A 57,076-nucleotide genomic window follows, 5' to 3' on the forward strand; every position below is an offset into this window, starting at 1 on the left:
CTAGCCGCGTGCGCCGCTCTCCACCGGCTCCCGCGGGTCGGCGTCCTCCGGCTCGGCGGTCTCGCCCGCCGCACCCTCGCGGGCCCGCGGCAGCGCGGCGTAGATCACCGCGGCGATCAGGATGGTGGCCAGCCAGCCGAGGCCGTTGGCGCCGATCCACGTGGTGGCCAGCGGTCCGGTGAACCAGTCGACCTTGGTGAAGCCGATCCCGAACAGCAGGGCCACGCCCCAGGCGGTCATCGCCTGCCAGCAGAAGCCGCCGACGTACCAGTAGCGGCTGGTGCGGCTCGTGTCCATCAGCCCCTCGGGGTCGTACGGGACGGCCATGCGGCGGCGGTGGAACATGTCGACCGCGTACACCCCGACCCAGGCGGAGAAGGAGACCGCGAGCAGGGTCAGGAAGGTGATGAAGGAGCCGTAGAAGCTCTTGGCCACCAGCATCAGGAGCAGTCCGCCGACGAGGCTGATGACCGCGTTGATGCTGACCGCGTACGCGCGCCGCAGCCTGACGCCCATGGTCTGGGCGGTGAAGCCGGCCGAGTACATCGAGAGGCTGTTGATCAGCAGCATGCCGACCAGCGCGGTGATCAGGTACGGCACCGAGAGCCAGGTCGGCAGGGAGTCGCCCAGGAAGGAGACCGGGTCCTTGGCCTCGGCCAGGTCCGGGATGCCGACCGCCATCACGCCGCCCATGAGCACCATCGGCACCATGACGAGCCCGGCGCCGGACACGGTCGCGCCGACGATGCGGCCGCCGCGGGCGCTGTGCGGAAGGTAGCGCGCGAAGTCGGGCCCGGTGGGGATCCAGCTGATGCCGCCCGCCGCGATGGTGCCGATCCCGGCGATCATCAGCGAGGTGGTGCCGGCGGGCTTGTCGAAGACCTTGGCCCAGTCGGTCGAGCCGATCAGGTAGATCAGCACCAGGATGCTGAACAGGCCGAAGAGGTAGGTCGACCACTTGTTGCAGATGTTGAGCGCCTTGCGGCCCATGCCGCTGACCACGAAGGTGCAGCCGACGAAGGCCAGCAGGGTCACGATCACCAGCGGGGTGCTGCTCTCGACGCCGAACAGCAGCTTGAGCACGGTCAGCACGGCGTACGCGCCGGTGACCGCGTTGATGGTCTCCCAGCCGAACCGGGCGACCCAGAGGATCATGCCGGGGAAGTAGTTGCCCCGTACGCCGAAGGCCGCGCGGGAGAGCATCGCGCCCGGCGCTCCGCCCCACTTCCCGGAGACGGAGAGCACTCCGCACAGGCCGAAGGAGATCGTCGCGGCGAGCGCGGCGACGATCAGGACCTGCCAGAAGTTGAGCTTGTTGAGGACCACGAGCCCTGCGCCCATGGTCAGCAGCAGAACGCTGATGTTGGCGGCGACCCAGGTGGGGAACAGCTCGCGGACCCGCCCGCGGCGTTCGCCGTCGGGCACCGGCTCGATGCCGCGGGTCTCGATGGTCTCGTCAGGACCCGCTGGCGCGGTCCCGGCGGGGGCTTCGGTGGCGTCTGCCATGAAAGGGGCTCCGTGCGATGAATCAGGCGCTGTGAGACGGCAGTTGCTGCGGGGGTCATCCACTGCGTCCCAGCGCGTACGCGACATTGCGTGGCCCCTGATCAAGGGGCTGCCGGGACTCTACGCGCGTTGCAGACGCCCTTCCATCGTACATTGCTCCAGCACAGCTCTTGAACACTAGTGCGATCCTCCAAAGGCGGCCCCGGGCCGGCCGCCGTACCGGAACGCCGTTTACCGCGCGTACCGTTCGGCTACCCGTCGCGGCGTGAGGGATATCGAGATCACCAGGCCGGACAAGGTGCTCTTCCCGGACGACGGCGTCACCAAGGACGAACTGGCCGAGCACTACCGGCGCGTGGCGAGCCGCGCGGTGCCGCCGCTGCGCGGGCGGCCGCTCATGATGGAGCGGCACCCGGACGGCATCGGCGGCGAGCCGCTCTTCCAGAAGAACGTGCCCGACTACTTCCCCGACTGGATCCGCACCGCCTGCCTGCCCAAGGAGGACGGCCAGGTCCACCACGTGATCTGCGAGAACGCGGACACCCTCGTCTATCTCGCGGGCCAGGCCTGCATCACCCCGCACCGCTGGCTCTCGCGCGCCGACAAGCCGGACCACCCCGACCTGCTCGTCGTCGACCTGGACCCCAGCGGCGACGCCGGGTTCACCGACGTGTGCTGGGCGGCGCGCTGCGTGGGCGGACTGCTGGAGCAGGTGGAGCTGCCGTCGCGGCTGATGACCACGGGTTCGCGCGGGCTGCACGTGATCGTGCCGCTGGACCGCCGCGCGGACTTCGACACGGTGCGGGAGTTCGCGCGGGCGGTCAGCGACGTGCTGACCGCGCGGCACCCCGACCGGCTGACCGACGAGCCGCGCAAGGACAAGCGGGGCGACCGCATCTATCTGGACATCCAGCGGAACGCGTACGCGCAGACCGCGGTCGCGCCCTATTCCGTACGCGCCAAGCCCGGCGCACCCGTGGCCACCCCCATCTCCTGGAACGAGCTGGACGCGCGGAGCCTGCGCCCCGACGCGTGGACGGTGCGCACCATTCCGGACCGCCTCAAGGAGGAGGACCCCTGGGCGCGGCCGAGCCTGCGCGGACGGTCGGTGCGGGCCGCGCACAAGCGGCTGGAGACGCGGGTCAAGCGCGGCTGAACGAGGTCCGCGCGCGGGTCTGAACGAGGCGCGAGGGCAGCCCTTTTGAGTAGCCGATCCCTTGACGTTCCGACTCTCTGAGTACCCGTCAGACGGCGTCCGCAGAAGGGTTCCGGTGCACCCGTGACGGGTGTGGCGTGCTGTGATTGCATGCACTGCCATGACCATGAAAAGGCGGGGATTCCTCAGAGGGGCGGCGGCCGTCGGAACGGCCGGCCTGGTCGGCACGGGGGCGGTGACGGTCTGGAGCGCGGCGGCGACGCCACCCGCGCTGCCGGGCCCGGAGAAGTGGATGTCGGGGCTGCCCGACGGCGTCGGGCTCCAGCAGCTCACGCTGCCGGGCACACACGACTCGGCGGCGCGGCACGGGGGGCCATGGGCCGAGTGCCAGAACACCTCGCTGGACGCGCAGTTGAGCAGCGGCATCCGCTTCCTGGACATCAGGTGCCGGCTCTTCGAGGGCGCGTTCACCATCCACCACGGGGCCTTCTACCAGCACCTGAACTTCGACGACGTACTCGGCTCCTGCCGGCGCTTCCTGCGCGCGCGGCCCTCGGAGACGGTGCTGATGCGGGTCAAGCAGGAGTATTCGGAGGAGAGCCCGGAGCGCTTCCGGGAGATCTTCGACGGCTATCTGGACGGCAGGAACCGCTGGCGCTCCCTCTTCCACCTGGAGCGCTCGCTGCCCCGGCTGGGCGCGGCGCGCGGCAAGGTGGTGCTGCTCGGCGACTCCGACGGGCTGCCGGGCGTGCGGTACGGGAACGCGGGGCTCTTCGACATCCAGGACGAGTACATGGTGGGCCCGGAACACAAGCTGGAGCTGGTGGAGGAGCAGTTCCGGCAGGCGGTGAAGGAGCCGGGGAAGCTGTTCACCAACTACGTGAGCACCGCCGCTCTGCGCCCGCCGCGGCTCACCTCGGACTGGCTCAACCCGCGCGTGAAGAAGCTGCTGGGCGGCGCCGAGGGCCGCGAGTGGAAGGGCCTGGGCATCGTGCCGATGGACTTCCCCAACGAGAACGGCATGGCGGCGGCCCTGATCCGGCACAACACGGCACTGGCGGCCTGACGCGACGACCGGCCGCGGCACGGCGTACGTACGACGCGAACGTCCCGCCCCTCCGGGGGAGGTGAGGGGCGGGACGGGTCTCGCGGCGCGCTTCGCCATGCGTAGGCCGCACTACGGGCGCGGGTCAGGCGGGGTGGCTGCCTCCCTCGGAGCCCTCGTCCCCGTTGCCGCCGTTGCTGCCGTTGCCGCCGTTGCCGTTCTCGGTGGGCACCATCACCACCGGGCAGTGCGCGTGGTGCAGCAGCGCGTGCGCGTTGGGGCCGATGTGCATGCCGAGCCTGCGCTGGCGCAGCCGGGTGGAGAGCACCACCGCGTCGGCCGCCCTGCTGGCCTCGATGAGGGCGGCGGCCGGCGAACCGGCCTGCGCCTCGTCGGACACCTCGACGTCCGGGTGCCGCTTGGCGTGCGGGGCGATCACCTCGCGCAGCATGCTCCGCGCCGCCTCGGCCCCCTCGGAGTCCTCGTGCGGCGGGCGTTGCAGCACCCCGGGCATCCGGGGCGGCTGCCAGGCGTGCAGCACCCGCAGCCTGCTCCCGGTGCGTTCGGCCTCCTCGAAGCCGAAGTCCAGCGCGGACTCGTCCTTGCGCGAGCTGTAGCCGACCAGGGTGCTGCCCCTGTTGCTCTCGAGGCTCCCCGGGTGGTCGACGCGCACCACCATCAGCGGTCCCTCGGTGTGCGCCGCGACCCGCAGGCTGACCGAACCGACCAGCAGCCCGGCGAAGCCGCCGTGCCCTCGCGAGCCGACCACGGTCAGCTCGGCCGTGCGGCTCGCGCGCACCAGCGCGTCGGCGGCCGAGACCTCCATCTCGGTGACCGGGACGATCTCCAGATCCGGTTCGCTGCGCCGTGCGCGCTCCGCCGCCTCGTCCACGACCTGCGCGGCCTGCTTGAGAATGCGCTCCTGGTCGGCCTGCGTGATGGGGACGGCCGAGCGCTTGGGCCACACGCCGCCGCACAGGATGCGCAGCGCGGTGCCCCTGCGGCCGGCCTCCCTGGCCGCCCGGTCCAGCGCGCGCAGCGACTGCTCGGACCCGTCCACGCCCACGATGATGCCGCTCCTGGCTGCGGGGACCGCGGACTGCTCGTTCATGCGTCAACTCTCCTTGTGATCGCTCGGCTTGCTCCGGGTTCCCACCGGCCGTGGGTTCACTCCTGATCCTTGCGCTCCCGGGGTCGTCACGAACCCCCGGACGCGCCGGATCCGTTCGCGGAGCCGCCGGAGTCGCCCGGGCTCCCGGAGTCCGCGGCGGGGCCGGTGCCGCCGGAGTGCCGCACCGAGCAGACCAGCTCGTCGTCGCGCGCGTCGGCCACCACGGTGTCGCCCGCGCCGACCTCGTCGGCCAGCAGCAGGGAGGCGATGCGGTTGTCCAGCTCGCTCTGGATGGTGCGGCGCAGCGGGCGCGCGCCGAACTCGGCCTGGTGCCCGTGCGCGATCAGCAGCCTCTTCGCGGCCTCGGTGACCTCCAGGCCGATGTCCTGGGCGCGCAGCTTCCGTTCGCTGCGCTCCAGCATCAGGTCGAGGATGCTGCCGAGGTCCTGCTCGCCGAGGCCGTGGAAGATGATGATGTCGTCGATGCGGTTGAGGAACTCCGGCGCGAAGCGCGCGTTCAGGTCCTGCTTCAGCTCGTCCCTGATGTCCTCGACGCTGCCCTGGTGCGCCAGGATGCGCTGGGCCCCGACGTTGCTGGTCATGATGACGACGGTGTTGCGGAAGTCGACGGTGCGGCCCTGCGCGTCGGTGAGCCGCCCGTCGTCGAGCACCTGGAGCAGCGAGTTGAAGACGTCGGGGTGCGCCTTCTCGATCTCGTCCAGCAACAGCACGCTGTACGGCTGGCGGCGCACCCGCTCGGTGAGCTGCCCCGCCTCCTCGTACCCGACGTATCCGGGCGGCGCGCCGAGCAGCCGCGAGACGGTGTGCCGCTCCTGGTACTCGCTCATGTCGAAGCGGACGAGCCGGTTCTCGTCGCCGAACAGCAACTCCGCGATGGCCTTGGCCAGTTCGGTCTTGCCCACGCCCGTGGGACCGAGGAAGAGGAAGGAGCCGACGGGCCTGCCGGGATCGCCCATGCCGGCGCGGTTGCGGCGTACGGCCTCGGAGACGGCGGTGACCGCCTCGTCCTGCCCGACGACCCGGCTGTGCAGCTCGCTCTCCAGCTTGAGCAGGCGTTCCCGCTCGGACTCGGTGAGCTGCGAGACGGGGATGCCGGTACGCCGCGAGAGCACATCGGCGATGTCCTCCTCGGTCACCGACATGACGCCCTCGCGCCGCTCCTCGACCCCGGCGAGCTCGGCCTCCACCTCGGCGATCTCGCGCTTGATCTCCGAGGCCCGCTCGAAGTCCTCGGCGCCGACGGCCTCGTCCTTCTCCCTGTTCAGCTTGGCGAGCCGGTCCTCGCGGGAGACGACCTCGGTGGACCGGCCGAGCGACCGCAGCCGTACGCGGGCGCCCGCCGTGTCCATCAGGTCGATGGCCTTGTCGGGGAGGAAGCGGTCGGTGACATAGCGGTCGGAGAGCTCGGCGGCGGCGCGCAGCGCCTCGTCGGTGAAGCGGACCTGGTGGTGCGCCTCATAGGAGTCCCGCAGCCCGTCGAGGATCTGCACGGTCTCCTCGACGGTGGGCTCGGGGATGGTGACCGGCTGGAAGCGGCGCTCCAGCGCGGCGTCCTTCTCGATGTTCTTGCGGTACTCGTCCAGCGTGGTCGCGCCGATGACGTGGAGTTCGCCGCGTGCCAGCGCGGGCTTGAGGATGTTGCCCGCGTCCATCGAGCCCTCGCCTCCGGAGCCCGCGCCGACCACGGTGTGCAGCTCGTCGATGAAGAGGACGACCGAGTCGGTGGCCTCGCGGACCTCGTCGATGACCTTCTTCAGCCGCTCCTCGAACTCCCCGCGGTACTTCGACCCCGCGACCAGCCCCGTCAGGTCCAGCGCCACGACCCGCTTGTCCTGGAGGGTCTGCGGCACGTCCCCCGCCACCACGCGCTGCGCCAGCCCCTCGACGATGGCGGTCTTGCCGACGCCGGGCTCGCCGATGAGGACGGGGTTGTTCTTCGTACGCCGCGAGAGGATCTCGACGGTCTGCTCGACCTCCTCGCCCCGGCCGACCACCACGTCCAGCTTCCCCGCCTTGGCCTCGGAGGTGAGGTCGCGGCCGTACTCGTCCAGCGTGGGCGTCGCGGAACCGCCCGCTCCGCCCGCCCCCGGCTGCTCCCCGCGGCCCGTCCCCGCGCCCGCCGCGTCCCGCAGCACCCTGTCCGCGCTCCCGCCGGAGGAGTCCAGGACCTTGCGCGCGGCCGACTCCCGGTCGTCCAGGAGCGCGGCGAGGATGTGCTCGGGCCCGATGTAGGAGACGCCGGCCGCCTGGGAGCGCGCGTGCGCGGCGAGCAGTACGCGCTTGGCGGCGGGGGTGAGCCCCGGCTCAGCCGAGGCCGCGCCGCTCTCCCCCGGCAGCGCCTCGGCGAGGGTGGCGCCGAGCGCGTCGGGGTCGGCGCCCGCCTGCGCCAGCAGCCCCCGCGCGGGGTCCACCCGGGTGCAGGCCCACAGCAGGTGCTCGGTGTCCAGGTCGGGGCTGCCGTCCTCCTGCGCCCTGCGCGACGCGGTGCCGATCAGCTCCTTCGCCGACTCGGTGAGCAGCCGCCCGACCGGGACCCGCTGCATCGCGGGCGGCGAGGACACGGGCGACATCCCGAAGAACCTGTTGAGCAGGTCGGAAAAGGGATCGGAGGACGAACCGAGAGAGGAGCCGTACGGGGGAAGGGTCATGGGACTTCTCCGTGCGCGGGAACCCGGGACAGTACGCGCCCACTACACCAGCACCGAAAAAGGCCCGCAATATCTCAGGAAACCGGACAATTCGCCGCCCGGGCCTCCATGACTCCGCGCCGTCGCACCGGCGCGCTCCCGCGCGGTCCGGCTCCCCGCCCGTACGACTCCGCCCCTCCCCCGTACGGGACCCTGCGCACACCCCCGCGGCGCACAGCGGGTCCCGTACGCGGCGGGGCTGCTCCGCGCCGTCCGCGCGCGCTCGCTATGCGGGCGGGCGGGAGAGGTCGCGGAGCCATGCGGGCTCCTTCGCTATCTCCAGCAGCAGGAGAAGCCGGGTGAACGGGTCGTCGCAGTCGGAGCCGAGCTGACCGTCGTCGGGCTCCGGCAGGGACTCGGCGCGGGGCTCTGACCAGGACTCCGACCAGGACTCCGGCAGGGGCGGACGTTCGGCGCCTTGTGCGGTCACGGGGACTCCAGGATGCGAGAGAGGTTGGATCGCCTACTCCGGTGTCTCGCTGGTGAGTTGCGGCCGTGGGTTCCGGTCGGGGGTCATTCTCGCGGAACCGTTCTTACGGATGCAAGCACATCTGCAATTGCATCCGTAAGAACGCTCCGCCGTGAGATGGTGACGTGCAGTGGGCCGGAACACCCCCGTCTGGCCCCGGAGTTGGCGCCCCAGCGAGGGACCGGAGCGAGGAGAGGCATATGCACATCGAGAACGGCGTGGAGGCCACCCGACTGCGCGACGTCACCTGGCGCAAGAGCACGCGCAGCTTCAACGAGAACTGCGTCGAGGTGGCGGGCCTGCCCGGCGGCGACGTGGCGATGCGCAACTCCCGGTTCCCCTCGGGCCCCGCGCTCGTCTACACCGCGGCGGAGATGGCCGCCTTCGTCCAGGGCGCCAAGGACGGCGAGTTCGACGACCTGGTGGCCCGCCAGGAGTGAGCGTCCTGTCGGCCGCGGCGGACCGGGCGGCGGAACGCCCGAATCCGCCGCCCGGCCGCTCCGGCGTGCGCGTATGTCAACTACGGGTGGTGCGGCGCAGGTTGCCGTGGCACATGGCACCGGTATGTGCAGCCTGCATGGCTGTACGACCGCGGCATCCAGTGGGACACTGAGCGCCCGACCGGCTACTCAGGGGAGTAAGGGCAGACCCGATGTCAGCACAGCCACAGCACGGCTCGTCGGTACGGCGCATTCTCGATCACCCGCGGGGCGGCCCGACCGTCCTGCGCATCGTGCTCGGCACCCAACTGCGACGGCTGCGCGAAGCGTGCGGCATCTCCCGGGAAGCCGCAGGCGACGCGATCCGCGGCTCGCACGCGAAGATCAGCCGCCTGGAGCTGGGCCGTGTCGGCTGCAAGGAGCGCGACGTCGCCGACCTCCTCACGCTGTACGGCGTACTGGACGAGGAGCAGCGCGAGTCCTATCTGACGCTGTGCCGCGAGGCCGGCTCCCCCGGCTGGTGGCAGCAGTACAGCGATGTGCTGGCACCCTCCTTCGACCGCCTGATCGGCCTGGAGGAGGCGGCCTGGGTCATCAGGACGTACGAAGTCCAGCTCGTCCCCGGCCTGTTGCAGACACCCGACTACGCACGCGCCGTCGTGCAGCTCGGCACCCCGCACGCCTCGGTGAAGGAGGTGGAGCGGCGGGTCGGCCTGCGCATGGCGCGGCAGAAGATGCTGACCACTCCGACGGCGCCGAAGCTGTGGGCCGTGGTGGACGAGGCGGCGCTGCGCAGGCCGCTGGGCTCGACCACGGTGATGCGGGCGCAGATCGAGCACCTGCTGGAGATGGCGGAGAAGCCCAACGTCACCATCCAGATCGCCCCGTTCGAGATCGGCGGTCTCGGCGCGGTGAGCCCGGTGACGCTGCTGCGCTTCCAGGAGCAGGACCTGCCCGACGTGGTCTATCTGGAGCAGCTCACCAGCTCGCTCTATCTGGACAAGCGCGACGAGGTCGAGCACTACGTGGTCGTGATGGACCGCCTGTGCGCCACGGCCGAGCCGCCGGAGAAGACGCCGGCGATCCTCAAGTCGCTGCTCCCCGACGACTGAGGACCGCCTGAGCCACTGAGGACCGACAGACGGTCACGACTTGCGGGCGGTCACAGTGCGCACCCGTCCAAGGCTTTCAGCCGCTCACGGCTTGCGGGCCACCCCGCCGAACTCCCACCACTCGGTGGTCTGCTGGCGCGGGCCCAGGGTGCCGTCCGGGCGCCAGCCGTTGATCTCGCCGAGGCCGGGCTCCAGGAGCTCCAGACCCTCGAAATAGCGCGCCACCTCGAACTCCTCGCGGACCCGGCCCCAATTGCCGTGCGTGGACTGGTCCATGAAGTCCGTGACGAAGTCCCGGGTCTCCTTCTGGTCGCTGACCAGCTGGTTGATCACCAGGAAGCTGCCGGAGGGCACCCTCTCCAGGACCCGCCGGATCACGTCGGCCGGACCGCCGAGCGGCGAGGCGTCGGGCAGGCAGTGCATCACCGACACGAACAGCACGCCCACGGGCTGCGAGAGGTCGATCAGCCGCCTCACCTCGGGGTGCTCGAAGATCCCCTCGGTGTCCCGCATGTCCGCCTGGATGACCGCGGTGTTCTCGTTCTCCTGGAGCAGCGCGCGGCCGTGCGCCAGCACGATCGGGTCGTTGTCCACGTAGACGGCCCGCGCGCCGGGGTCCACCCGCTGCGCCACCTGGTGCACGTTGTCCTGGGTCGGCAGCCCGGAGCCGTGGTCGAGGAACTGCCGCACGCCGTAGTCCTCCGCGAGCACCTTGACCACCCGCTGCAGGAACCTGCGGTTGTTGACGGCCAGCGGCCTGGTGCTGGGGACCACCTTGTCCAGCTCGCCGACCGCGAGCCTGTCCACCTCGTAGTTGTCCTTGCCCCCGAGGTAGAAGTCGTACATCCGGGCCACGCTCGGGGTGTTGGTGTCCACCCCGGCGCCGTCGCCCTGCCGGTTCTCCCGGTCGTCCCGCATCCGTGCCTCACCGTCTCGACGCGCTTGGTCCCGCCGCTCCGCAGCATCGCACGCGGAGTGACCACGACACCACGCCAACTGCCTTTTCCCCAGGGGAAATCCTCGCCGGGGAGGGCGGGAGGGACGGCGGAGTCCCAGAGGCAAGGGATTCGGGGGTACGGGATCGGGAGGTGCGGGATCCGGAGGTACGGGGCGGGCGCGGGCTAGCCGCGCAGCTCGGCCCAGACGACGCGGCCCAGCGGGCCCGTGCCGTTCAGCACGCCCCACTTCTCGGCGACGGCGCTCACCAGATGCAGTCCGCGACCGTTCAGTGACTCCTCGTCCGCGTGGCGCGCGGCGACCTCGCCCTCGCTGCCCTCGTCGGTGACCTCTATGCGCAGGCGCCCGTCCTGGGCGCGGAGGCGGCAGCGGACCTGCTCGCTCTCGGTGTGCACCACGGCGTTGGTGAAGAACTCCGATATCACCAACTGGGCGGAGTGGCCGAGGTCTTCGGGGAGATTCCAGCGCTTGAGCTGTCCGTACACCCGCTCGCGTGCCTGGGAGACCGCGGCGGCGCTTGCGGGCAGCTCGAAGTCCTCGCGGCGCACGCCGCGTTCTGAGGCCGGGTCGGTCTGCGAGGACGACGAGAACTGAGTCACGGCCCTCACTATGCGCTCGCAGATCACACAAGGCAAGGGGAGTTCTGCAATTCGCAGAATCGCAGGACCACTCTGGCCGCCACACTACGTGCATGGCACACTGCTTGCCGGAGGACACCAGTCGAGGAGGGACACCGTGCCGGAGAGCCGGAGCGCGCCGACCGTGGGACAGATGGTCCTCGGTCTCCGGCTCAGGGAGCTGCGCGAGAAGGCCGGGTGTTCCTTCACCGACGCCGCGCGTGCACTGAGCGTGAACACCACCACGGTGCGTCGCATGGAGAAGGCCGAGGTCGGCCTCAAGCCGCCGTACGTGGAGAAGCTGCTGCGCGAGTACGGGGTGCCCGACCCGGAGACCGAGGCGTTCCTCGCCCTGGTCGAGGAGGCGAACCGGCCCGGCTGGTGGCACAACTTCCGCGACGTGCTGCCGGCGTGGTTCAGCCTCTACGTGAGCCTGGAGGGCGAGGCCAGCCTGATCCGGGCCTACGAGCCGCACTGCGTGCCCGGGCTCCTGCAGACCGACGACTACGCGCGTGCCCTGCTGCGCACCGGCTTCCCCAACGCCAGCGAGCGTGAGCTGGACCGCCGGGTCGCGCTGCGGATGGAGCGCCAGTCGCTGCTGGAGCGCCCCGAGCCGCCGAAGCTGTGGGCCGTGCTGGACGAGCAGGTGCTGCGCCGCAACGTCGGTGACCCCGAGGTGATGCGCGGCCAGATCGACTCGCTCGTCGAGGCCGCGGCGCAGCCCCATGTGACCTTGCAGATCATCCCGTTCAGCGCCGGGCCGCACCCCGGCATGTTCGGGCCGTTCCAGCTCTTCCGCTTCGACATACCGGAGCTTCCGGACATCGTCTACGCGGAGAGTCTGACCGGCGCCGTCTATCTCGACGAGCGTCCGGACACCGCCGCGTACCTGGAGGTCCTGGACCGGATGGGCACGCAGGCAGAACCGGCACAACGCACCGAGGCCTTCCTCGGTGAGATCCGCAAGGAGTTCTGAACACATGGAGCAGCTCGACCAGCACAAGGGGCGGCCCGCCGGCGGGTCCGGCCGGATATACAACGGCATGCCCGCGCGCGAGCTGGGCGCCGAGGGCTGGAGCAAGCCGTGGAGCGGCCCCAACGGGGGCAGCTGCGTGGAGGTGCTGCGGCTCGCGGACGGGCGGGTCGCGCTGCGGCAGTCCACCGATCCGGACGGCCCGGCGCTGATCTACGCACCGCACGAGATCGACACCTTCATCCGCGGGGCCAAGCGCGGAGAGGCGGACTTCCTGCTGGCGTGAGCCGCGGGCGCCCGGGGCCGGCGGGGAGAACCGGCCCCGGGGACGGGCGGCCCGGCGCGACCGGGCGGCCCGGCAACGGGGTACCACGAGGAGCGCGAACACGGCGCGAGGAGCAGGCGTGCGGCGCGGGGAGCGCCGCGCGGGCCCGGAGGGGAGAAGGCGATGGCCGCAGGCGGCGGGGAACCGCGCACCGGCACCAGGCGGATCGACACCAGCAGGCCGCACTCGGCGCGGATGTACGACTACTACCTCGGCGGCAAGACGCACTACGAGGTGGACGCGCAGGCGGCCGAGGCGGTGATCGCCGCGATGCCGGTGGCCCGCAGGGCGGCGCGCGCGAACCGGGACTTCATGATCAGGGCGACCCGCTGGCTGACGGCCGAGGCCGGGGTGCGGCAGTTCCTGGACATCGGCTCGGGCATCCCGACCGAGCCCAACCTGCACCAGGTCGCGCAGGCCGTGGCCCCCGAGTGCCGGGTGGTCTACAGCGACAACGACCCGATCGTGCTCCAGTACGCGCAGGCCCTGCTGCACAGCACGCCCGAGGGCAGGACGGCCTATGTGCAGGGCGACGTGCTGGAGCCCTCCACGGTGCTGGGGGCGGCCGAGCTGCGCGGCACCCTCGACCTGGACGAGCCGGTGGCGCTCACGGTGAACGCGCTGTTCCACTTCGTCTCCGACGCGCGTGATCCGTACGGGATCGTGCGGGAGCTGCTCGGGGTGCTGCCGCGCGGGAGCTATCTGGTGCTCTCGCACGCGACCTCGGACTTCACGGGGCAGGAGCAGGAGAAGGACGCGGAGAACGTCAAGGAGACCTACGCGAAGGGCGGCAGCCCGCTCTCGCCGCGCAACAGGGCCGAGGTGGAGCGGTTCTTCGAGGGCCTGGAGATGGTCGAGCCGGGCGTGGTGCCGCCGCAGCGGTGGCGCCCGGAGGCCGGGCTGCCGGACAGCGCCTCGATCCCGTACTACGCGGGAGTGGCGCGCAAGCCCTGAGCGCGGCGCCGGCGGGTCCGGTGGTGCGACCGCTGGTACGGCCGGTGCTTGAGTGCTGCACAACTCTTCCCGGGGCCGCGGGGGTTGATCATACTGAGCCGTCATGTACCAGCCTGACCTCTCCCCCGTCGCCGACAGCCTCGGCGTCTCGTCCCTGGTCGCCGCGCTGCCCCTGCTGACCCTCTTCGTCCTGCTCGGCGGGCTGCGGTGGAAGGCGCACTGGGCCGGGCTCGTCTCGCTGGGCGTGGCGCTGGTGGTGGCGGTGACGGCGTACGGGATGCCGCCCGGGCTCGCGCTGCTGGCGGGCACCGAGGGCGCGGCCTTCGGACTGTTCCCGATCATGTGGATCGTGCTGGCCGCGCTGTGGGTGTACCGGCTCACCGTGGCCAGCGGCAGGTTCGAGGATCTTCGGCGCGCGTTCGGGCTGGTCAGCGACGATCCGCGGGTGCAGGCGCTGATCATCGCGTTCTGCTTCGGCGCGCTGCTGGAGGCGCTGGCCGGGTTCGGCGCGCCGGTCGCGATCACCGGCGTGATGCTCACGGCGCTGGGCTTCACACCCGTGCGGGCAGCGGTGACGGTGCTGGTGGCGAACACCGCGCCGGTCGCGTTCGGCGCGATCGGCACGCCGATCATCACCGCGGGGAGCCTCACGGGGATCTCGTACGAGGACATCGGGGCCGTCGTGGGGCGGCAGACGCCGCTGCTCGCGCTGTTCGTCCCGCTGCTGCTGGTCGCGCTGGTGGACGGGGTGCGCGGGATCCGCCAGACCTGGCCGGTCGCGCTGGTCTGCGGGGCCGCGTTCGCGGTGGCGCAGTTCGTGAGCGCGAATTACGTGTCGGTCGAACTCACCGACATCATCGCGTCGTTGGCCGGGCTCGCGGCCGTGGTGCTGTTCCTGCGGGTGTGGCAGCCGCGCGAGGGCGAGCGGGTACGGGCGGCGCTGCGGGAGGCGCAGGCAGAAGCCCCCGGGGAGAACTCCGGCGCGGCCCCCTCCGAGCCCCCTGCGGCCCCCGTGGGCCCCGCGCGCAGTGGGCGCTCCAGCGTGCTGATGGCCTTCGTCCCGTACCTGATCATCATCGCGGTCTTCGCGGTCGCGAAGCTGTGGACGCCGGTCAAGGAGTTCCTGGAGGGCACGGACGTCGAGGTGCACTGGCCGGGGCTGTACGGGCAGGTGCTGACCGCCGAGGGCGAGAAGGCGAGCAGCGCGGTGTACGCGTTCCCGTGGCTGTCCACGCCCGGGTCGCTGCTGCTGATCTGCGGGCTGCTGGTGGCCGTGGTCTACCGGGTGCGGCCCGGTGCGGCGGTACGCGAATTCGGGGGCACGGTCGTGCAGTTGCGGTGGGCGCTGCTCACCGTCGCCTCGGTGCTGGCGCTCGCGTACGTGATGAACCTGTCGGGGCAGACGATCACCATCGGCACCTGGATCGCCGGTACGGGCACGGCCTTCGCCTTCCTCTCGCCGATCCTGGGGTGGCTGGGCACGGCGGTGACCGGCTCGGACACCTCGGCGAACGCGCTGTTCGCGACGCTCCAGCAGGCGGCGGCCGGCAAGGCGGGCCTCGACCCGACGCTGATGGTCGCGGCGAACACCTCGGGCGGCGTGGTCGGCAAGATGGTCAGCCCGCAGAACCTCACCATCGCGGCGACGGCGGTCGGCATGCTGGGCCGCGAGGCGGAACTGTTCCGCGCGGTGCTGCGCTGGAGCGCCCTGCTGTTGCTGGCGGTCTGCGTCCTGGTGTTCCTCCAGGCACATGCGCTGGCGTGGATGCTGCCCTGAACTGCCGCGCGTTGCCCGGGACCTGAGCGGACCTGAACAGAATCGAGCGTGGGCCGTCCGTACGCCCACTGGTCCGCCGCAATGGGAAAAATCTGTGCAAGTTCGCATTGACAGGGCGGTCCGTCGCTGCGAGGTTCCGAACCGAGGAAAGCTCTCGGAGTCCTCCTGGCCGGTCAGGTGCCGGCGGCGCGCACGCGACGGAGCGGCCGCCGCCCCCTCAACACGCGTTCGGCGAGCAGAGGACATCCCACCATGTCGTCAGCCATCGAAGACCCCACCTCGGGCCCGGGCGAGAGCACCGAGGCCCCGCTGACCGGCACCGAACGGGCCGAGGCCGCCGCCGAGGCGCCCGGCACGACGCTTCCCGCGCAGCACACCGCGCAGCAGACGCAGCAGGCCGGGGGCCCCGAGGAAGCGGGGGTGGCACAGAACGGCGGCGTACAGACCGTGCCCGGGTCCGAGCACGCGCTGCGCACGGAGGCCGAGCAGTCGGTCGCGTACCACTTCACCTACGGCCGTTACCGCAGCGGCGGTACCACCGGCTACCAGCTCGAACTCCGCGTCGACATCGACGGCTACCGCCCGCTGCGCAGGCTCAGCGGCGACTTCTTCGCCATCAGCGGCGGCACCCAGAGCTACTACGGGTCCTTCGTGGTGAACTCGGTGACGGTCACCCAGACCGCGACCGTCACGGTGATCCGCGGCACCGGCAGCTTCACCTGGACGGCGAGCTATCCGATCGTCGAGGTCGTGATCCCGCGCGCGGTCACCACCCAGCCGCGCCCGGCCGCGACCCTGACCTTCTACAAGTCGGCGACCGAGAAGGGCGCCAGCTATCTGTGCCCCTTCACATCGGCGTACTTCCGCACGGTGACCTGGGAGCAGGACTCGGTGACCGGCAAGGTGCCCTTCGTGTCCTACAACACCGGGTCGCTGCCGCAGCCGCCCGGATCGACGGCGCGGGTGCTCACGGTGCCGCGCGCCTACGCGGAGACCGGCATCGAGCTGCAGGTGTCCGGCGCGGCCAACGTCCTGGCCGACAGCCCCAACGGCTGGACGGACGGCGAGCTGCACGCCGCGATGGAGACCAACTTCAGCCTGTGGAAGAACATTCCGCAGTGGAAGGTCTGGCTGCTGGTGGCCAGCAAGTACGAGGGCCTGTCCGGGGTGCGCGGCATCATGTTCGACGCCAGCGACGCGTACCAGCGGCAGGGCTGCGCGGTCTTCTACGACCTGATCGGCGGCGCCGACCCCGTGTCGCAGCGCGCCGCGCTCCGCACCTACGTGCACGAACTCGGCCACTCCTTCAACCTGCTGCACTCCTGGCAGAAGAACCTGGCCACTCCCCCGGCACCGCTCGGCCCCAACATGGGCTTCGGCGACCTGTCGTGGATGAACTACCCGCAGAACTACAACCCGGGCGGCGGCGCGCCCTCGGGCGAGACGGCGTACTGGGCCAACTTCCCGTTCCAGTTCACCAACAACGAGCTGGCGCACCTGCGGCACGGCTTCTACAAGAACGTGATCATGGGGGCCAACGCCTTCGGCAGGGGCGCCCAGGACGTCGACGCCGAGCAGTTCGACGAGCCGGTCGTCGACAGGTCGGGCCTGCGGCTCGAACTCCGCGGCAAGCGCGCGTACGAGTACGGCGAGCCGGCCGTGGTGGAGCTCAAGCTGGAGACCACGGACGTGCGCGGCATCGAGGCGCACCGCTATCTGCACCCGCACAACGACCTGGTGAGCATCGCCATCAGGCAGCCCTCGGGCCGCACGGTGGTGTTCAGGCCGCTGCTGCGCCGCTGCGTGGACGAGTCCCGCACGGTGCGCCTGGACCGCGGCAGGCCCGCGATCTACACCAGCGCGTACATCGGGTACGGCAGGGACGGGCACTACTTCCAGCAGCCGGGGACGTACGAGATGCGCGCCATGTATCTGGCGTCGGACGGCTCGCGGGTGGTCTCGCCGATCATGCGCACCACGGTGCGGCACCCGGCGGGACGCTCCGAGGAGCAGCTCGCCGAGCTGATGATGGGCGAGGAGCAGGGCAAGCTGTTCGCGCTGCTGGGTTCTGACTCGCCGCACCTGAAGTCCGGCAACGACGCGCTCCAGCAGGTCATCGACCAGCACGGCAAGCACCCGTTCGCGGTGTTCGCGCGCATGGTGCGCGGCCTCAACGCCGAGCACGAGTTCAAGAGCCTGACCCCCGAGAAGGACGCGCTCTCGGTCCGTCCGGCCGACACGAAGGAGAGCATCCTGCAGCTCAAGCCGGTCGTCGAGGCGTCCAAGCAGGGCGTGGGCGTGGACAACGTCACGCTGAACATGGTGACCAGGCGGCTGGCCCGCGCCCAGGCGAAGCAGGGCGACCTGGAGGAGGCGACCGCCCAACTGGACGGCCTGGTCAGGCACGTCGAGGACCAGCGCCTCAACCAGCACGTGGTGGACGTCGTCAGGGACGAGGCGGAGGCGGAGAAGGCGAAGCTGACCTCCCAGTACGGGAAGTGACACCGGCGGACGACGGAATGGCGGGAGTCCCCTCGCGGGGCTCCCGCCTCTGCTGCGCCCGACCCGCCCGCTGCGCGTGCTGCGCCTGCCGTACGCGCCCGAGCACCGTCACATAGCCGTCGGGCCCCCGCACGCACAGATCCCCCGTCAGCAGCCACCCCTCGCGCAGCACCCGCGCGGTGGCGGCCGGATCACGCCAGTAGCCGTCGCACACCTGGGGGCCGCGCACCGCGAGTTCGCCGGCCTCTCCCGGGGCGAGGACGCGTGAGGGGTCGTACTCGTCCACGATCCGCACCTCGGTCCCGGGCAGCGGCAGGCCGGCCGTGCCGGAACGCGCGTCGGCGTTCGGTGGGTTGGCGAGCACCACGGGAGCGGCCTCGGTCAGCCCGTACCCCTCGACGGGCGTCAGTCCTGTCGCCGCGCGGAAGCGGTCGGCGGTCTCCGGGGGCAGCGGTCCTGCACCCGAGGGACAGCAGCGCAGGGTGCCCAGCGCCTCCAGCTCCTCGGGCGCGCGGGTCAGCAACTCCTCGTAGAGCGCGGGCACTCCGGGCAGCAGCGTGGGCCGCCAGCGGCGCGCGGCGCGCAGCAGCGCGCCGGGGTCGCCGTCCGGCAGCAGCACGGTGCGGGCCCCGGACAGCAGCCCCGCGTTGAGGCCCAGGGTGAGCCCGTAGGGGCGGGTCGGCGGCAGCGCGCTGAGGACGGTCGCGCGGCCCTCCCGCAGCCCCGGCCACCAGGCGCGCACCTGGTGCGCGTTGGCGACCAGACTGCGGTGGCTGAGCACGACGGCCCTGGGGGTGCCCGTGGTGCCGGCGGTGTACTGGAGCAGCGCGGCGGTGCGGGGATCGACGCGGCCGCGCGGCGCCCTGCGGGGCGGCGCGGCCGACAGCAGCCGCCGGTACGGCAGCGCGTCGGCGTCCGCGGGGAGCCCCGGGTCGAGGCGGGCCCGCACCGCACGGGCGCGGGACAGCGGGGCACGCAGGGCCAGTCGGCGCCACCTGGGCAGCGCGTCGTGCAGCCGTACGGTGATCACGTGCCGGAGCGCGGTGTGCCCGCGCACGGCGGCGACGGCCGGATAGCCGCCGTCGTGCACCACGGCGACGGTGGCGCCCGATCCGGCCAGCCGGTGCCGGAGGGCGTGCCCCGTACGGCCCGCGTCGACCGGCACCGCGACGGCTCCGGCCCGCAGCGTCCCGTACAACGCCACGGCGAACTGCGGGCAGTTGGGCAGGACCAGCGCGACGCGTTCGCCGCGCCGCACCCCCAGCGCGCACAGCCCGGCCGCGAACCGGGCGGAGGCCCGGCGCAGGGCGCGGTAGCGGGTGCGGCGGCCCGAGCAGACCAGCGCGGTGCGGTACGGGTGGCGGGCCGCCGCGTCGTCGAGCAGCGCGGTGAGGGGGACGTCGGGCGCCGTGAACTCCGGCCCCCTGCCCGTACGCTGCTCCGTTCCCGGTGTCCGCACCCGTCCTCGCCCCGCCTCCGCGCGCTGGGTCCAGCCGTCCGTACGACCGTGCTGGACGGGGCGCTCCGCGTCTTGTCCCGGGCGGACAGGGGGCGGGCGCGGGACTGTACGGAACTGATAAGCGGGCAGAACTTAACTCGTTGGTAATGCAGGGGAAACCGCGGTCGCGCGCCGGTATCTTCCCCCGCAGCACGGGACAGGCAACGCACTCCAGCTCCCCCACGCCGGAAGGAGCGTCAGCGCCGGTGACCAGCACGCATCTCCCCTACGACCCCTTCACCGACTTCCCTCCTGACCTGCCCGACAGGCTCCGTCCCTACCTGGAGGAGCTGGTCGAGGACGTGGTGACGGAGATCCAGCAGGGCATTCCCGAGTACGCGCGGCCGCAGGACGACACCTATATGCGGACCCTGCGCACCGGCGCGGAACAGGCACTGGGCCTGCTGCTCGACCGGATGGCCAGACCCCAGGAGGGCTGGGAGACGGTGGCCCAGACCTACCACGGGATCGGCCGCGGCGAGGCCAACGAGGGGCGCAGCCTGGACGCGTTCCAGCAGGCGATGCGGACGGGCGCGCGGATCGCCTGGCGGCGCATCAACAGCCTCGCCGACGAGGACCTGCTGCCGCGCTCCGTGCTGGTCTCGCTGGGCGAGGCGATGCTCGTGCACCTCGACGAGATCATCGAGGCGACGGCCGCGGGGTACACCGAGGCCAGGCTGCGCGCGGCCGGTGAGCTCCAGCGCCGCCGCGAGCGGTTGCTCGACCTGCTGACAGCCGACCCTCCCGCGTCCTGGGAGGCGATCTGCGACCTGGCGCGCGCCGCGCAGTGGACGGTCCCGCGCCGCGTGGCCGTCGTGCTGGTGGACGCCCCCGCGCAGGAGGGCGGCGCGGAGCCCGAGCGGCCCATCACCCCGCCCGAGGTGCTGGTCCGCACCGACAGGCGCCCCGTGATCATGGTGGTGCCCGATCCGGACGGGCCTGGGCGGGCGCGGGCCATCTCCCTCGCGCTGCGCGGGCAGCGCGCCGTGATCGGGCCGACGGTGGAGGTGGCCGACGGGTGCCGTTCCGAGCGCCTGGCCGCCGAGGCGCTGGACCTGGCGCAGCGCGGGGTGATCCCCCGGCGGGACGTGATCCGCTGCGAGGACCACCTCTCCACGCTGCTGCTCTTCCGCGACGAGGCGCTGCTCGACGCGCTGGCCGAGCGGCACATGGCGCCCCTGGAGCAGGTGCGCGCGCCGCACCGCTACCGGCTCGCGGAGACCCTGCTCGCGTGGCTGCGCTGCGGCCACAACACGATCGAGGTGGCCAAGCGCCTCGCGGTGCACCCGCAGACGGTGCGCTACCGGCTGCGCCAGCTCGACGAGCTGCTGGGCGACCGCTTGCAGGACCCCGAGACCCTCTTCGAGCTGGAACTGGTGCTGCGCGCGCAGCAGTTGCGCCGCGCGGCGGGCGGCGAGGCGGAGGCGACGGCGCCGACGGCGCTGAGCCCGACGGGCACGTAGGCGGGGGCTCGCGCAGCACGCGGGCGGGGGCGCGCAGCGCGTGCGCGGCGTCTCGCGCAGGAGGGGCGTTGACATCCCCGTACCCGCGCGCCGACTATAAGCAAGCGCTTAGCCCACGCGCCCACGCCGCCGTCGACCGGGATCGGATCACCCATGCCTGCGTCCTCCTCGTCCTCCCTCCTCCTCTCCCGCCGCGACCTCGACTTCCTCCTGCACGACTGGCTGGGCCTCGGGGAGCTGCTCGCGCGGCCCCGGTTCGCCGAGCACTCGCGGGAGACCGTGGACGCGGTGCTGGACCTCGGCGAGCAGATCGCCGAGCGGCACTTCGCCCCGCACAACAAGCGCAACGACCAGGAGGAGCCCACCTTCGACGGGCAGCGGGTGCACACCCACCCCGAGGTGCGCGAGGCCCTGGAGGCCTTCGCCAAGTCGGATCTGCTCAGCGCCTCGCTGGACGCCGAGTACGGCGGCGCGCAGCTCCCGCAGACCGTGGCCACCGCCTGCTTCGCGTACTTCCAGGCGGCGAACACGGGGACCTCCGCTTACCCCTTCCTCACGCTGGGGAACGCGCGGCTGCTGTGCGCGCACGGATCGCGGGAGCAGATCGACACCTTCGTGCGGCCCATGCTGGAGGGGCGCTTCTTCGGCACCATGTGCCTGTCCGAGCCGCAGGCGGGCTCGTCGCTGGCGGATGTGGCCACCCGCGCCGAGCCCGGCGGGGACGGCGCGTACCGGCTGTTCGGCAGCAAGATGTGGATCTCCGGCGGCGACCACGAGCTGTCCGAGAACATCGTCCATCTCGTCCTCGCCAAGATCCCCGGCGGTCCTCCCGGCGTGAAGGGCCTCTCGCTCTTCATCGTGCCCAAGTACCTGGTGAACGCCGACGGTTCACTGGGCGACCGCAACGACGTGGTCCCCGCCGGCCTCAACCACAAGATGGGCTACCGCGGCACCACCAACGCGCTGCTCAACTTCGGCGAGGGCCAGCACCTGCCGGGCGGCGAGGCAGGGGCCGTCGGCTATCTGGTGGGCGAGCCGCACCGCGGGCTGGCGTACATGTTCCACATGATGAACGGCGCCCGCATCGGCGTCGGCGCGGGCGCCATGGCCCTCGGCTACACCGGCTACCTCAAGTCGCTGGACTACGCGCGCCAGCGCCCGCAGGGCCGCCCGGTCACCGCCAAGGACCCCGCGTCGCCGCAGGTCCCGATCGCCGAGCACGCCGACGTACGCCGGATGCTGCTGGCCCAGAAGTCGTACGTGGAGGGCGCGCTGGCGCTCCTGCTGTACTGCTCGAAGCTCGTGGACGAGCAGCACACCGCGGAGAGCGCGGAGGAGCGCGACCGGGCGCGGCTGCTCCTGGACGTGCTCACCCCGATCGCCAAGAGCTGGCCCTCGCAGTGGTGCCTGGAGGCCAACAGCCTGGCCATCCAGGTGCACGGCGGCTACGGCTACACCCGCGAGTACGACGTGGAGCAGCACTACCGGGACAACCGGCTCAACCCCATCCACGAGGGGACGCACGGCATCCAGGCGCTGGACCTCCTGGGCCGCAAGGCGGTCATGGACGGCGGCGCCGGACTGCTCGCGCTGGCCGGCGAGTTGGGGAAGACCGCGGAGGCCGCCGAGCGCGCCGGGGGCGAGGCCGCCGAGCTGGCCGCTCGACTGCGCGCGTACACGGAGCGGCTGACCTCCACGACCGCACGGCTGTGGGAGGGCGGCGACCCGGGCACGGCGCTGGCCAACGCCTCGGTGTATCTGGAGGCGGCGGGGCATGTGGTGATGGCGTGGATCTGGCTGGGCCAGTTCCTGGCGGCGGGGGACGGCGAGGACGCCTTCCGGCAGGGCAAGCGGCAGGCCGCGCGCTACTTCTTCCGGCACGAACTCCCCCGCACCGGGCGGCAGTTCGACCTTCTCGACTCCCTCGACACCACGACCCTGGACACCGACCCCGACTGGCTGTGAGGTCCGGACGCAGGAGGAGGGGCGCCCGCCGACGAGCGCCCCTCCCCGCGTCCTGCACGGCCTAGGAGCCCGCGGTGTGCGCGCCCTGCCCGCCGCAGCCGCCGACCTTGTCGCCGGTGACGGCCGCGCCCTCGACGGCGTTGCGGTCCTCGACGACCTTCCGGACCCGCGTGCCCTTTCCGCCGGCCCACACCGTCGCGTACGTCGAATGCCCGGGCTCCAGGCGCAGCTCGGCGTCGGGCAGCGCGGTCGCGACGGCCTGGGCCTGCGGTTCGTTCGCCGGGTTGTAGGTGATGCGGGTACCGGACTTGCCCGAGGGCGCCGAGGCGGGCACCGGGCCCTGGAGCACCTTGAAGCCGTTCTCGCGCAGCCCCTTCTCGATCTTCGCCGCCCGCTCCCGCTCCCCCACGACCTGCACCGGAATCGTGGCGGGCGGCAGCGAGACGGCGTGCACCCCGCGGGGCGGCCCGTGCAGCGGATTCGCCGTCAGCGACCGGTCCTTGCGCAGGTCGTCGAAGAGCGCGGCGGCCTTCTTGTCGTCCCACTTCAGCGACGAGCCCCAGCCGGGCACCCGCAGGTCGAAGTCGGACATCGGCACCGTCGCGAACTCCATGTGACGCGTCGTCAGCCCCCGCATCCCCCGCGCGAGCCCGACCATCTCGCCGGTGCTCAGGTCGGTGTGCACGTGCTTGCGCACCGCCTGCACCGTACGGGCCAGCCTGTCCGGGTCCGAGGCCGTCGCGCCGCTCGCGAGGGAGGCGAGCACGCCCGAGACCAGGTACTGCTGGCGACGGTTGCGCCCCAGGTCACCGGGCGGGGACAGGTGCCTGGCCCGCACGTACCGCAGCGACTCCTTGCCGGCCAGCCTGTGGTCGCCCGCCTTCAGGTCGAGCCCCGAGTTCTCGTCCCACAGCGGCCGGGCCGTGCACACCCGGGAACCGCCCACCTCGTCCACGGCCTTCACGAAGCGCGGGAAGTCGACATCCGCGTAGCCGTGCACCGGGACCCCGGTCACCTTCTCCACGGTGCGCACCGCCAGCTTCGGACCGCCGTGCTTGAAGGCCGCGTTGATCTTCCCGCGCTCGGGTGCGCCCTTCTGCTTCGCGAACGGGACGTACGAGTCGCGCGGGATGCTCACCGCACTCATCCGCTTACGGTCGGCGGAGAAGTGCAGGAGCATCATCACGTCCGTGCAGTTGCACTCCTTGCCGTTCACATGGAGCCGGTCCTTCTCCGCGTCCGACATGTTGCGCCGCTGGTCGAGGCCGGTGATCAGGATGTTGGTGCCGTTCCCGTCCCCGGGCCCGCGCTGCTCGTCGCCCGGCCGGTCACCGCCCGGCGAGCAGGCCGGCACGGCGGTGCACAGCAGCGCGGCGCCGGCGGCGGCCGCGAGCAGCGCGCGGCGCGGGCGCGGGGGCCTGGAGCGCGGGGGTCTGGAGCGCGGGCTTCCGGGGAACCTGGGGACCACGGACATGGGCGACACCTCCGGCAGAACGATTCGTTCCGGATGCTAGGCGTGCGCCTCCGTGCCGCCGGGCCTCATCGTGAGCCGCGGGCCCGAGGACCACCCGACAAGCCCAATCGCGCGGACGGGGACGAGGACGGAGACGAGGAGGCCCCGCGCCCCGCTCACTCCTCGCGCTGCTCCTCCGCCTCGGGCCGCCGCTCCAGCGGACGGGTCGCGGGGCCCTGGAGCACCTCGCCCTCTATGCCGAAGCGGGAGCCGTGGCAGGGGCACTCCCACGCGCCCTCCTCGTCGTTGAAGCGCACCAGGCAGCCCAGGTGGGTGCAGCGCGGGGAGAGCGCGCGCACCTCGCCCTCGGGTGTGCGGTGCACCGCGCAGCGGCGCCCGTCGATCCGTACGATCGCGCCCGTCCCCGGCGCGATCTCCTCCACCGAGTCCACGTACGAGGAGCGCAGCCTGTCGCCCACGAAGCGGCGGGCCACAGCCGACTGGAAGCGCAGCATCGCGGGCGCCTCGCGGGGGCTCAGCCTGATCGGGTCGTACAGCCGCGCCCACGGCGGCAGTTCGGCGCCCGTGAGGTGCGCGGCGAGGAGCTGTCCCGAGAGCACCCCGCTGGTCATCCCCCAGCCGCCGAACCCGGTCGCGACCCAGGCGTGGTGCGAGGCGGGGTGGAAGCGGCCGATGTACGGGACCCGGTCGGTGGTGTCGTTGTCCTGGGTGGCCCACCGGTGCACCATGCGCGCGTCGGGCCAGCGCTCGTACGTCCACGCCGCCAGCCGCTCGTAGCGCGCGCCCACCGAGCCGATCCCGGTGGTGCCCGGTGTGAACTTCTCGCCGGTCACGATCAGCAGCCGCACGCCCGCGCGGAACGGGTAGGGCGCGGTGCGCACCGAGCGGGTGCGGCGCTCGGGCGTCAGATAGCAGCCGCCCGGGTCCTGGTCCTCGGGGATCAGCGCGGAGACCACCAGTTCCCTGCGCGGCTCCAGGCGGGAGAACATCAGCGCGCGGTCGAACACCGGGTAGTGGGTGGCCACCACCACGTCCCGCGCGGTCACCTCGGCCCCGTTCTCGGTGACGACCCGGCACGGATCGCCCTCGTCCAGCTCGGTGACGCGGGTCCGCTCGTGGATCACGCCGCCACGCCGCACCAGGTCCTCGGCCAGCGCCAGCAGGTACTTGCGCGGATGGAACTGCGCCTGGTCCTCCACCCGCACGGCGCCCTGCACCCGGAACGGCAGCCCCGTGTCGGTCACATAGGAGGCGGGCAGCCCCGCCTCGGCGGCCGCCTCGGCCTCGGCGCGGACCTCGTCGGCGTGGTACGGCGACTCCACGAAGGTGTGCGCGGGCACCCGTTCCAGCTCGCACTCGGCGCCCAACTCGGCGGCCACGTCGGCGATGTGGCGCACCGCCTGCTGCTGGGACTCCGCGTACAGCCGGGCCGCCTCGGCGCCCGTCGCGTCCCGCAGCGTGGAGTCCCGCAGCGTGGAGTAGATCAGGCCGTGCAGCGCGGACACCTTCGCCGTGGTGTGCCCCGTGACGCCCGCCGCGATCCGGTCGGCCTCCAGCACCGCCACGCTCTTGCCCGCGCGCGCCAGCTCCCAGGCCGTGGAGAGGCCCGCGATGCCGCCGCCCACCACCACGGCGTCCACCTCGCTGCGGCTGCCCGGAGGGAGCGGCGGACGGGGTCCGGCCGCCGCGGAGAGCATCCAGTACGACTCGTACCCCTCGGGCACCGTCGTCACGGCGGCACCTCCCTCCTCGGCCCGTCCCCGCGCGCGGCCGGACCGCTCGGTTGTCCGCGTCCACTGTGTCGTTCCCGTTCCTGCGCGGGTCATCCACAAACCGGGGCATTCGCGGGGCGGGTCGGACGGCCGAATTCCGGCCCCCGGCACGGGAGTTTCCGGCGATCGCCCCCGCGCGCCGTGCCCGCGGCGCTAGCGTGTTCCACCGCGGGGATCAGTCGGTTGAGGTGAGCCGGGAGGTATCCGCGATGCGCGACGGACGTGAGGGGACGGAGCTGAGCCCTGTGCAGGCGCTGCACAGCCTGCTGGCCCGTTCCCGCAATCCGTTCGATGTCAGCGACGCCACGCTGGAGCGGTTGGAGCTCAGCGTCCTGCACGAGGCGGCGCCCGATCACGGCAGGCACGTCCCGCTGCCGGGCGATCCGCCGCGGCCCTGGTGGGGCTGCTTCCGCCATGTCTTCCTGCTCAGGGACGGCACCAGCGAACTGCTCTGGGAGCTGTGCTACGACGCGGGCCCCGGAGCCCTCGCCGACGACGGGGCGCCGGGCGGTCTGCAGTCCGAGGTGTACGAACGGGAGCACGAACTGCGCCGCGCCGAGCGGCGCGTGCCGGGACGCGGGGACGGCGCGGCCGGCGGCAGCGCCGGTGCGGGAGGCGGCCCGGGGGCCCAGCCGTTCGGGCTGGTCCCGCAGGCCGCGCGGCTCCCGCGGCAGCGCGGCTATTCGGAGCGCGGCTCGGCCGACCACGCGCGCAGGCTGCTGCGCCGCGCGGAGAACGCCGACCGGCCCGGAGAGGACGTGCTGCGGCGGCTGTCCACGGCGCAGGCGCACGAGATCATGCACGTGCCACGGCCGCACGCGCTCGTGCACGAGTGGCACGTGTGGTGCTCGGTGTACGAGCACGCCTTCCTGCTCGCCGACGGCAGCGAACTCAGCCTGTACGAGCTGGAGCACGACCTCACCGGGACCGGGCGGCTCGTGTGCGAGGTGTATCTGGAGGAGGCCATGGCGGACAAGGCCGTGCACCGGCACGCGAAGGACAACGGCTTCGAGGTGTGACGCCAGGCTTGTCCTGCCGACCCCGCTTTGCTCTCTTGTGACCTTCTCTCCCGTCCCCTTATCGTGAGCGGGCTCGACTGCAACTCCCCGCACCTTGGGACCACTTGTTCAGTCCGCTCGCCTGTCTCCGGCCGCCTCCGCTCGACCCGGGCCGGGGCCGGCCGACCCACGGAGGAACGGGCCATGCCAGCACGGGGCCGCCACCGACGCCATGAATCCGGTTCCTTAGCCCGGGTGTCCCTGCGCCTCACCGCCGGGGGTGCGGGCATCGCCATTCCGCTGGTCAGCGTGCACTTCGCGCAGGCCGCTCCGGAGGACACCTGGAGCAAGGTCGCGGCCTGCGAGAGCGGCAGCACATGGGACATCAACACGGGGAACGGGTTCTTCGGCGGGCTCCAGTTCACCGACTCCACCTGGCGGGCCTTCGGCGGCACGGCCTATGCGCCGCGCGCCGACCTCGCCTCCCGCGCGGAGCAGATCGCCGTCGCGGAGAAGGTGCTGCGCGAGCAGGGCCCGCGCGCCTGGCCCAACTGCGGGCCGCGAGCGGGGCTTTCGCGTACGGAGGCGGCACCCCGTACGGCAGCGGAGCCCCGTACGGCGGCGGCGCCCGCGCGGGAGCGGAAGGCCGATACCGGGCAGGAGGCGCACCGGAAGGACCGGCAGCGGGTCCGGCAGCAGGCCCGGCAGCAGGAGGAGCGCGCCGAGCGGGCGCGGCGGGCCACGGCCGACCGCGCGAAGCAGCGCACCACGTACGAGGTGGTCGGCGGCGACAGCCTCTCCGGGATCGCCGAGGCGCGGGACGTGGACGGCGGCTGGCGCGGGCTGTACGCGCGCAACCGCGCGGTCATCGGCGGCGACCCCGACCTGATCGTCCCCGGTCAGCGGCTGCGTCTGAAGGGCGGCGGCGAGCCGGCGAAGGCGGAGCCGAAGCCGAAGCATCAGTCGCAGGCTCAGCCGAAGGCGGAGAAGAAGCGTGAGCGGGCCGAGCACCCGGCGCGGTCCGCCGGGGCCAAGGCGCGGCAGGCGCCCGCGAGCGCGGCCGGCTTCACCGCGCCCGTGCACGGCGCCGGGATCGGCACGGGGTATCGCGTACCGGGCGGAAGCTGGTCCTCCGGCTATCACACGGGCATCGACTTCGCCGTGCCCACCGGCACCGCGGTACGGGCCGTCGGCCCCGGCAAGGTGGTGTCGGCCGGCTGGGCGGACGCGTACGGCTACCAGGTGGTGCTGCGGCACGCGGACGGCAAGTACAGCCAGTACGCGCACCTTTCGGCAATCGGCGTGCGGGCCGGGCAGCAGGTGGAGGGCGGACGCCGGCTCGGCCGCTCCGGCGCGACCGGCAATGTGACGGGCCCGCACCTGCACTTCGAGATCCGTACGGGGCCCGGCTACGGCTCCGACATCGACCCGGTGTCCTACCTGCGGGGGCGGGGCGTCTCGGTGTGACCGCCCCGCGCCTCCCGCCTGATGCGGCGCACCACGACGACGAGGTCGACCGCGGCGAACACCGTGAGCCCCGCGCAGATCAGGGCCAGGGCGCGCAGTGAACCGTCGCTGGGCGCGGTGTGCGGTCCCGCCCGCGCCGACCAGTACCAGAGCAGCAGGGTCCCGAGCGCGAACAACGGCACGAAGATCACCCCGAGCACATACCGCAACCGCAGATCACTCCGCGCAGTGACGGGCTCACCCCCACTCCGCACCCCCCGGATCGGGCCCTTCATACCTCCAGTGTCCCTCGCGGAGGGCAAGGCAGCATGGGCCGCACCACACCATGTTCCGCCGCAGCGGAAAGCGCCCGCAGCGGCACCGGTCGGCGGTTGCAGCGGGGCGTGCCACACGGCGTCGCCGGGCCTCGCGCCGAGCGCCTACAGACTCGCGTACTCCGTCAGGCGGCCGCACCAGCGGGACAGCAGGGTGCGGTCGTGGCCCACTGCCAGGAGGGACGCTCCTGTTGAGGCGCGGTAGGACTCCACCGCTGCGACCAGCGCCGCGCTCGTGGACGCGTCCAGCATCGCCGTCATCTCGTCGCACACCAGCATCCGCGGCCTGAGCACCAGCGCACGCGCCAGGCACGCGCGCTGCAGCTGGCCGTCGCTCACCTCGTGCGGGCGACGGCCCAGCAGATCGCCGCCGAGGCCCACGGTTTCGGCCAGTTCGCCGACCCGCTCCGGGATCTCCGCCGCGGGCCGCCGCGTCGCGCGCAGCGGCTCGGCGATGAGGTCGGTCAGCGTGAGCCGCGGGTCGGCCGCCATGCGCGGCTGCTGGAAGACCAGCCCCACCGCGGTGCGCTGCTCGCGCGGCGCCCGGTGCCGCCAGCCGCGCGCCGCCTCGCCCCCGATGCGTACCGTGCCCGCGTACGGGCGCAGCAGCAGTGCCGCGACCCGCGCGAGCGTGGACTTGCCGCAGCCCGAGGGGCCGAGCAGGCCCACCGACTCGCCCTCGGCCACGCTCAGCGAGACCTCGCGCAGCACCGGGTCGCGGCGGTCGTATCCGGCGGTGACGCCCGCCAGTTCGAGTACGGGCTCAGGCATGTGCGGAGTCCACGGGGTCGGTGGGATCGGCGGGCTCGGCTGCCCCAGACGGCTCGGACGCCCCGGTCGGGGCCGGCTCGACGGAGTGCGGGGACGGCGCGGCGACCGGCGCGCCCAGCGGGTGGTGGCAGGCCGCGCCGTCGGCCAGTTCGGGCGTCTCGGCGCAGGCCGCGTCCGCGCGCTCGCAGCGCGGCGCGAACGCGCAGCCGCCCGGCAGCGCGCCCAGCTCCGGCGGCATCCCGGGAATGGGCCGGAAGGACCGGTCGGGCAGCGCCTCCAGCAGGCCGCGCGCGTACGGATGCCGGGGCCCGGGCTCGCCGAAGAAGCCGGGCGCGCCCGCGAGTTCGACGATCCGCCCCGCGTACATGACGGCCACACGGTCGGCTATCCGCTCGGCCGCCGCGAGGTCGTGCGTGATGATCAGCAGGCCGCGCCCGCCGCCCGCGTGTTCGCGCAGCTCGTCCACCGTGCGCTCCACCAGATCGCGGTCGAGCCCCGTGGTGGGCTCGTCGGCGACCAGCAGCGGCGCCTCGCCGACCAGGGCGAGCGCGGTGGCGGCGCGCTGTGCCAGACCGCCCGACAGCTCGTGCGGATACCGGTCCAGGTGGTCGGCCGGGAACGCGGCGCGCTCGGCGGCGGCCGAGGTGGCCCGGTCGAGCCCGGCCCCTGCGGCGCCGGTCAGCTCCCGTACCGTCTCGCGGAGTTGGGAGCGCACCGTGCGCACGGGCGTCAGATGCGCGGCGGGGCTCTGCGGCACGAGACCGACACGGCGGCCCCGTACGCTGCGGGCGAGGGTCGGTTCGTCGGCGGCCAGCAGGTCCAGCGGCTCCCGCGCGCCGTCGCCTTCGTCCCCCGGGGAGATCGACGCGGAGCCCCTGACCTCCGCGTTGCCGGGCAGCAGCCCCAGCAGCGCGGACGCGAGCACGGACTTGCCGCAGCCGCTCTCGCCGACCAGCGCAAGGCACTCGCCCGGCGGGAGGTCGAAGGAGACGTCGGTGACGGCGGCGATGTGCGCGCCGTCCCGCATGCGGAAGCGCACCGACAGCCCGCGCACGGACAGCAGCGGAGCGGCAGACACGGCCGCGGCGCCCCCGGAAGCCCTCCCGGTCGCGGCGTCTGCGGAATCTGCGGTGGTCACAGCATCAGCTCCGATCGGCGGCGCGGATTGATCCGCTCACGCCACGCACCGGCCAGTCCGGCGACGGCGAGCGTGGGAACGATGATGAACAGGCCGGGGAAGAGCGTGGGCCACCAGTCGCCCGCGAGCAGCGTGCTGCGCGCGTCCTGGACCATGTTGCCGAGGCTCGCCTGGTGGGTGGGCAGCCCGAGCCCGAGGAAGGACAGCGCCGACTCGTGCCAGATGGCGTGCGGCACCATCAGCACGGCCGCGATCCCGGCCTGCGGCAGCACGCCGGGTACGAGGTGCCGCACCGCGACCCGCCAGCGCGAGGCCCCGCCGGAGACGGCCGCGTCGATGTAGGGCCGCGCCCGCAGGGACAGCACCTCGGCCCGTACGATCCGCGCGGTGGACAGCCAGTGGGTCAGGCCCACCGAGATCACCACGGGCCACACCCCGGGGCGGAACATCGCCACGATGAAGATGCCCAGCAGCAGGTGCGGCACCGAGGAGAAGACGTCCACGATCCGCATCACGATCCGGTCGGCGCGCCCGCCCAGACCGCCCGCGGCGGCGCCGACCGCGGTGCCGATCACCGTGGCCACCAGCGCGGCGACCACCCCCACGAGCAGCGAGACCCGCAGCCCGTACACGCAGCGCAGCAGCACGTCGCGGCCGTTGTCGTCGGTGCCGAACGGGTGCGCCGCCGACGGCGCCCTGAGCTTCGAGGCGAGGTCGACGGCCTGCTGGTCCAGCGGCATCAGCAGCGGTACGAGGACGACCGCGAGCACGATCACGGCGAGCAGCGCGGCGGAGACCCGCAGCCGCAGTGCCCGGGCGGAGCGGCGCCCCCCGGCGCCGCTCCGCCCGCCTGCCCGCGAGCGCCACTCCCCGGACCGCCCGCCGGGCAGGTCCTTGCGTTCTTCCGCGCGATGCGCCTCTTCGGCGCGCTCCCGCGCGGTCTCCGCCGGCGTCGTCACCTCTCCCGGTGCCGTCACATCTCCTCCAGGGACACGCGCGGGTCGGCCAGTCCGTACAGCAGGTCGGAGAGCAGGTTGCCGAGCAGTACGGCCGCCGTGGCCAGGGTCGTGAGCGCGGCCAGCAGCGGGAAGTCCACCGAGGTGGCTGCCTCCACAGTGGCCGAGGCGATGCCGGGCCAGCTGAACACGGTCTCCACCAGCAGCGCGCCGGTGATCAGTTCGGGCACCCGCGACCCGATGAGGGTGAGCACGGGGAGCAGCCCGGAGCGCAGCGCGTGCCCGAGCAGCACGGTGCGCTCCCGCAGCCCCCGCGCGCGTGCGCCCCGTACCGCGTCCTCCTCCAGCGCGTCGACGACGCCCTGGCGTACGTACAGGATGAACCACGGGAGCTGGGAGACCGCCAACACCACTGCGGGCAGCGTGAGATGGCTCAGCAGGGCGCCGGCCGTCACCACGTCGCTGCCGGTGTCGGTGAGCCCGCCGGCGGGCAGCACGCCCAGTTTCAGCGCGAAGAGCCAGACCCCGAGCAGCCCGAGCCAGAACGGGGGCGCCGCCTCCAGGGTGTACGCGGCCGAGGTGACCGCGCGGTCGAACCAGCCGCCCTGGCGCCGCGCCGCCGCGACGCCGAGCGCGGTGCCGCCGAGCACCGCGAGCCCGAAGCCCGCGGCGCACAGCAGGACCGACCAGCCGAGGCGTTCGCCGATGACCTGGGCGACGGGCTGGCGCAGCGCGGTGGAGTTCCCCAGGTCGCCCTGGAGCGCGTTGAGCACCCAGTGCCACCAGCGCTCGGGGAAGGGGCCGTCCACGTGCAGGTTCTGCCGGAGCTGGTCCAGCGTGTGCTGGGACGCGTTGAGCCCGGCCGAGCCCGCGTACTGCTGCACCGGGTCGAAGGGCGAGGCGGCGGCGACGGCGAACACTCCGAAGGTGACGGCCGCCAGCACGGGCACGGCGGCCAGCAGCCGCCGGCCCGCCAGCCTGGCCGCCGGACCCCAGCGGGATCGGCGGCCAGGCCCGGCTCCCGTGGGGGGCTCTTCGGCCTGCGGCGCTGAGGCGGCGGCCGGTCCGGGTGGCGCGGGTGGTGTCGCGGGCGGTGCTGCGGGTGTCACTTGGCGGGCTGCCAGTCCTGCACGTTCCACCAGGGGCCCGCGCCGATGCCGTGGTCGTGCGGCTCGACCTGGGTGGTCAGGTCCTTCCAGCCGCTGTTGAGCACGTAGACGTGGTCGATGTGGTCCAGGAAGACGTAGGCCGGGTCCTTCTTGAGCTCCTTCTGGACCTTCCCGTACGCCTTCTTGCGCTCACCCTTGTCGCGGCTGCGGCGGCCCTCGTCGAGCGCCTTGTCGACGTCGGCGTTGTCGTAGTGCGACATGTTGTTCCAGCCGCTGGCCTGCGAGGAGTGCAGCGCCGGGTAGAGGTCGAAGTCCGGGTCAGCGGGGAAGCCGTTGCCCGCGAGCATCGCGTCGTGCTTGAGCTTGGGCTGGATGACCTCGCGGCTGCCCGCCTGCACCTTGACGTCGATGCCGGCCTTCTTGGCGTCCGAGGCGAAGGCCAGCGCGTGGTCCTGGCGCAGCTTGTCGCCGGAGAAGTACCAGAGCGTGAACTTCGCGCGCCTGCCGTCCTTCTCGCGGATCCCGTCCTTGCCGGTCTTCCACCCCGCGTCGTCCAGCAGCCTCTTCGCGCCCGCCAGGTCGTGCGCCCGCTCCGTGCCCTTCTGGAACCAGGGGCTGTCGGTGGGCAGCGGCCCGTACGCGGGCTTCCCGGCGCCGTTCAGGATGGACTTGACCATCGCGCCGCGGTCCACGGCCATGTCGAGGGCGCGGCGCACCGACTTGTCGCCGGTGACGGGGTTGTCCTGGGGCAGTGTGACCGCGCGGTAGTCGGCGGTCTTGGCGTGCAGCGTCTCCTTGGCGTCGTCGCCCTTGAAGGGCTTGGCCAGGTTGGGCGGGAGGATCGCGCCGTCCAGGTCGCCGGAGCGCAGCCGTGTGGCGCGCACGTCGTCGTCCTCGATGACCGCGACGGTGAACTTCTTCACCGAGGGCTCGCCGCCCCAGTAGTGCGGATTGGCCTTGAAGCTGAGCTTCTCGCCCTTGCGCCAGGAGGTGAGGATGTACGGGCCCGTGCCGACCGGCTTGGTGTTGTAGGAGCCGGTGTTGGGGTTCTGGCCGCCCGCGTCCGCCTTGGAGGCGATGGGCTGCACGGTGCGCTCGGCGAAGGGCGCGTAGGGGTACTTGAGCTTGAAGACGACCTCGTGGTCGCCCTCGGCCTTCACGCTGTCCAGCGCGTCGAAGTCGCCCTTGGAGGCGTTGTTGGTCTTCTTGTCGAGGATGGTCTCGTAGGTGAAGACCACGTCCTTGGCCGTGAAGGGCTTGCCGTCGCTGAACTTCACGCCCTTGCGCAGCTTGTAGGTGTACGTCTTCCCGTCGCCGCTCACCTTCGGGAGTCCTGTGGCGAGCGCGGGCTTCAGCTTCATGTCGCCGTCGTGTCTGAGCAGCCCGTCGAAGATCTTCGAGTTGCCTTCCTTGCCGTACCCGAGCAGCGGGCTCAGGGTCTCCGGCTCCTGGGCGACACCCACCGTGACGGAGTCCGTACTCGCGCCGCCGGAGCCCTCGCCCCCCGGTGCGGAACAGGCCGCGGCTCCTGCGAGCACCGCGGCCGCCGTTCCCGTCGCGGTGAGCGTCCGTACCGTCCGGGCCGTCATTGCGTCCACACCCCTGCCAGCTTCTGAAGATCAAACGTTCTTGCGAAGACCTCGCAATTAAACCGCACAGGGGTCCCCCGCCGTCCACCTGCCCTCGGCACCCTTCACAGGCCCCACCCGTCGGTCACGGGCCGCACGACCTCCCTGGGCACGGTTGACACGGTCTCCCTGGGCGCGGTCGGCACGCCCTCCCTGGGTGCGGTCGACACGGCGCCGTTTCCGCCCCGGGGCCCCGGGTACTCCGGCGCCCTGCACATCCGCCCGTACCCGAGCGCACATCCGAGGAGGGCCCGAAGTGGCCGACACCGAAGGCGATGTGGTGACCCTGCTGCTCAAGCAGCACGAACGCATCCGCGAGCTGTTCGACGAGGTGTTCCGGAGCGAGGGCAGCGCCCGCCGGGACGCGTTCCAGCACCTGGTGCGCACGCTCACGGTGCACGAGACGGCGGAGGAGGAGATCGTCCACCCCTACGCGCGCAAGCACCTCGACAAGGGCGGCGCCGTCGTGGAGCGGCGCCTGGACGAGGAGAAGGAGGCGAAGGAGTCGCTGGCCTCGCTGGAGCGGCTCGACCCGCACGACCCGGACTTCCTGGACAGGCTGGAGTCGCTGCGCGACGCGGTGCTGGCGCACGCGGCGTCGGAGGAGAAGGAGGAGTTCGCCTGCCTCCAGGAGGTGACCGACCAGCGGGAGCGCCGGGCGCTCGCCGCGGGCATGCGGGCCGCCGAGGCCCTGGCCCCCACCCACCCACGCCCCGGCACCGAGTCGGCCGCGGGGAACGCGGCGCTGGGCCCGCTCGCCGCGGTCGCCGACCGCACGCGCGACGCGGTGCGGTCCGCGATGAAGTGAGCCCGGCGACGTGAGGCCGATGAAGCGCGGACGATGAAGCGCGGGCGCGGTGACACGCGCTGAGCGGTCGTACGCGCTGAGCAGTCATAAGCACGGAGCGGTCATAAGCACGGAGCGGTCATACGCACCGAGACGCAGTGCCATGCCGTGAGATGCGGCGAGGGGCACTGCGCGGACACCGGGGCGCCGGAGTGGTTCCGGCGCCCCTTCGCGTGGCCGCGCCACGGATTCCGGATACCTCCCGCCACCGCTTCCGCGGCGGCTTCCGTGCGCCGATTCCAGCCACGTGGAGTGACCGGATCATCACCACCACCCGTTCGTTTTCAGCCACAGAAACGCGCCCATACACCGGGCCCTGCCGGGGCACCCGCACCGCGGAGGTGACCGACGATGCGTTACGAGGAGCTGACCGGCCGGATCCAGGAGCGCGCGGGGCTGCCCGACCGGCAGGCGGCCGAACGCGCCCTGCGCGCCACCCTGGAGACGCTGGCCGAACGCGTGCCGGACGGGGTCGCCGACCATCTCGCGGCCCAGCTCCCCGCGGAGGCCGGCGACACCCTGCGCAGGGTGGTGGCCGCGCACGAGAGCGCGCCGCTGCGGCGCGCGGAGTCCCGCGACCACGGCGAGCGCTTCGGCCTGACCTCCTTCGCCGGGCGGGTGGCCTGGCGCGCGGCCACCACGGACGACCAGGCCATCCGTGACGCGGCCGCGGTGCTGGAGGTCCTGGACGCGGCCGTCGCGCCGGAGCTGATGGACAAGCTCGGCGGCGTACTCCCGCAGGACATCAGGGAGTTGCTGCCCTCCACTCGCGCCGACGCGCGCGCGAACGCGGCGGAGGAGACCGACGGAATCCGGAAGGAAAATGCCTGAGGCACACCTGATGCGCGGAAGCCCACCGCACCCCGAGGCGGCCGGGTTCCGCAACTCGCCCCGCACGTACCGTTTCTGACAGCTCGGCGCGGCGGTGCGGGGCGTGCCGGTGTGGTATGCCCCGGTACTTCCGGAACGAGCTGACAAGATCCGGCCGTAGACTTCCGGATTCCTTCCTCCGGCCGCTTCCGGGTCAGTAGCCTCATGTCCCGACGGGAGACCGCCGCGAGTTGAACGAAGCCTGGAGACCTCTGCATGGAACGTCCCGCCTGGGCACCACAGGGCATAGATCTGAACGTGCCGAGCGTGTCCCGTATGTACGACTTCTACCTGGGCGGTTCGCACAACTTCGAGGTGGACAGGGCGGCGGCGCGGCGGGCCATCGACGCCTGGCCGGGACTCCCGAAGATCATGCAGGCGAACCGCGCCTTCATGCGGCGCGCCATCCGCTTCGCCGTCTCGCAGGGCGTCACCCAGTTCCTCGACATCGGCTCCGGCATCCCCACGTTCGGCAACGTGCACGAGGTCGCGCAGTCCGTGCACCCCGACGCGCGGGTGGTGTACGTGGACAACGACCCGGTCGCCGTGGCGCACAGCAGGGCCGTGCTGGAGGGCGACGCGAGCACCGACATCGTGTCGGCCGACTTCCGTTCGCCGCAGGACATCCTGTGCAGCGCCGAGGTGGAGCGGGTAATCGACCTGCAGCAGCCCGTGGCGCTGATGCTGGTGGCGCTGCTGCACTTCGTCGAGGACAAGGACGACCCCTGGAAGACCGTCAGGGAGCTGGCCGACGCGCTGGCGCCCGGCAGCCTCCTGGTGCTCACGCACGCCTCGACCGAGGGCGGCCCGCGGCGCGACGGCACCGGCGTGCAGGAGGTCTACAGCTCGGCGAGCGCACCGCTGGTGCTGCGCTCGCCGGCGCAGATCACGCAGTTCTTCGAGGAGTTCGCGCTCCTCGACCCCGGTCTCGTGCCGCTGCCCCACTGGCGGCCGGACGCACCGCCCGAGCAGGAGGACCCCGTGGTGTTCAGCGGTTTTGCCGGAGTCGGCCGCAAGGCGGACCAGAGGCACGCGGGGTGAACTCCGCCCCGGACGAGCACGAGAGGCTCGAGCGCGCCCCCGCTGACCACGACGGCCTGCGCCGCTTCGCGACCATCTGGAGCCGCGCCGTCTACCCGGCCACCCAGACCTCCATGACCCGCGCCGAACTCGCGGACTTCCTCTACCCGCTGGCCTGCCGGCTCAGCGAGGCGCTGCACGCCCGCCCGTTCACCCCTGCCGTGGGCCGCGAGGTGGGCGCCGCACTGGTGGACGCGCACTGCACCAGCCCGGACGCGCTCCCGCAGCTCCTCGGCGTCATCGACTCCTACCTGGTGCTGTACGGCGCCCCGCGGGACGGCGCGCACGCGCTGCCCGCCGACGAGGCGAGGGCGCGCTGCTCGCGGCTCCAGCACGCGATGTCGGCCGGCTTCGCCAAGGCGCTCAGGGACCGCACGCTGGCCGAGCAGGAGGCGCTCTCGCGCGCCGCGCTGGCCGCGCAGACCGCGGTCGAGGAGGCGCTGCACGCGAGCGAGACGCGGTTCCGCGCGGTCTTCAAGGACGCCACCATCGGCATCGGGATCGCCGACATGGACGGCCGGATCCTGGACGCCAACGGCGCGCTGGCCCGCATGTTCGGCCGCTCCGAAGAGGAGATGCGGCGCCGCAACGTGCACGACTGGGTGCACCCCGAGGACGCGCCGGAAGTATGGCGCATGCACCGCGAGCTGGTACGGGGCGAGCGCGACCACCTCCGCGTCGACAAGCCCTACCAGCGCCCCGACGGCACCGTCCTGTGGACCAACCTCACCATGTCGCTGCTCCGCGACGCGGAGGGAGCGCCGCGCTATCAGCTCGCGCTCATGGAGGACATCACCGAGCGCCGCCTGCTGCACCTGCGCCTGCGGTACGAGGCCACCCACGACGAGCTGACCGGACTGCCCAACAGGACGCTGTTCGCCGAGCGCCTGGAGCGGATCCTCTCCTCCGGGAGCGAGGTCGGCAGGTTCGGGCTGTGCTATCTGGACATCGACGGCTTCAAGGCGGTCAACGACAGCCTCGGGCACGCCGTGGGCGACCAGTTGCTGATCTCGGTGGCCGAGCGCCTGCAGTCGATAGCCGCCGCGCCGGGCCACCTGGTCGCGCGGATCGGCGGGGACGAGTTCGTCGCGCTGGTCGCCGACCCCGCGAAGGACGAGGTCACCGAGCTGGCCCGGCAGGCACTCGCCGCGCTGGCCACCCCGATCACCGTGGACGGCCGCGACCTGTCCGTACGGGCGAGCATCGGCATCGTGGAGGGCGCCAGCGGCGAGCTGCGCCCCGAAGAGGTCCTGCGCAGCGCGGACATCACGATGTACAGGGCGAAGGACTCCGGCGGCAACCGCTACGAGCTGGCCGACCCCGACTCCGACGCGCGCGCCATAGACCGGCACAGCCTCACCAACCACCTGCCCGCGGCGCTGGAGCGCGACGAGTTCTTCCTGGAGTACCAGCCGCTGATCCGCATGAGCGACGGCCGGGTCGACGGCGCCGAGGCCCTGGTGCGCTGGGAGCACCCGGTGCACGGCAGGCTCGGCCCCGACCGCTTCATCCCCCTCGCCGAACACACCGGGCTGATCGTCCCGTTGGGCCGCTGGGTGCTGGAGCAGGCGGTGCGCCAGGCGTGCGCGTGGCACGAGCTGCTGGGCGGCGCGGACGACCCCGGCGCGAAGGAGCGCCCCCTGCGGGTCAACGTCAACCTCTCGCCGCGCCAGCTCCATCACCCGGACCTGGTGCAGGACACCGTGGCCGTGCTGGACGCGGCGGGCGTCGACCCCTCCTCGCTGTGCCTGGAGGTCACCGAGAGCGCGCTGATAGGGGCCGACGAGGACGAGCTCAAGCCGCTGTGGCAACTCGCCGAGATGGGCGTGGACATCGCCCTCGACGACTTCGGCACCGGCTATTCCAACCTGGCCAACCTCCGCAAGCTGCCCGCCACCACGCTCAAGCTGGACCGCTCCTTCACCCAGGGCCTCCAGCGCCATCCGGCCGACCCCGTGGACGTGACCTTCGTGGAGGGCATCGTGTCCCTCGCGCACGCGCTGGGCCTCGCCGTGACGGTCGAGGGCGTGGAGACGGAGCACCAGGCGGACAAGCTGCGCGACCTGGGCTGCGACACCGCCCAGGGCTGGTATTACGCCCGCCCCACGGGAGCATCCGACTTCGCGCAGGAGTGGGCTTCACCGGCGTGATCCTGTGAACACCGCGGCCCTCACACCTGCGCGCTGATCCACCCCAGGAGGTCGGTCCGCACCTCGTCCCTGTTGGTCTCGTTGAGGATCTCGTGCCGCGCTCCGGCGTACGCCCGCCAGGACAGCTCGCGCACGCCCACGTACCGCAGGTCCTCCAGGAGCTCGTACACCAGCGTCATGCCCTGGTTGCACGGGTCCTGGTCGCCGACGGCGATGTGTACGGGCAGATCGCGCGGGATCCGGGCGAGCTGCGCCGGGTCGTTGATCTTGCGGTTGCCCGTCACCCAGTCCAGCGAGAGCCCGGCACTGAACGGGAAGCCGCACGCCTCGTCCCGCACGTACGCATCGACCTCGTCCTCGTCCCTGGACAGCCATTCGAAGCCGGTGCGGTGCGGGTAGGGGTCGTTGAAGGAGGAGAAGAGGTCGGGCACGAAGCCCGAGACGGCGTCCCGGCCGCCGCGCTCGATCTCGCCCTCGAGGCGCCGCAGATCGGTCTCCGCCTCGCTTCCGGGCAGCGTACGGAAGGTGCCGGAGAGCACCAGCGCGGCCAGCTCGTCCCCGTACTCCTGGGCGAAGTCGCGGGCGAGCTGCGAGCCCATGCTGTGTCCGAGCAGCACCAGCGGCGTACCGGCGGGCAGTTCGGCGCGCAGCCGGTCGCCCACGGCCTTGAGGTCGTCCACGGTGGCGCGCCAGCCGCTCTCCCCCACCACGCCGTAGCCGCCGGTGTGCCGGGCCGTGCCGCCGTGGCCGCGGTGGTCGGAGGCGACGACGGCGAAGCCGTGCCCGGTGAGGAAGCGCGCGAAGGCGTCGTAGCGCTGGGCGTGTTCGGCGGCCCCGTGCGCGATCTGCACCAGCGCGCGGGGAGTTCCCGAGGGCAACCACGCGTAGGTGGCCACCGGGGTGCCGTCGCCCGCCGTACTGAAGTCCTGCCGCGCGCCCGTGTCCTCGGCCACTTCGCCCGCCTCTCTCCGCTGGTCAGCCGGTCGCGGCGGACGACTGGCCCGCCGCGGGCAACCGTAACGGCAGCCACCGCTCGCGGGAAGCAGGTGCACGCCGGGCGAGGCCGGGGAGCCGGCCGACGGGGCGGGGCGCCGGAGGCGCGGGCCGGACGCGCGGCCGGACGGACCGTGCCGGTCCCGCCGGAGCCCCGCATACGGTACGGCGGCCCCGCGGCTGGCCGCGGCGCTGAGGGTCACGGGGCCGCCTGCCGGGGTACCGGGACCCCCGTACGCCCCAACTCCCCTTCCGCGCAAGGGAGTACGGCCACTACCGCGCCTGTCCCGGGCGTGCGGACGGGGTGCCGATGAACGACCGTGCGCTGCGTGCGCCGGATCGCCGTTGTTCGGACGGTTGCGCGGCAGAACATTTCACTACCCCCTTTGACCGGATCCGAAAAGGCGCCCCCACGGCCGCGCATTCCGGAGCACCCTGGGAAAACCGGGCCGTGCGGCTCCGGAAAGCGGTGTGACGCCCGGGATGCGCTCCGTACTCCGCGGAACGCAACAGGAGCGCCAGGAGCATTCAACGGCTCCGCACAGATACCCCCACCACAGGGCTCACAGCGAAGCGGAAGCATCCGCACGAACTCCACACCTCCGCGCGGTAGTTCGGCTATGCCACTGGGTAATGCTGCTGGGGTACCTCACAGGGTCAACGCAAGAACATCTCCATCCCCCGCTCTGCACGGGCCACCGAAGATTGCAAGCGAGAGCGAATCGCCGAAAGCCCCGGATCGATCTTGAACTATCGGCGAGGCTGAACCCCTCGTTGCCCTCGGCCACAGCAGGGACGGGACCGCTACCGAGGCTCGCCCGCGCCGGGCGGCCAAGCGGGAAGCAACCGCGGAGGAGGGCTCGTCAATGGATCGGTACTTCACGGACCACCGCCACGAGAGGCTGCGCGCGGCCGTGAGAGATTTCGCGGAGCGCGAGGTCAGGCCGCGGATAGCGGAGATGGAGGCGGCCCGTTCCGTGTCCCTGGGGCTCTCCAGGATGATCGCCAGGCAGGGCTGGATCGGGGCCACCGTGCCCCGCGCCTACGGGGGCATGGGCGCGGGCCACCTGGCCAAGACCGTCATCATCGAGGAGCTCTCGAGGGTGAGCGGCGCGATGGGTGCCATGGTGCAGGCGTCGCAGCTCGGCGTCGCCAAGATTCTTCACTACGGCAACGAGGAACAGAAGAAGGGCTGGCTGCCCGCAATTGCCTCCGGCGACTGCCTCCCGACCATAGCGGTGACAGAGCCCGGCTCCGGCGGGCACGTGCTCGGCATGACGAGTTCCGCCGTGCGCGACGGCGACAGCTACATCCTCAACGGCAGCAAGGTGTACGTGGGCAACAGCCATGTCGGCGATCTGCACGGCGTGGTCGTCCGCACGGGCCCCGGCTCCAAGGGGCTCTCCGCTTTCCTGGTGGAATCCGGCCGCCCCGGCTGTCATCTGACGGAGCAGCGCCCCTCCATGGGCCTGCACGGATTCAGCTTCGGCGAGCTCGTCTTCGACGACTGCCGCGTTCCCGCGGCGAATCTGCTCGGCTCCGAGGGCGACGGGCTGTCCGTCGCGTACTCCTCCAGCGTCCTGTACGGACGGGCCAACCTGGCCGCCGTCTCGCTCGGCATCCACCGCGCGATTCTGGAGGAGACCACCGCCTTCTGCGCCGAACGGCAGCGCTACGGCGCCCCGTTGGCCGACCTCGGCGCGGTGAAGCTGAAGCTGGGTCAGATGCAGTCCCGCCTGATGACCGCGCGGCTCGCGCTCTACCACGCGGCGCGGCTGCTGGACGAGGGCCAGCCCTGCGACGCCGAGCTGATGAACGCCAAGCTGGTGAACGTGGAGTACACCCTCGACTCGGCGCGCGAGGCGATGGAACTGCACGCCGGCTGCGGCCTGTTCACCGACCGCCCCGTGGAGCGCTATCTCCGCGACGCGCACCACATCTTCGCCCCCGCCGGCACCTCCGACATCCAGCGGCTCCGGCTGGGCGAGGTGGCCCTCGGCAAGGCGAAGGGCTCCTGGTCGCACCGGCTCTCCGCGCTGGTGCGGACCGAGGAGCCCAGCCCCGCCCTGCTGTCCTGAGCAGCTCTGCTGTCCTGAGCAATCCTGCCGTCCTGAGCAATCCTGCCGTCCTGAGCACACCGGCACCGCGCGCCGCGGGACCCCACACCGCGGCGCCCGGCACCTCAGGCTCCGTCGCGCTCCCGGCGGTGGATGCGCTCCACCATGTCGGCGGCCATCGACTTGATCGTCTCCAGGCCCTGCCGGCCCCACGGCCGCGCCTCCTGGTCCACCACGCACACCGTGCCCAGCGCCATGCCCGTGTGGTCTATGAGCGGCGCGCCCAGATACGAGCGGATGCCGATCTCGTCCACCACGGGGTTCCCGGCGAACCGCGGATAGTCGCACACGTCCTCCAGCACCAGCGCCTTGCGCCGCACGATCACGTGCGGGCAGTAGCCGTGGTCCCGCGCCATCACCCGCCCGGGCTGCGCGGGCGCCGGGGCCGTGGGGTCCAGCTCGACGGCCTGGTCGCTGCCGGGCGTGTAGAGCCCGGCGAAGTACTGGCGGTGCTCGTCGATGAAGTTGACCATCGCGTACGGCGCTCCGGTGATCCGCGCCAGCTCCCGCGCGAACTCGTCGAACTCGGCGACCGGAGCGTCCCCGATCCCCAGCTCCCGCAGGCGCACGACCCTGTTGGGCGCCTCCGCGTCCTCGGGGGTCAGAAGCAGGTGGCTGGTGGGGTCAAAGGACATCGGGGCCATGAGCACTCCTTGAGTCGATCAGATGCTGTACCAGGGAAACCAGGACCTGGGTGCCGGAGCTCGCGTGCCGGGCGTCGCAGCACACCACCGGCACCTCGGGTTTGAGGTCTATGGCGGCCCGCACCTCGTCCGGGTCGTACCGGAACGAGCCGTCGAACTCGTTGACCGCCACGATGAATCCGATGCCGCGCCGCTCGAAGAAGTCGACGGCGGCGAAGCAGTGTTCCAGGCGCCGGGTGTCGGCGAGCACCACGGCGCCCAGCGCGCCCGAGCACAGCTCGTCCCACATGAACCAGAAGCGCTCCTGGCCCGGCGTGCCGAAGAGGTAGAGCACGTGGTCGGGGCTGAGGCTGATCCGCCCGAAGTCCATGGCGACGGTGGTGGTGGACTTGTCCTCCACGCCCTCCAGGCTGTCGGTGCCGACGCTCACCTGGGTCAGCAGCTCCTCGGTGCTGAGCGGTTCGATCTCGCTCACCGCGCCGACCAGCGTCGTCTTGCCCACCCCGAAGCCGCCCGCGATGAGGATCTTCAGTGCGGTCGGAAAGGGATCGGGATCCGCGCCGTGCGCCTGAGCGTGCACGCCGCCGGGCTCCGCACCCCCGTGCGGCAGCGTCTCAGAGTCGTTTACGGAGCCCATCCAGCACCGCCTCCAGCAGGTCTCGGTCGTTCGGATTCGGCCCCAGCGGCGCGCGCGCCGGTGCCCGTGCCGTCACGGCGCCGCAGTCCACCAGGTCGGACAGCAGCACCTTGGTCACCACGGCGGGCTGGCGTATCTGTGCGGCGAGCTCCGCCACCGAGACCGGGGGGCCGCCGCACAGGCCCAGCACCTGGTTGTGGTCGGGGCCGAGATAGCCCTGCGGCCGACTGCCGGTGGCCATCACCAGCGTCAGCAGATCGAAGTGCGCCGAGGGCTGGGTGCGTCCGTTGCTCACCGTGTACGGGCGGACCAGCCTTCCCGCCTGGTCGTCCAGCCACGGTCCCTCGACGGGCCCCTCCGCGGGGTCGGTCCGCATGGCCTCAGTGCCCTGCCGGCTGCCTGGCCGGCGTGGCGAGATACGGCCGCACGCTCTTCACCAGCATCGCCATCTCGTACCCGAGCACGGCGGCGTCCGCGTCCCGGCCCGCCGTGACGGCCAGGCAGGCGCCCTGCCCCGCGGTGGAGACGAAGAGCAGCGAGCTGTCCAGCTCCACCACGACCTGCCGCACCTCACCGCCCTCCCCGAGCCGCACGCCCGCGCTGCGGGCCAGCGAGTAGAGGCCGGAGGAGAGGGCCGCCATGTGGTCGGCCGTGTCGGGCTCCAGGCCGTGCGCCGACTTCACCAGTCCGTCCGAGGACAGCAGGATGGCGCTGTGCGTGTGCGGCACGCGCTGCACGAGTCCGGACAGCAGCCAGGAGAGGTCTGTCGGCTGGCCGATGGGCGCTTCGCTCATCATGATCGCGTTCTTCTCCTTGGGGGGACGTGGCCGCACCGCGGCGGGGCCGCTCTGGGGGCCGCACTACTGGTCCTGCCGGGCGCCGGACTGCGGGCCGGCCCCTCGGCCCTCGTTGCCTTCGGCTTCCTCGGCGAGGCTGGTACCCCGCCGGAACGCCGCCATCAGACCGGGGTCGTGCCCGGCTTCCTCGTCGTCCCGGCCGGCGCCGCTCCAGTCGCGGCGGGGCGGGTCCCGCAGCTCCGGCACCAGGTGCTCCTGGCGGCGGCGCTTGGGCAGCCGCGGCCGCTCGCTGTTGGGCACGCCGTCACCGGGTCCCGGGAGGTGGCCGGGGTCGGCCTCGTGGCCCTCGGGCCCGTCGACCGCGGGGGGCTCGCTGTCCGCGCGCACGAAGGTACGGGTCCCCTCCTGCCCGTTCCCGTGCTGCACCGGCTGCGCCTGCTGGGGCGCCTGCTGCGGCACGGCGGACCGGTGTGCGGATATGGACGACTGCGCCTGAGCGGGTACGGGGGCCGGCACCGGCCCCTGGCCGGGAGCCGCGCCGTGGCCCGGCGGCGCGGGCGCGGGGGCCGGGCGCTGTCCGCCGCCCGCCGGACCGCTGCCGGCCGAACCGCCGCCCGCGCCACCGCCGTTCTGCTCCGGGTGCGCGCGGGCGAGGTGTCCGCCGCCGGCCACGGCCTCCTGCACCGCCGCCTCCGGCACGCGGCCCGTCTCCTGCGGGTGCGCCGACTGCTGCGGGTGCGGGCGCCTGGCGCCCTCGCCGTCCTCGGGCTCGTCGCCGAGCAGGCCGCTGGGCAGGACGAGCACGGCCTGGATGCCGCCGTAGATGTTGCTCTGGAGCTGCACCACGACGCCGTGCCTGCGGGCCAGCGCGGAGACCACGAACAGGCCGATCCTGCCGTCCTGGAGCAGCTCGCCCACGTCGATGCGCTCGGGGTCGGAGAGCACCGCGTTCATGCGGTTCTGCTCGACGGCCGTCATGCCCAGGCCGCGGTCCTCGACCTCGATGGCCAGCCCGGCCGTCACGTACTGGGCGCGCATCAGCACCTGGGTCTGCGGGGCGGAGAACACCGTGGCGTTCTCCACGAGTTCGGCCAGCAGGTGGATGACGTCGGCGACGGCGTGCCCGCGCAGCGTGCCCTCGACCGGCGGGACCAGCTTCACCCGCGGGTACTGCTCGACCTCCGCGATCGCCGAGCGCAGCACCTCGGTCATGGTGACCGGGCGGCTCCACTGGCGGCGGGAGACGGCGCCGCCGAGCACCGCGAGGTTCTCGGCGTGCCGACGGATGCGGGTGGCCAGGTGGTCCACGTGGAAGAGGCCCTTGAGCAGGTCGGGGTCCTCGACCTCGTTCTCCAGCTCGTCGAGCAGCTCGATCTCGCGGTGGACGAGGGACTGGAGCCTGCGCGCGAGGTTCACGAAGACCTCGACCTTCTCGTCGCTGCCGGACGAGGTGCTGCGCATCAGCGCCGCGGTCTCGGTCACGGCCGCCTCGGCGGCGCGCTGGGAGAGGGTCAGCTCATGGGCGAGCAGCTCCAGCGCGTCGGCGTCGGCCGAGGGTTCGGGCAGCGGGGGGTGCTGCCGTGCGCGCGGCCGCTCGCCCTGCTCCAGCATCCGTACGAGGCCGCGGATGTCGGTCTGGCCGCGGTCCACGGCGCGCCGCAGCGAGGCGTAGCGCTCGACCGTGCCGCGCGCCTCGGAGGTGGCGAACATCGAGGCGGTGACCACGGTGGCGCACATCAGCAGGAGGGCGCCGGCGAGCACGCTCCACAGCACGGCGCCGTCGCCATTGGCGGAGGGCGCGCCCGAGGCGTCGAGCGCTCCCTCGGAGGCCATCACATAGGCGACCACCCCCGCGGCTATGACGGCGACGATCCCGGCCGGCAGCACCGAGAGCCGTACGAGGCGGTGCCTGACGGCCGTGTCGCTGGGGCTCTCCGGGGTCGGCGCCCTGCCGTGCCGGCCCCGGCTGCCGTTGACCGAGGGGACGGCGGGCGGCGAGGGGGAGTCTCCGGCGCGCGGCCCGGAGGGGGAAGCGGGAGCGGATGGTCCCCTTCCTGTCTGCACCGCATGGCTCGGGGGTTCAGGCATCGGAATCCTCGGTCGTCTGGGGCGGGTTGAGGTCGTGGCAGCCGTGCCTGCTGGGCTCACTCACGGCACACCGTTGGGCTCAGCGCGAGGCCACGCTAGTCGCCGGTATGGCCGCGAGCAGACGCTGATGACATATTCGCCACCCTTCGCCAGCTCCCAACGAGTGAATCTGCCGTCCGCGTGTTCACCCCGGGCGACGTCACACAACTCCCTTGCGTCTCACGGCAGTTGCGCGCCGCAAGGGTGCCGTTACGGCCACACCGGGGCGCGCGCCGCACACCCCGGCGGAGACCCCGGTACCCGCCCCGTGGCACGGAACCGCCTGGCGGGGCCGCGTACGACCCCGGCCGCACCGCAGCACAGGCGCCCTCCGGAGGTCTCCCCAACACGCCGGTGCGTCAGACCAGTTGGCCGGAAAGGGCGACACCGGGCGCTGGAGGCACCGCACTTCGCGCCCCCGCCTCCGGCCGCCCCGCGCTCCCCCTGCGGCGCCCCGCGTGGCATATGCGGCCGGACAGGAGGTGATGTGTGTACGGCTGCACGATGCGGCGCGCGCCATATGCCCGCACGCCCCTGCTCCCGCGCACCACGGACGAGAGCCGCACCCCGTACGCCGCCGAAGCCCCTCGCACGACACCGCGCACGACACCTCGTACGGCACCTCGTACGGCACCTCGTACGGCACCTCGTACGGCACCTCGTCCGACACTCACACCTGAATGACCACTCAGCAACCCCCTGCTCACCCGGCACATTGACACCACTGGAAACGCCTCGCGATACTGACCCTCCATTCAGTTCGCGGCGACGGCAGGCGCGGACGCAGGCGAGATCGGAAGAGCGGGAGGCGCGGTGGCGGGCGAGGGCACAGAGGCGGCCGGGGCGGTGACCGGCGGCGCCGCCGTGGTGCGGGCGCTCGCGGCGCACGGCGTACGGCAGGTGTTCGGCATACCGGGCACGCACAACCTGGAGATCTACCGCCATCTCCCCGCGCACGGCATCGGCCACCTCACCCCGCGCCACGAACAGGGCGCGGGCTATGCGGCCGACGCCTACGCGCGGCTGACCGGCCGCGCCGGGGTGGCCGTCACGACCACAGGGCCCGCGCTGCTCAACATCGCGGCGGCCGTGGGCCAGGCGTACTCGGACGGCGTCCCGCTGCTGGTGGTCTCGCCCGGCATGCCGCTGCGCCACCCGGTGCTGCCGACCGGGCTGCTGCACGAGATGCGCAGCCAGACCGAGGCGCTGCGCGGGGTCGCCGCGTTCAGCCACCGGGTCTCCTCGGTGGCCGAGGTGGGGGCGGCCGTGGCGCGGGCCTTCACGCTGTTCGGCGGCGCGCGGCCGCGGCCCGCGCACCTGGAGGTCCCGCTCGACCTGCTGGAGGCGGCGGAGCCCGCGGGCCCGCAGGTCACCGCCCCGCCGCAGGCCCCCGTACGCCCCGGGGCAGACGCGCTCGCACGGGCCGCGCGGACGCTGGCGGCGGCCGGCCGCCCCGCGCTGGTGCTGGGCGGGGGCGCGCGCGGCGCGGCGGCCGAAGTGCGCGCGCTGGCCGAGCGGTTGGACGCGCCGGTTGTCACGACCGCGAACGGCAAGGGCGTCCTCGCCGAGACCCACCCCCTCTCCCTCGGCGTCTCGCTGCACAGCCCCGCCGTGCGCGCGTGGCTGGCAGAGCGGGACGCCGTGCTCGCCGTCGGCACCGAACTCGCCGAGGCCGACACCTGGGTGGACCGCCTCGCACTCGACGGCACGCTGATCCGCGCCGACAGCGACCCGGCCCAGATGTACGCGGGCGCGCCGGCCGACATCCCCCTGGTCGGGGACGCCCGGCTGACCGTTCCGGCGCTGCGGGAGGCGGTCACCGGGCCTCGTACGGGAGTCGGGGAAGCACACAAGGGCGTCGCCGGGCTGCGGGCCGAGCGGGACGCGGAGACCGCGGAGCGGGACGCCCGCTGGCTGCCCTACCTGCGCGTTCTGCGCGCCGAGCTCGCCGAAGACGCCGTCCTCACCTCGGACAGCGCCCAGTGCTGCTACTACGGCGCGCTCCCCCACCTCCCCCTCGGCCCCGAGGGGCGGCTGCTCCACCCCACCGGCTTCGGCACGCTCGGCTACGCGCTGCCTGCCGCCGTGGGCGCCAAGGCGGCTGAGCCCGCGCGTCAGGTCGTGGCGCTGAGCGGCGACGGGGGGCTGCAGTTCAGCGTGCAGGAGCTGGCCGCGGCCGCGGCGCTCCGGCTGCCGCTTCCCGTCGTGGTGTTCGACAACGGCGGCTACGGGGAGATCCGCGACGGGATGCGCGCCAGGGGCGACGTACCGACCGCCGTCGATCTCCCGCCCGTCGACCTCCCGGCGCTCGCCCGCGCGTACGGGGGCGGCGGTACGCGCGTCTCCGGGACCGCCGAGTTCGCCCACGCCCTGCGCACGGCGCTGGGCAGCCCAGGACCCACCATCATCGTCGTCCCCGAGGAGGACCCCGCATGACCGCCGGATCGCCGCTGATCGAAGCCACCTGGACGGACCCGGTCACGGGACGGCAGGGCCACCTGGTCATCGACCGCCTCGTGCGCGGCGTCGCCAGCGGCGGGCTGCGGATGCGGGAGGGCTGCACGCGCGGCGAGGTGGCGGGCCTGGCCCGCGGGATGACGCTCAAGGAGGCCCTGCACTACGACCCCGACGCGCGCTACATACCGCTGGGCGGCGCGAAGGGCGGCATCGACTGCGACCCGCACGCGCCCGAGGCGTACGGGGTGCTGGTGCGCTACCTGCGCGCGATGCGTCCCTGCATACGGGAGTTCTGGGCGCTCGGCGAGGACCTGGGCCTGACGCAGGAGCTGGTCGACAAGGCCGCGGCCGAGGCGGGCCTCGACTCGCCGATCCAGGCCGTGTATCCGCTGCTGGACGACGAGCGGGCCGCGCGCCGCAGGCTGGACGAAGCCTTCGCCGCCGAGGTGGACGGCATCGGACTGGACGCGCTGGTCGGCGGCTGCGGGGTGGCCGAGGCGGCGCTGACCGCGCTCGACCGCGCCGGGGTCGAACGGGCCGGCGCGCGGGTCGCGTTGCAGGGCCTGGGCACGATGGGCGGCGCGACCGCGCGCTTCCTCGCGCGGGCCGGGCTGCGGGTCGTCGCGGTGGCCGATGTGAAGGGCACGATCGCCAACCCCGAGGGCCTCGACGTGGAGGCGCTGCTCGCCGCGCGCGACGGGCACGGCGCGGTGGACCGCGCGGCGCTGCGCGCCTCGGACGCCGAACTGCCGGGCGACGCCTGGCTGTCGGCCGACGCGGAGGTGCTGGTCCCGGCCGCGGTGTCGTACGCGATCGACGCGGACAACCAGGGGGCCGTGCGGGCGCGCTGGATCGTGGAGGCCGCGAACATGCCGGTGCTCCCCGAGGCCGAGGCCCTGCTTGCCGAGCGCGGGATCACCGTGCTGCCGGACGTGGTGGTCAACTCCGGGACCAACGCGTGGTGGTGGTGGACGCTGTTCGGCGATGTGGCACCGGTGCCGGAGGACGCGTTCGCGTACGCCCGCGCGGCGATGCGCCGTCTGCTCTCGGCGACGATGGGCCGCGCGGAGTCGGACGGGGTGACGCCGCGCGAGGCGTCCCGCAGGGTCGCCGAGACCCGCCTGCACGAACTGACGGAACGCTTCGGCGCGTAGCCCCCCCGCCCCGCAACACGAGGCCCCCCGCCGTGCGGCGGGGGGCTTTCGCGTGTGTCGTGGCGTCAGGCTCGGGAGCGGTTCTCCGTCCGGCGCCGGCCCTTCGCGCCGAGCCCGTAGAGGAGTAGTCCCACCACCAGGAACAGGGCTAGCGGCAGGACCTGGCTCAGGGTGTACTGGAGTCGCCGGCCCTCGAAGCCGGCGGGGAGGGAGTCGGCCGGGTCGCCCGCCGTGCCGAACCAGCCCACACCGAAGCCGGGCCACACCAGCACGATCACCGTGAACAGCACGAAACCCGTCGACAGCAGCGTCACCAGCCACGCGCCGAGCCGCCCGCCCGGCACCGCGTAGGGCCGGGGCGCGTCCGGATACTTGCGCCGCAGCACCAGCAGAGAGGGGAAGGTCAGCACGTAGGAGATGAAGGTGGTGCAGATCGTCAGCGAGATGCCCGCGGCGAAGTACTTCTCCGCGTTGCCGCCCGTGAGGTTGAGCGTGACGACGAACAGCACCGAAGCCAGCACCGCCGAGAGCAGGTTGACCCGCACAGGGGTGCCGTGGCGCTCCGAGATCTTGCCCAGCCACGCGGGCCCCGCGCCGTCCGCACAGGCCACCGCCTGCGCGCGGTGCGCGCCCATCGCCCAGGTCACGCCGCTGGTCAGCAGCGCGACGATCAGCCCGGCCGCGGCGATGCCCCCGCACACGGCGCCCGCCCCGCTCAGCGTCACCGTGCCGTCGGCCGCGATGTGCCCGCCATACACCGTGAACGCCGCCTTGCACGCGTCGATGAAGCCGCCGAGGCTCCCGATCGCCTCGGTGGGCAGCACGAACAGGATCCCCAGGATCGGCCCGCCGTAGAGCAGGAAGGAGGCGAAGCCGGCGCGCAGGATGGCCAGCGGGATGTCCCGCTTCGGATTGCCGACCTCCTCGGCCGCCGTGCTGGGCAGCTCGAAGCCGACGAAGTTGAAGATCAGCACCGGCACCAGCGCCACGAACCCGGTGTACGTGGGCACGAACTCCCCCGCGGGCAGCGCGTGCACGCCGTTGCGCACCGCGTACACCACCACCGACACCAGGAAGAAGCCGAGCAGCACGATCCGCGCGACCGCGCCCGCGATGGGCACCCACTTGCCGACCCGTACGGACTGCACCACGCACAGCGCGCCCAGCCAGATGAAGCCCAGTCCTGCGGCGTACTTCCACACGCCGGGCAGCGGCGTGAAGAACTGCTCCCAGGTGGTGAGCGCGACGATGCACAGACTGCCGCCCATCCAGACCGGGTTGGTGATCCAGTAGAGGACCTGGTTGAGCCCGGCCGCCAGCCGCCCGAAGGCCAGCCGCGTCCACACGTACGGGCCGCCCTGCACCGGGAAGGCCGAGCCGAGTTCGGAGACCAGCAGCCCGTACGGGAGGAAGAAGGCCAGCGCGAGGATCACCATCCAGGTGAGCCCCTGCGGACCCTCGGCGGCGACCGAGCCCACCGTGTCGATGCCGACCAGCGTGCAGAGCAGGAAGAAGAACACGTCCCTGCGCCGCAGGTCCTTGCGGAGGCTGCCGCGCTGCTCGCCCCAGCCTGCGCCGAGGTCGGGCGCTGACCCGCCTGCTCTGGCGGGGTCGCCGCGTACGCCGTCACCGCGTGCCCGGTCGCCGCGTACTCCCTCGCCCGGCGTCGCTGCCGGCTCCCGTATCGGCTCCACTGCCGTCACAAACCCGCTCCTCACGTTGGGGATCTTCCTGACCGTCGGACGGCTGCTGCCCAGTTGCTGACCGGCCAAACAGTTGTTACTGATCTGCTATTCAATAGCGGCGAGGTGCGGGAGCGCGCCGGGCGGTGATGTGTAGGGTTGCTCGGGTGGCAAGGGTGCGGTTGAGCGTGGCGGAACGGCGCGGGGAGCTGCTGCGCGCCGCGGTGCGGCAGATCGAGGAGCGCGGCGTCGCGGCGCTGCGCATCTCCGATGTCGCCAAGGACCTGGGCATCAGCAATGCGCTGGTGCTCTATCACTTCGAGACCAAGGAGCAGCTCGTCTCCGCGGCCTTCTCGCACGCGGCGGAGAGCGATCTGACCGCCCTGCGCGCGCTGTTGGAGAAGCGCGGGAGCGCGGTGAAGCGGCTGCGCGCCGCGGTGCGCTGGTATGCGCCGACCGGCCAGGCCAAGGGCTGGAAGCTGTGGATCGAGGGCTGGGCCGCCTCGCTGCGCGAGCCGGAACTGCGCGCGGTGAGCGAGCAGTTGGACAAGCAGTGGAAGTCGGCGCTGGCCGGGGTGATCGAGGAGGGCGCGGCGGCCGGCGAGTTCCGGTGCGAGGACCCGCGGGGCGCGGCCTGGCGCCTGACCGCGCTGCTGGACGGGCTCGCGGTGCAGATGACCGCGTATCCGCGCGCGCTGGGGCGGCGCCGCATGGAGAGCTGGGTGGACGAGGCGCTGGCGCGGGAGCTGGGGCTGGAGCGGGCCGACCTCCTGTAGGCGGAGCGGCTGCAGGGCTCCGTGGGCCGAGCGGCCGTGGGCCGGCCTCCCGCGGCGGGGGCGCGGGGCGCGGGTAGGGCGCGCGGAGACCGGGAATGTGCCTGGTGCGGGGCACTGATTGCCCGCGGCATCCATGTCGTAAGGTCGGCAGCGTAGACCCGGACCCGGACGAGGAGCGCCCGTGACCCAGCAGCAGTCCGCCGAACCGACACTCACCGGCGTCCGCAACTTCCGTGACGTGGGTGGGCTGCCCACCGCCGACGGGCGCCGGCTGCGGCACGGCGTGCTGTTCCGCAGCGGCCACCTGGCACACGCCAGCGAGGAGGACGCGGTCTTCCTCGGCGGGCTCGGCCTGCACACCGTCTTCGACTTCCGCAACTCCGCCGACCAGGCCCTGGAGGGCCCGGACGTGGAGCTGCCCGGCGTGCGGAACGTGAACCTCCCGCTCACCGACCCCGCCGAGGGCGCCGACTTCTGGCGCATGGTGCGGGACGGTGAGCTGGACCAGCTCCGCACGGCGCTCGCCGACGGGCAGGCGGCGAACCGCATGATCGGCTCGTACCGCGAGATCGTCACCGAGCGCACCGCCGAGCACAGCAGGCTGCTGCACGCGCTCGCCGAGGACAGCCTGCCGGCGCTGATGCACTGCGCCGCCGGCAAGGACCGCGCGGGTCTGTCGATCGCGGTGACGCTGCTGGCGGTGGGCGTCGAGCGCGATGCCATCGAGGCCGATTACCTGGAATCCAACTCCCCGCACCGGCGCTACAAGGTCTACCGCAGCTCCTCCTCCAGCGCGGGGATGTCCCCCGAGGTCATGGAGCTGCTCTCGCCGCTGTTCGACGCGCGCCCCGACTACCTGGCCGCGGCCTTCACCGCGATCGACGAGAAGTGGGGCGGCGTCGAGACGTACCTGCGGGAGGGCCTGAGCCTCGCCGAGGACACCCGCGAGCGGCTGCGCGACCGCCTGCTGGAGGGCTGAGGGCCAGCACGGCCGTCGAGATCACTGGCGGCTGGCGCCCAGCTCGAAGAGCAGCCAGAAGAAGAACGCGACGAAGTGGCCCGCCACGAGGTAGATGAACAGCCGCACGGCGAGGGCGCGGGGGAAGCGGCTCTCCTCGTCGGGGTTGCCGCCGCGGGCTGAGGATTCCGGCATGGCTGCCGCCTTTCAGTGGGTGCGGCCGCCCGCGCCGATGCACAGATCGGCTGCCGTGCTGCGCAGCAGGGTGTGGACGAAGAGGAGTTCCGTGCCCTCGCGCGCGGCGGAGCGCAGCCGGTGCGGGGTGAGGGAGTCGAAGTGCGCGGAGTCGCCGGTCTCGAGGGTGTAGCGCGCGTCGCCGAGGTCGAGGCGCAGGGAGCCGGAGAGCACGTACAGCCACTCCTCGCCCGGGTGCACGCGTACCAGGTCGCCCTGGGCCACCGGCGGGATGTGCACGCGCAGGGCCTGCATCGCGCGGCCCTGGCCGCCGGCCGGCCGGTAGGTCCAGCCGCCCGCGTGGGACGCCGGGCTCTCCCCGGCGCGCAGCACCGGCTGGCCGCCCGGCGGCTCCTCCCCCAGGAGGTCCGAGACGGTGGTGCCGTAGCATCGCGAGAGTTCGAGCAGCACCGGCAGCGAGGGCTGCCGGGCGCCGGTCTCCAGCCGTGAGAGGTACGCGGGCGAGAGCGAGGCCCGCTGCGCGGCGGCCTCCAGCGTGAGACCGGCGGCCCGCCGCAGCTCACGCAGTCGCGGAGCGACGGCGGAGAGGGCGTCCGCCCCCTCCGCCTCTGTTTCGGAGCTCATGCTTTCGATTGAGCCATGCGGGTGCCTGGGAGGCAATTTTTTTGCCTGTGAGGCAAACCGGGATGTGCGTGTCGCCCCGCGCTCAGCGCGCCGCTACCGCCTGCTTCACCAGCGTGCGGCCGAACTCCCAGATCAAGCCGCCTCCCTGGTGCGCCTCCTCCATCACCGCCGTGAAGGCGGAGACGAAGCGCTCCACCTCGGCCTCCCCCACCACAAGGGGCGGAATCAGCTTGATGACCTCCAGCTCGTCGCCGGAGACCTGCGTCAGGATGCGGTGCCTGTGCATCAGCGGCGCCACCACGAGCTGCGCGAACAACCCCTTCCGCGCCGCCTGCAAGGCGGCCCAACGCCCGCGCAGGGCAAGGGACTTGGGGCGGCCGAACTCGATCCCGACCATCAGCCCCCTCCCCCGCACCTCGTGCAGCAACTCGAAGCGCTCGACCAGCGCACCGAGCCGCTCGCGCAGCAGATCACCGGTGCGGCGCGCGTTCTCGACCAGCCCGTCCTGCTCCAGCACCGCCAGCGTCGCCAACCCCGCCGCCATCGCCTGCGCGTTGGATCCGAAGCTCGCGGAGTGCACCAGGACCCGGTCCATCGAGGAGTACACCTTCTTGAAGATCCACTCCTTGCCCAGCGTGGCCCCCACCGGCACATACCCGCCGGACAGCGCCTTCGCCGCGCACACCAGGTCCGGGTCGACATCCCCGTACCCGTCGTCCCACTGGTACGCGAAGAAGTCCCCGGTCCTGCCGAGCCCGGTCTGCACCTCGTCGGCGATGAGCAGCGCGCCGTGCCGGTGCAGGAGCTCGCGCGCGGCGCGCAGATAGCCGGGCGGCGCCTCGTGCACGCCCTTGCCCTGGATCGGCTCGACCACCAGCGCCGCCACGTCGCCGCGCTTCAACTCCCTTTCCAGCGCGTCCAGTTGGCCCAGCGGTACGGGCGTGTCCGGCAGCAGCGGACCGAACCCGGCGCGGAAGCCCAGCTCGCCGTTGACCGAGAGCGAACCGGTCGTGAGCCCGTGGAAGGAGTGCTCGCAGTGCAGCACGCGCGGCTTCCCGGTCGCGCGCCGGGCGAACTTCAGCGCCGTCTCCACGGCCTCCGTACCGCTGTTGGAGAAGAAGACGCGGTCCAGGCCGGGCGCGTGCGCGAGCAGTCGTTCGGCGAGGAGTCCCGGCAGCGGCGGGCAGTCGAAGCGGGTCAGGTCGGCGAGCTGCGCGTCGAGCACGTCGTGCAGCGCCTGCCGTACGACGGGGTGCCCGCGGCCCAGCCCCATCACGCCGAACCCGGCGAGCATGTCCAGGTAGTCGTTGCCCTCGGCGTCGTAGAAGTAGGCGCCCTCGGCGCGCTCGTAGACCTTGTCGAAGCCGATCGTGTGCAGCATGCGCGGGAGTTGGTGGTTCAGATAGCGGGAGTGCAGGTCGTAGCGCTCGCCGCCGCGCTCGGCGAGGAGCGCCGTCAGGTCGAAGGTCGCGCCGGTCCCGGTCACGCGGTGTTCTCCTCACTGGTGTGCACGTCGCCGGCCTGCGCGGTGCGCCCCGCGCGGACGAGTACGGCCGCGATGCGCCCGGCGACCTCCGCCGGGGTCAGTCCGAGGTCGGCCAGCAGCTCGGCCCGCTTGGCGTGCGGCTGGAACTCCGGCGGGATGCCCAGCGCGCACAGCGGCCGGTACACGCCGGCCTCCCGCAGCGCGCTGTCCACGGCCGAACCGACGCCGCCCGCACGGCAGTTGTCCTCCAGCACGGCGACCGAGGCGAAGCCCTCGGCGAGCCCGGGCAGCCGCGGGTCGACCGGCTTGACCCAGCGCGGGTCGACCACGGTCACGCCGATGCCCCGCCCCGCGAGGAGCGCCGCCGCCTCCATGCAGACCGGCGCCATGACGCCGACCGCCAGCAGCAGCACGTCGCGGCGCGCGTCCTCGTACAGCACGTCCATGCCGCCGATGCGGCGCAGCGCGGGGATGCCGTCGCCGACGGTCTCCTTGGGGAAGCGCAGCACGGTCGGCGCGTCCTCGACCCGTACGGCCTCGCGCAGTTCCTCGGCGAGGCGCTGCGCGTCGCGGGGCGCGGCGATCCGCAGCCCCGGCACCACCTGGAGCACCGAGAGGTCCCACATGCCGTGGTGCGAGGGACCGTCTGGCCCGGTGATGCCAGCGCGGTCGAGGACGAAGGTGACCCCGCACCTGTGCAGGGCGACGTCCATGAGCACCTGGTCGAAGGCGCGGCCGAGGAAGGTGGAGTACACCGCGACCACCGGGTGCAGCCCCCCGGTCGCGAGGCCGGCCGCGCTGGTCGCCGCGTGCTGTTCGGCGATGCCCACGTCGTACACCCGGTCCGGGTACGCCTCGGCGAAGCCGGTCAGGCCGACCGGGTCGAGCATCGCTGCGGTGAGCGCGACGATGTCCTCGCGCTCGGCGCCGAGCCGCAGCATCTCCTCGCCGAACACCGAGGTCCAGGAGGCCCCGGCGGAGGCGCCGAGCGGTTCGCCCGTGACCGGGTCGATCCTGCCGACGGCGTGGAAGTGGTCGGTGAGGTCGGCGAGAGCGGGGCCGTAGCCGCGCCCCTTCTCGGTCCTGCAGTGCACCAGCACGGGCCCGCTGTAGCGCTTGGCGCGGCGCAGCGCCGACTCGACCGCGCCGGTGTCGTGCCCGTCGACCGGGCCGATGTACTTCAGTCCCAGGTCCTCGAACATGCCGCGCTGCGGCGCCACCGCGTCCTTGAGCCCCTTCTTGGCTCCGTGCAGCGCCTCGTACACGGGTCTGCCGAC

At 72.7% G+C, this 57,076-nt stretch carries 49 protein-coding genes (1 of these 49 cut by a window edge); 23 read left to right on the forward strand and 26 right to left on the reverse strand.

Translation table 11 applies throughout. The features are described from left to right. A complete protein-coding gene (locus ABEE00_RS16300) occupies positions 1-1,506 on the reverse strand; it encodes a purine-cytosine permease family protein (RefSeq protein WP_345746219.1) in 1,506 nt (501 codons plus the stop codon). Positions 1,507-1,771: 265 nt separating this feature from the next. Between ABEE00_RS16300 and ligD the strand changes: the two genes are divergently transcribed. Both ligD and ABEE00_RS16310 read left to right on the forward strand, forming a co-directional pair. Further along, positions 1,772-2,662, forward strand: a complete 891-nt coding sequence (gene ligD / locus ABEE00_RS16305; protein WP_345746220.1) for a non-homologous end-joining DNA ligase — start codon at positions 1,772-1,774, stop codon at positions 2,660-2,662. A gap of 166 nt (positions 2,663-2,828) precedes the next feature. After that, positions 2,829-3,728: a phosphatidylinositol-specific phospholipase C gene (locus tag ABEE00_RS16310; protein ID WP_345746483.1), complete on the forward strand. Its 900-nt coding sequence runs from the start codon at positions 2,829-2,831 to the stop codon at positions 3,726-3,728. A 124-nt stretch (positions 3,729-3,852) separates the two neighbouring features. On the opposite strand, the gene ABEE00_RS16315 is transcribed toward ABEE00_RS16310, so the two are convergent. From ABEE00_RS16315 to ABEE00_RS16325, 3 genes are all read right to left on the reverse strand, one after another. Further along, a complete protein-coding gene (locus ABEE00_RS16315) occupies positions 3,853-4,818 on the reverse strand; it encodes a universal stress protein (protein ID WP_345746221.1) in 966 nt (321 codons plus the stop codon). A gap of 86 nt (positions 4,819-4,904) precedes the next feature. Further along, positions 4,905-7,487, reverse strand: a complete 2,583-nt coding sequence (locus tag ABEE00_RS16320) for an ATP-dependent Clp protease ATP-binding subunit (RefSeq protein WP_345746222.1) — start codon at positions 7,485-7,487, stop codon at positions 4,905-4,907. A gap of 265 nt (positions 7,488-7,752) precedes the next feature. Further along, positions 7,753-7,956, reverse strand: coding sequence for a hypothetical protein (locus ABEE00_RS16325; RefSeq protein ID WP_345746223.1), 204 nt, complete (start codon positions 7,954-7,956; stop codon positions 7,753-7,755). 239 nt (positions 7,957-8,195) lie between these two features. Between ABEE00_RS16325 and ABEE00_RS16330 the strand changes: the two genes are divergently transcribed. Continuing rightward, on the forward strand, positions 8,196-8,435 hold the full coding sequence (locus tag ABEE00_RS16330) for a DUF397 domain-containing protein (RefSeq protein ID WP_345746224.1): 240 nt from the start codon (positions 8,196-8,198) through the stop codon (positions 8,433-8,435). Between the two features lie 212 nt (positions 8,436-8,647). Continuing rightward, positions 8,648-9,547 carry a helix-turn-helix domain-containing protein gene (locus tag ABEE00_RS16335; protein ID WP_345746225.1) on the forward strand — a complete coding sequence of 300 codons (900 nt, stop codon included), beginning with the start codon at positions 8,648-8,650 and terminating at the stop codon, positions 9,545-9,547. 84 nt (positions 9,548-9,631) lie between these two features. Here the strand turns inward: ABEE00_RS16335 and ABEE00_RS16340 are convergent, their stop codons facing one another. Both ABEE00_RS16340 and ABEE00_RS16345 read right to left on the reverse strand, forming a co-directional pair. Continuing rightward, positions 9,632-10,465, reverse strand: coding sequence for an SAM-dependent methyltransferase (locus tag ABEE00_RS16340; RefSeq protein ID WP_345746226.1), 834 nt, complete (start codon positions 10,463-10,465; stop codon positions 9,632-9,634). A gap of 203 nt (positions 10,466-10,668) precedes the next feature. Next, entirely contained in the window at positions 10,669-11,103 is a 435-nt protein-coding gene (locus ABEE00_RS16345; RefSeq protein WP_345746227.1) for an ATP-binding protein, read from the reverse strand. Between the two features lie 172 nt (positions 11,104-11,275). Here ABEE00_RS16345 and ABEE00_RS16350 point away from each other — a divergent pair, with 172 nt between their 5' ends. The 5 genes from ABEE00_RS16350 (at position 11,276) to ABEE00_RS16370 (ending at position 17,652) form a co-directional block, all read left to right on the forward strand. Further along, positions 11,276-12,097 (forward strand): helix-turn-helix domain-containing protein, encoded by an 822-nt coding sequence (locus tag ABEE00_RS16350; protein WP_451918605.1) that lies wholly within the window; start codon positions 11,276-11,278, stop codon positions 12,095-12,097. Positions 12,098-12,101: 4 nt separating this feature from the next. After that, on the forward strand, positions 12,102-12,380 hold the full coding sequence (locus ABEE00_RS16355) for a DUF397 domain-containing protein (protein WP_345746229.1): 279 nt from the start codon (positions 12,102-12,104) through the stop codon (positions 12,378-12,380). A gap of 162 nt (positions 12,381-12,542) precedes the next feature. Continuing rightward, a complete protein-coding gene (locus ABEE00_RS16360) occupies positions 12,543-13,373 on the forward strand; it encodes an SAM-dependent methyltransferase (RefSeq protein WP_345746230.1) in 831 nt (276 codons plus the stop codon). 103 nt (positions 13,374-13,476) lie between these two features. Next, positions 13,477-15,150: an L-lactate permease gene (locus tag ABEE00_RS16365; protein ID WP_345746231.1), complete on the forward strand. Its 1,674-nt coding sequence runs from the start codon at positions 13,477-13,479 to the stop codon at positions 15,148-15,150. A gap of 252 nt (positions 15,151-15,402) precedes the next feature. After that, the gene (locus ABEE00_RS16370) at positions 15,403-17,652 is read left to right on the forward strand and encodes a hypothetical protein (protein ID WP_345746232.1); all 2,250 of its coding nucleotides are present in this window, start codon (positions 15,403-15,405) and stop codon (positions 17,650-17,652) included. On the opposite strand, the gene ABEE00_RS16375 is transcribed toward ABEE00_RS16370, so the two are convergent. Continuing rightward, entirely contained in the window at positions 17,597-19,111 is a 1,515-nt protein-coding gene (locus tag ABEE00_RS16375; RefSeq protein ID WP_345746233.1) for an AMP-binding protein, read from the reverse strand. The genes ABEE00_RS16370 and ABEE00_RS16375 overlap by 56 nt on opposite strands. 245 nt (positions 19,112-19,356) lie before the next feature. Here ABEE00_RS16375 and ABEE00_RS16380 point away from each other — a divergent pair, with 245 nt between their 5' ends. Both ABEE00_RS16380 and ABEE00_RS16385 read left to right on the forward strand, forming a co-directional pair. Then, the gene (locus ABEE00_RS16380) at positions 19,357-20,613 is read left to right on the forward strand and encodes a PucR family transcriptional regulator (protein ID WP_345746234.1); all 1,257 of its coding nucleotides are present in this window, start codon (positions 19,357-19,359) and stop codon (positions 20,611-20,613) included. A gap of 153 nt (positions 20,614-20,766) precedes the next feature. Continuing rightward, positions 20,767-22,578 carry an acyl-CoA dehydrogenase gene (locus ABEE00_RS16385; RefSeq protein ID WP_345746235.1) on the forward strand — a complete coding sequence of 604 codons (1,812 nt, stop codon included), beginning with the start codon at positions 20,767-20,769 and terminating at the stop codon, positions 22,576-22,578. 61 nt (positions 22,579-22,639) lie between these two features. On the opposite strand, the gene ABEE00_RS16390 is transcribed toward ABEE00_RS16385, so the two are convergent. After that, a complete protein-coding gene (locus tag ABEE00_RS16390) occupies positions 22,640-24,052 on the reverse strand; it encodes an LCP family protein (protein ID WP_345746236.1) in 1,413 nt (470 codons plus the stop codon). Between the two features lie 155 nt (positions 24,053-24,207). Continuing rightward, the gene (locus ABEE00_RS16395; RefSeq protein ID WP_345746237.1) at positions 24,208-25,785 is read right to left on the reverse strand and encodes an FAD-dependent oxidoreductase; all 1,578 of its coding nucleotides are present in this window, start codon (positions 25,783-25,785) and stop codon (positions 24,208-24,210) included. Positions 25,786-26,033: 248 nt separating this feature from the next. On the opposite strand from ABEE00_RS16395, the gene ABEE00_RS16400 reads away from it, so the two are divergent. Together ABEE00_RS16400 and ABEE00_RS16405 are read left to right on the forward strand one after the other, a co-directional pair. Next, positions 26,034-26,843 (forward strand): DUF6227 family protein, encoded by an 810-nt coding sequence (locus ABEE00_RS16400; RefSeq protein WP_345746238.1) that lies wholly within the window; start codon positions 26,034-26,036, stop codon positions 26,841-26,843. A gap of 183 nt (positions 26,844-27,026) precedes the next feature. After that, positions 27,027-28,289: a transglycosylase family protein gene (locus ABEE00_RS16405; RefSeq protein ID WP_345746239.1), complete on the forward strand. Its 1,263-nt coding sequence runs from the start codon at positions 27,027-27,029 to the stop codon at positions 28,287-28,289. Here ABEE00_RS16405 and ABEE00_RS16410 read toward each other — a convergent pair. The 6 genes from ABEE00_RS16410 to ABEE00_RS16435 form a co-directional block, all read right to left on the reverse strand. Next, positions 28,259-28,564 (reverse strand): DUF6343 family protein, encoded by a 306-nt coding sequence (locus tag ABEE00_RS16410; protein WP_345746240.1) that lies wholly within the window; start codon positions 28,562-28,564, stop codon positions 28,259-28,261. The two genes, ABEE00_RS16405 and ABEE00_RS16410, sit on opposite strands and share 31 nt — an antisense overlap. 144 nt (positions 28,565-28,708) lie before the next feature. After that, on the reverse strand, positions 28,709-29,374 hold the full coding sequence (locus tag ABEE00_RS16415) for an ABC transporter ATP-binding protein (RefSeq protein WP_345746241.1): 666 nt from the start codon (positions 29,372-29,374) through the stop codon (positions 28,709-28,711). Further along, the gene (locus tag ABEE00_RS16420; protein WP_345746484.1) at positions 29,367-30,401 is read right to left on the reverse strand and encodes an ABC transporter ATP-binding protein; all 1,035 of its coding nucleotides are present in this window, start codon (positions 30,399-30,401) and stop codon (positions 29,367-29,369) included. The genes ABEE00_RS16415 and ABEE00_RS16420 overlap by 8 nt, the downstream gene beginning before the upstream one ends. A 107-nt stretch (positions 30,402-30,508) precedes the next feature. Further along, a complete protein-coding gene (locus ABEE00_RS16425) occupies positions 30,509-31,402 on the reverse strand; it encodes an ABC transporter permease (RefSeq protein WP_451918606.1) in 894 nt (297 codons plus the stop codon). An 83-nt stretch (positions 31,403-31,485) separates the two neighbouring features. Then, entirely contained in the window at positions 31,486-32,445 is a 960-nt protein-coding gene (locus ABEE00_RS16430) for an ABC transporter permease (protein ID WP_345746486.1), read from the reverse strand. A 128-nt stretch (positions 32,446-32,573) separates the two neighbouring features. Beyond that, on the reverse strand, positions 32,574-34,166 hold the full coding sequence (locus ABEE00_RS16435) for an ABC transporter substrate-binding protein (RefSeq protein WP_345746242.1): 1,593 nt from the start codon (positions 34,164-34,166) through the stop codon (positions 32,574-32,576). Positions 34,167-34,461: 295 nt separating this feature from the next. On the opposite strand from ABEE00_RS16435, the gene ABEE00_RS16440 reads away from it, so the two are divergent. From ABEE00_RS16440 to ABEE00_RS16455, 4 genes are all read left to right on the forward strand, one after another. Next, positions 34,462-35,013, forward strand: coding sequence for a hemerythrin domain-containing protein (locus ABEE00_RS16440; protein WP_345746243.1), 552 nt, complete (start codon positions 34,462-34,464; stop codon positions 35,011-35,013). Between the two features lie 390 nt (positions 35,014-35,403). After that, the gene (locus tag ABEE00_RS16445; protein WP_345746244.1) at positions 35,404-35,883 is read left to right on the forward strand and encodes a DUF2267 domain-containing protein; all 480 of its coding nucleotides are present in this window, start codon (positions 35,404-35,406) and stop codon (positions 35,881-35,883) included. A 255-nt stretch (positions 35,884-36,138) separates the two neighbouring features. Beyond that, positions 36,139-36,963 carry an SAM-dependent methyltransferase gene (locus ABEE00_RS16450; RefSeq protein ID WP_345746245.1) on the forward strand — a complete coding sequence of 275 codons (825 nt, stop codon included), beginning with the start codon at positions 36,139-36,141 and terminating at the stop codon, positions 36,961-36,963. Continuing rightward, a complete protein-coding gene (locus ABEE00_RS16455; RefSeq protein ID WP_345746246.1) occupies positions 36,960-39,152 on the forward strand; it encodes a putative bifunctional diguanylate cyclase/phosphodiesterase in 2,193 nt (730 codons plus the stop codon). The genes ABEE00_RS16450 and ABEE00_RS16455 overlap by 4 nt, the downstream gene beginning before the upstream one ends. A gap of 20 nt (positions 39,153-39,172) precedes the next feature. Here ABEE00_RS16455 and ABEE00_RS16460 read toward each other — a convergent pair whose 3' ends face one another. Next, positions 39,173-40,105, reverse strand: coding sequence for an alpha/beta hydrolase (locus tag ABEE00_RS16460; protein ID WP_345746247.1), 933 nt, complete (start codon positions 40,103-40,105; stop codon positions 39,173-39,175). Positions 40,106-41,011: 906 nt separating this feature from the next. On the opposite strand from ABEE00_RS16460, the gene ABEE00_RS16465 reads away from it, so the two are divergent. Next, on the forward strand, positions 41,012-42,223 hold the full coding sequence (locus ABEE00_RS16465) for an acyl-CoA dehydrogenase family protein (protein WP_345746248.1): 1,212 nt from the start codon (positions 41,012-41,014) through the stop codon (positions 42,221-42,223). A gap of 104 nt (positions 42,224-42,327) precedes the next feature. Here ABEE00_RS16465 and ABEE00_RS16470 read toward each other — a convergent pair whose 3' ends face one another. The 5 genes from ABEE00_RS16470 to ABEE00_RS16490 all read right to left on the reverse strand — a co-directional run bounded on the left by ABEE00_RS16470 (position 42,328) and on the right by ABEE00_RS16490 (position 46,428). Further along, positions 42,328-42,897: a GAF domain-containing protein gene (locus tag ABEE00_RS16470; protein WP_345746487.1), complete on the reverse strand. Its 570-nt coding sequence runs from the start codon at positions 42,895-42,897 to the stop codon at positions 42,328-42,330. After that, the gene (locus ABEE00_RS16475; protein WP_451918599.1) at positions 42,887-43,543 is read right to left on the reverse strand and encodes a GTP-binding protein; all 657 of its coding nucleotides are present in this window, start codon (positions 43,541-43,543) and stop codon (positions 42,887-42,889) included. The genes ABEE00_RS16470 and ABEE00_RS16475 overlap by 11 nt, the downstream gene beginning before the upstream one ends. Beyond that, a complete protein-coding gene (locus ABEE00_RS16480) occupies positions 43,521-43,919 on the reverse strand; it encodes a DUF742 domain-containing protein (protein WP_345746250.1) in 399 nt (132 codons plus the stop codon). Before ABEE00_RS16480 ends, ABEE00_RS16475 begins: the two co-directional genes overlap by 23 nt. A 4-nt stretch (positions 43,920-43,923) precedes the next feature. Beyond that, positions 43,924-44,340 (reverse strand): roadblock/LC7 domain-containing protein, encoded by a 417-nt coding sequence (locus tag ABEE00_RS16485; RefSeq protein WP_345746251.1) that lies wholly within the window; start codon positions 44,338-44,340, stop codon positions 43,924-43,926. Between the two features lie 63 nt (positions 44,341-44,403). Then, on the reverse strand, positions 44,404-46,428 hold the full coding sequence (locus tag ABEE00_RS16490) for a sensor histidine kinase (protein ID WP_345746252.1): 2,025 nt from the start codon (positions 46,426-46,428) through the stop codon (positions 44,404-44,406). A 497-nt stretch (positions 46,429-46,925) separates the two neighbouring features. Here ABEE00_RS16490 and ABEE00_RS16495 point away from each other — a divergent pair, with 497 nt between their 5' ends. The 3 genes from ABEE00_RS16495 to ABEE00_RS16505 all read left to right on the forward strand — a co-directional run bounded on the left by ABEE00_RS16495 (position 46,926) and on the right by ABEE00_RS16505 (position 50,078). Further along, positions 46,926-47,147, forward strand: a complete 222-nt coding sequence (locus ABEE00_RS16495; RefSeq protein WP_345746253.1) for a hypothetical protein — start codon at positions 46,926-46,928, stop codon at positions 47,145-47,147. 133 nt (positions 47,148-47,280) lie between these two features. Continuing rightward, positions 47,281-48,903: a thiamine pyrophosphate-dependent enzyme gene (locus ABEE00_RS16500; protein WP_345746254.1), complete on the forward strand. Its 1,623-nt coding sequence runs from the start codon at positions 47,281-47,283 to the stop codon at positions 48,901-48,903. After that, on the forward strand, positions 48,900-50,078 hold the full coding sequence (locus ABEE00_RS16505; protein ID WP_345746255.1) for a Glu/Leu/Phe/Val dehydrogenase dimerization domain-containing protein: 1,179 nt from the start codon (positions 48,900-48,902) through the stop codon (positions 50,076-50,078). Before ABEE00_RS16500 ends, ABEE00_RS16505 begins: the two co-directional genes overlap by 4 nt. Before the next feature lie 65 nt (positions 50,079-50,143). Here ABEE00_RS16505 and ABEE00_RS16510 read toward each other — a convergent pair whose 3' ends face one another. Then, positions 50,144-51,781 (reverse strand): APC family permease, encoded by a 1,638-nt coding sequence (locus ABEE00_RS16510; RefSeq protein ID WP_345746256.1) that lies wholly within the window; start codon positions 51,779-51,781, stop codon positions 50,144-50,146. A 146-nt stretch (positions 51,782-51,927) separates the two neighbouring features. Between ABEE00_RS16510 and ABEE00_RS16515 the strand changes: the two genes are divergently transcribed. Together ABEE00_RS16515 and ABEE00_RS16520 are read left to right on the forward strand one after the other, a co-directional pair. Continuing rightward, positions 51,928-52,536: a TetR/AcrR family transcriptional regulator gene (locus ABEE00_RS16515; RefSeq protein ID WP_345746257.1), complete on the forward strand. Its 609-nt coding sequence runs from the start codon at positions 51,928-51,930 to the stop codon at positions 52,534-52,536. 181 nt (positions 52,537-52,717) lie between these two features. Then, positions 52,718-53,515 (forward strand): tyrosine-protein phosphatase, encoded by a 798-nt coding sequence (locus ABEE00_RS16520; protein WP_345746258.1) that lies wholly within the window; start codon positions 52,718-52,720, stop codon positions 53,513-53,515. Positions 53,516-53,536: 21 nt separating this feature from the next. Here ABEE00_RS16520 and ABEE00_RS16525 read toward each other — a convergent pair whose 3' ends face one another. The 4 genes from ABEE00_RS16525 to dxs form a co-directional block, all read right to left on the reverse strand. Beyond that, entirely contained in the window at positions 53,537-53,689 is a 153-nt protein-coding gene (locus ABEE00_RS16525) for a DUF6126 family protein (protein WP_345746259.1), read from the reverse strand. Between the two features lie 12 nt (positions 53,690-53,701). Then, positions 53,702-54,313: a helix-turn-helix domain-containing protein gene (locus ABEE00_RS16530; RefSeq protein WP_345746260.1), complete on the reverse strand. Its 612-nt coding sequence runs from the start codon at positions 54,311-54,313 to the stop codon at positions 53,702-53,704. An 82-nt stretch (positions 54,314-54,395) separates the two neighbouring features. Then, the gene (locus ABEE00_RS16535; protein WP_345746261.1) at positions 54,396-55,799 is read right to left on the reverse strand and encodes an aspartate aminotransferase family protein; all 1,404 of its coding nucleotides are present in this window, start codon (positions 55,797-55,799) and stop codon (positions 54,396-54,398) included. After that, on the reverse strand, positions 55,796-57,076 hold the 3' portion of the coding sequence (gene dxs / locus ABEE00_RS16540) for a 1-deoxy-D-xylulose-5-phosphate synthase (protein ID WP_345746262.1). It continues 642 nt past the right edge of the window; the window shows 1,281 of its 1,923 coding nt (coding positions 643-1,923); the start codon falls outside the window, past its right edge — the gene reads right to left on this strand; it ends in the stop codon at positions 55,796-55,798. The genes ABEE00_RS16535 and dxs overlap by 4 nt, the downstream gene beginning before the upstream one ends.

This window comes from Streptomyces odontomachicola (assembly GCF_039605595.1).
Classification (GTDB): Bacteria; Actinomycetota; Actinomycetes; order Streptomycetales; family Streptomycetaceae; genus Streptomyces.

Excerpts from the sequence above, each read along its gene's own strand:
- ABEE00_RS16300 (WP_345746219.1), bottom strand. The coding sequence starts at position 1,506 with ATGGCAGACGCCACCGAAGCCCCCGCCGGGACCGCGCCAGCGGGTCCT.
- ABEE00_RS16310 (WP_345746483.1), top strand. The coding sequence starts at position 2,829 with ATGAAAAGGCGGGGATTCCTCAGAGGGGCGGCGGCCGTCGGAACGGCC.
- ABEE00_RS16315 (WP_345746221.1), bottom strand. The coding sequence starts at position 4,818 with ATGAACGAGCAGTCCGCGGTCCCCGCAGCCAGGAGCGGCATCATCGTG.
- ABEE00_RS16320 (WP_345746222.1), bottom strand. The coding sequence starts at position 7,487 with ATGACCCTTCCCCCGTACGGCTCCTCTCTCGGTTCGTCCTCCGATCCC.
- ABEE00_RS16330 (WP_345746224.1), top strand. The coding sequence starts at position 8,196 with ATGCACATCGAGAACGGCGTGGAGGCCACCCGACTGCGCGACGTCACC.
- ABEE00_RS16335 (WP_345746225.1), top strand. The coding sequence starts at position 8,648 with ATGTCAGCACAGCCACAGCACGGCTCGTCGGTACGGCGCATTCTCGAT.
- ABEE00_RS16340 (WP_345746226.1), bottom strand. The coding sequence starts at position 10,465 with ATGCGGGACGACCGGGAGAACCGGCAGGGCGACGGCGCCGGGGTGGAC.
- ABEE00_RS16350 (WP_451918605.1), top strand. The coding sequence starts at position 11,276 with ATGGTCCTCGGTCTCCGGCTCAGGGAGCTGCGCGAGAAGGCCGGGTGT.
- ABEE00_RS16355 (WP_345746229.1), top strand. The coding sequence starts at position 12,102 with ATGGAGCAGCTCGACCAGCACAAGGGGCGGCCCGCCGGCGGGTCCGGC.
- ABEE00_RS16360 (WP_345746230.1), top strand. The coding sequence starts at position 12,543 with ATGGCCGCAGGCGGCGGGGAACCGCGCACCGGCACCAGGCGGATCGAC.
- ABEE00_RS16365 (WP_345746231.1), top strand. The coding sequence starts at position 13,477 with ATGTACCAGCCTGACCTCTCCCCCGTCGCCGACAGCCTCGGCGTCTCG.
- ABEE00_RS16370 (WP_345746232.1), top strand. The coding sequence starts at position 15,403 with ATGTCGTCAGCCATCGAAGACCCCACCTCGGGCCCGGGCGAGAGCACC.
- ABEE00_RS16385 (WP_345746235.1), top strand. The coding sequence starts at position 20,767 with ATGCCTGCGTCCTCCTCGTCCTCCCTCCTCCTCTCCCGCCGCGACCTC.
- ABEE00_RS16390 (WP_345746236.1), bottom strand. The coding sequence starts at position 24,052 with ATGTCCGTGGTCCCCAGGTTCCCCGGAAGCCCGCGCTCCAGACCCCCG.
- ABEE00_RS16400 (WP_345746238.1), top strand. The coding sequence starts at position 26,034 with ATGCGCGACGGACGTGAGGGGACGGAGCTGAGCCCTGTGCAGGCGCTG.
- ABEE00_RS16405 (WP_345746239.1), top strand. The coding sequence starts at position 27,027 with ATGCCAGCACGGGGCCGCCACCGACGCCATGAATCCGGTTCCTTAGCC.
- ABEE00_RS16410 (WP_345746240.1), bottom strand. The coding sequence starts at position 28,564 with ATGAAGGGCCCGATCCGGGGGGTGCGGAGTGGGGGTGAGCCCGTCACT.
- ABEE00_RS16415 (WP_345746241.1), bottom strand. The coding sequence starts at position 29,374 with ATGCCTGAGCCCGTACTCGAACTGGCGGGCGTCACCGCCGGATACGAC.
- ABEE00_RS16420 (WP_345746484.1), bottom strand. The coding sequence starts at position 30,401 with ATGCGGGACGGCGCGCACATCGCCGCCGTCACCGACGTCTCCTTCGAC.
- ABEE00_RS16435 (WP_345746242.1), bottom strand. The coding sequence starts at position 34,166 with ATGACGGCCCGGACGGTACGGACGCTCACCGCGACGGGAACGGCGGCC.
- ABEE00_RS16445 (WP_345746244.1), top strand. The coding sequence starts at position 35,404 with ATGCGTTACGAGGAGCTGACCGGCCGGATCCAGGAGCGCGCGGGGCTG.
- ABEE00_RS16450 (WP_345746245.1), top strand. The coding sequence starts at position 36,139 with ATGGAACGTCCCGCCTGGGCACCACAGGGCATAGATCTGAACGTGCCG.
- ABEE00_RS16465 (WP_345746248.1), top strand. The coding sequence starts at position 41,012 with ATGGATCGGTACTTCACGGACCACCGCCACGAGAGGCTGCGCGCGGCC.
- ABEE00_RS16470 (WP_345746487.1), bottom strand. The coding sequence starts at position 42,897 with ATGTCCTTTGACCCCACCAGCCACCTGCTTCTGACCCCCGAGGACGCG.
- ABEE00_RS16475 (WP_451918599.1), bottom strand. The coding sequence starts at position 43,543 with ATGGGCTCCGTAAACGACTCTGAGACGCTGCCGCACGGGGGTGCGGAG.
- ABEE00_RS16480 (WP_345746250.1), bottom strand. The coding sequence starts at position 43,919 with ATGCGGACCGACCCCGCGGAGGGGCCCGTCGAGGGACCGTGGCTGGAC.
- ABEE00_RS16485 (WP_345746251.1), bottom strand. The coding sequence starts at position 44,340 with ATGATGAGCGAAGCGCCCATCGGCCAGCCGACAGACCTCTCCTGGCTG.
- ABEE00_RS16490 (WP_345746252.1), bottom strand. The coding sequence starts at position 46,428 with ATGCCTGAACCCCCGAGCCATGCGGTGCAGACAGGAAGGGGACCATCC.
- ABEE00_RS16505 (WP_345746255.1), top strand. The coding sequence starts at position 48,900 with ATGACCGCCGGATCGCCGCTGATCGAAGCCACCTGGACGGACCCGGTC.
- ABEE00_RS16525 (WP_345746259.1), bottom strand. The coding sequence starts at position 53,689 with ATGCCGGAATCCTCAGCCCGCGGCGGCAACCCCGACGAGGAGAGCCGC.
- ABEE00_RS16530 (WP_345746260.1), bottom strand. The coding sequence starts at position 54,313 with ATGAGCTCCGAAACAGAGGCGGAGGGGGCGGACGCCCTCTCCGCCGTC.